This is a genomic window from Paraburkholderia sp. FW306-2-2C-D06C (assembly GCF_058781505.1).
Genome location: NZ_JBYSWU010000048.1, coordinates 1 through 57110, shown reverse-complemented (window position 1 = coordinate 57110; position 57110 = coordinate 1). Strand labels below are relative to the sequence as shown.

At 60.7% G+C, this 57110-nt stretch carries 47 protein-coding genes, 1 tRNA gene and 4 pseudogenes (1 of these 52 running past the window's edge); 31 read left to right on the top strand and 21 right to left on the bottom strand.

All coding sequences use genetic code 11. The annotated features are described in order from the left end of the window. The 3 genes from polA to AC3WLT_RS28430 form a co-directional block, all read left to right on the top strand. Positions 1-2177 carry the 3' portion of a DNA polymerase I gene (gene polA, locus AC3WLT_RS28440; protein ID WP_492594993.1) on the top strand. Its footprint begins 565 nt before the window's first position, so the window shows 2177 of its 2742 coding nt (coding positions 566-2742); the start codon falls outside the window, past its left edge; the stop codon is at positions 2175-2177. Positions 2178-2335: 158 nt separating this feature from the next. Next, complete coding sequence (locus AC3WLT_RS28435; RefSeq protein WP_492594992.1) at positions 2336-3685, top strand: NAD(P)/FAD-dependent oxidoreductase; 1350 nt, start codon at positions 2336-2338, stop codon at positions 3683-3685. A 77-nt stretch (positions 3686-3762) separates the two neighbouring features. Then, complete coding sequence (locus tag AC3WLT_RS28430) at positions 3763-4635, top strand: dienelactone hydrolase family protein (protein ID WP_492594991.1); 873 nt, start codon at positions 3763-3765, stop codon at positions 4633-4635. Positions 4636-4778: 143 nt separating this feature from the next. Here the strand turns inward: AC3WLT_RS28430 and AC3WLT_RS28425 are convergent, their stop codons facing one another. Further along, positions 4779-5648, bottom strand: coding sequence for a sulfurtransferase (locus tag AC3WLT_RS28425; RefSeq protein WP_492594990.1), 870 nt, complete (start codon positions 5646-5648; stop codon positions 4779-4781). Positions 5649-5827: 179 nt separating this feature from the next. Beyond that, entirely contained in the window at positions 5828-6934 is a 1107-nt protein-coding gene (locus AC3WLT_RS28420; protein WP_492594989.1) for an aromatic ring-hydroxylating oxygenase subunit alpha, read from the bottom strand. A gap of 289 nt (positions 6935-7223) precedes the next feature. Between AC3WLT_RS28420 and AC3WLT_RS28415 the strand changes: the two genes are divergently transcribed. The 4 genes from AC3WLT_RS28415 to folE2 all read left to right on the top strand — a co-directional run bounded on the left by AC3WLT_RS28415 (position 7224) and on the right by folE2 (position 11500). Continuing rightward, entirely contained in the window at positions 7224-7532 is a 309-nt protein-coding gene (locus tag AC3WLT_RS28415) for an exodeoxyribonuclease VII small subunit (RefSeq protein ID WP_492594988.1), read from the top strand. Next, positions 7529-8410 (top strand): polyprenyl synthetase family protein, encoded by an 882-nt coding sequence (locus tag AC3WLT_RS28410; protein WP_492594987.1) that lies wholly within the window; start codon positions 7529-7531, stop codon positions 8408-8410. The genes AC3WLT_RS28415 and AC3WLT_RS28410 overlap by 4 nt, the downstream gene beginning before the upstream one ends. Positions 8411-8496: 86 nt before the next feature. After that, positions 8497-10404 carry a 1-deoxy-D-xylulose-5-phosphate synthase gene (gene dxs, locus AC3WLT_RS28405; RefSeq protein ID WP_492594986.1) on the top strand — a complete coding sequence of 636 codons (1908 nt, stop codon included), beginning with the start codon at positions 8497-8499 and terminating at the stop codon, positions 10402-10404. Between the two features lie 289 nt (positions 10405-10693). Further along, positions 10694-11500 carry a GTP cyclohydrolase FolE2 gene (folE2, locus tag AC3WLT_RS28400; protein ID WP_492594985.1) on the top strand — a complete coding sequence of 269 codons (807 nt, stop codon included), beginning with the start codon at positions 10694-10696 and terminating at the stop codon, positions 11498-11500. Between the two features lie 32 nt (positions 11501-11532). Here the strand turns inward: folE2 and tsaD are convergent, their stop codons facing one another. Then, entirely contained in the window at positions 11533-12561 is a 1029-nt protein-coding gene (tsaD, locus tag AC3WLT_RS28395) for a tRNA (adenosine(37)-N6)-threonylcarbamoyltransferase complex transferase subunit TsaD (protein WP_492594984.1), read from the bottom strand. Between the two features lie 110 nt (positions 12562-12671). On the opposite strand from tsaD, the gene AC3WLT_RS28390 reads away from it, so the two are divergent. The 7 genes from AC3WLT_RS28390 to AC3WLT_RS28360 all read left to right on the top strand — a co-directional run bounded on the left by AC3WLT_RS28390 (position 12672) and on the right by AC3WLT_RS28360 (position 21828). Next, positions 12672-13889, top strand: a complete 1218-nt coding sequence (locus AC3WLT_RS28390) for a BaiN/RdsA family NAD(P)/FAD-dependent oxidoreductase (protein ID WP_492594983.1) — start codon at positions 12672-12674, stop codon at positions 13887-13889. 68 nt (positions 13890-13957) lie between these two features. Further along, positions 13958-14170 (top strand): 30S ribosomal protein S21, encoded by a 213-nt coding sequence (gene rpsU, locus AC3WLT_RS28385; protein WP_028196180.1) that lies wholly within the window; start codon positions 13958-13960, stop codon positions 14168-14170. Positions 14171-14396: 226 nt separating this feature from the next. Beyond that, a complete protein-coding gene (locus AC3WLT_RS28380; RefSeq protein WP_492594982.1) occupies positions 14397-14843 on the top strand; it encodes a GatB/YqeY domain-containing protein in 447 nt (148 codons plus the stop codon). A 78-nt stretch (positions 14844-14921) separates the two neighbouring features. Beyond that, positions 14922-16790, top strand: coding sequence for a DNA primase (gene dnaG, locus AC3WLT_RS28375; RefSeq protein ID WP_492594981.1), 1869 nt, complete (start codon positions 14922-14924; stop codon positions 16788-16790). Positions 16791-16881: 91 nt separating this feature from the next. Next, positions 16882-19305: an RNA polymerase sigma factor RpoD gene (gene rpoD / locus AC3WLT_RS28370; RefSeq protein WP_492594980.1), complete on the top strand. Its 2424-nt coding sequence runs from the start codon at positions 16882-16884 to the stop codon at positions 19303-19305. Between the two features lie 152 nt (positions 19306-19457). Next, positions 19458-19545 (top strand) — tRNA-Ile (locus tag AC3WLT_RS28365). Positions 19546-20685: 1140 nt separating this feature from the next. Further along, on the top strand, positions 20686-21828 hold the full coding sequence (locus AC3WLT_RS28360) for a porin (protein ID WP_492594979.1): 1143 nt from the start codon (positions 20686-20688) through the stop codon (positions 21826-21828). A gap of 108 nt (positions 21829-21936) precedes the next feature. On the opposite strand, the pseudogene AC3WLT_RS28355 reads toward AC3WLT_RS28360, so the two are convergent. After that, positions 21937-22431, bottom strand: a pseudogene (locus AC3WLT_RS28355) (porin family protein); the annotation flags it as partial. Positions 22432-22542: 111 nt separating this feature from the next. Here AC3WLT_RS28355 and AC3WLT_RS28350 point away from each other — a divergent pair. Continuing rightward, complete coding sequence (locus AC3WLT_RS28350; protein ID WP_492594978.1) at positions 22543-22896, top strand: transposase; 354 nt, start codon at positions 22543-22545, stop codon at positions 22894-22896. Positions 22897-22983: 87 nt separating this feature from the next. Here AC3WLT_RS28350 and AC3WLT_RS28345 read toward each other — a convergent pair whose 3' ends face one another. Next, positions 22984-24537 (bottom strand): methyl-accepting chemotaxis protein, encoded by a 1554-nt coding sequence (locus AC3WLT_RS28345; RefSeq protein ID WP_492594977.1) that lies wholly within the window; start codon positions 24535-24537, stop codon positions 22984-22986. 101 nt (positions 24538-24638) lie between these two features. Beyond that, positions 24639-24986 (bottom strand): annotated as a pseudogene (locus AC3WLT_RS28340) (cyclic nucleotide-binding domain-containing protein); the annotation flags it as partial. Positions 24987-25202: 216 nt separating this feature from the next. Between AC3WLT_RS28340 and AC3WLT_RS28335 the strand changes: the two are divergent. Next, the gene (locus AC3WLT_RS28335; RefSeq protein WP_492594976.1) at positions 25203-26834 is read left to right on the top strand and encodes an acyl-CoA synthetase; all 1632 of its coding nucleotides are present in this window, start codon (positions 25203-25205) and stop codon (positions 26832-26834) included. 64 nt (positions 26835-26898) lie between these two features. On the opposite strand, the gene AC3WLT_RS28330 is transcribed toward AC3WLT_RS28335, so the two are convergent. From AC3WLT_RS28330 to AC3WLT_RS28315, 4 genes are all read right to left on the bottom strand, one after another. Continuing rightward, entirely contained in the window at positions 26899-27123 is a 225-nt protein-coding gene (locus tag AC3WLT_RS28330) for a hypothetical protein (protein ID WP_492594975.1), read from the bottom strand. A gap of 279 nt (positions 27124-27402) precedes the next feature. Next, positions 27403-27606, bottom strand: coding sequence for a cold-shock protein (locus AC3WLT_RS28325; RefSeq protein ID WP_012428559.1), 204 nt, complete (start codon positions 27604-27606; stop codon positions 27403-27405). Positions 27607-27914: 308 nt separating this feature from the next. After that, on the bottom strand, positions 27915-28550 hold the full coding sequence (locus tag AC3WLT_RS28320) for a LysE family translocator (RefSeq protein ID WP_492594974.1): 636 nt from the start codon (positions 28548-28550) through the stop codon (positions 27915-27917). A 297-nt stretch (positions 28551-28847) separates the two neighbouring features. Continuing rightward, positions 28848-29027 carry a hypothetical protein gene (locus tag AC3WLT_RS28315; RefSeq protein ID WP_492594973.1) on the bottom strand — a complete coding sequence of 60 codons (180 nt, stop codon included), beginning with the start codon at positions 29025-29027 and terminating at the stop codon, positions 28848-28850. 92 nt (positions 29028-29119) lie between these two features. Between AC3WLT_RS28315 and AC3WLT_RS28310 the strand changes: the two genes are divergently transcribed. Then, the gene (locus AC3WLT_RS28310) at positions 29120-29383 is read left to right on the top strand and encodes an H-NS family nucleoid-associated regulatory protein (RefSeq protein ID WP_492594972.1); all 264 of its coding nucleotides are present in this window, start codon (positions 29120-29122) and stop codon (positions 29381-29383) included. Between the two features lie 254 nt (positions 29384-29637). Continuing rightward, positions 29638-30009, top strand: a pseudogene (locus AC3WLT_RS28305) (fumarate reductase/succinate dehydrogenase flavoprotein subunit); the annotation flags it as partial. 148 nt (positions 30010-30157) lie between these two features. On the opposite strand, the gene pcaG reads toward AC3WLT_RS28305, so the two are convergent. Together pcaG and pcaH are read right to left on the bottom strand one after the other, a co-directional pair. Next, on the bottom strand, positions 30158-30745 hold the full coding sequence (gene pcaG, locus AC3WLT_RS28300; protein WP_492594971.1) for a protocatechuate 3,4-dioxygenase subunit alpha: 588 nt from the start codon (positions 30743-30745) through the stop codon (positions 30158-30160). Positions 30746-30748: 3 nt separating this feature from the next. Then, a complete protein-coding gene (pcaH, locus tag AC3WLT_RS28295; protein ID WP_492594970.1) occupies positions 30749-31453 on the bottom strand; it encodes a protocatechuate 3,4-dioxygenase subunit beta in 705 nt (234 codons plus the stop codon). A gap of 107 nt (positions 31454-31560) precedes the next feature. On the opposite strand from pcaH, the gene pcaQ reads away from it, so the two are divergent. Continuing rightward, positions 31561-32550 carry a pca operon transcription factor PcaQ gene (gene pcaQ, locus AC3WLT_RS28290; RefSeq protein WP_492594969.1) on the top strand — a complete coding sequence of 330 codons (990 nt, stop codon included), beginning with the start codon at positions 31561-31563 and terminating at the stop codon, positions 32548-32550. Between the two features lie 227 nt (positions 32551-32777). Next, positions 32778-33911: a 4-hydroxyphenylpyruvate dioxygenase family protein gene (locus AC3WLT_RS28285; protein WP_492594968.1), complete on the top strand. Its 1134-nt coding sequence runs from the start codon at positions 32778-32780 to the stop codon at positions 33909-33911. Here AC3WLT_RS28285 and AC3WLT_RS28280 read toward each other — a convergent pair. Beyond that, a complete protein-coding gene (locus tag AC3WLT_RS28280; RefSeq protein ID WP_492594967.1) occupies positions 33908-34852 on the bottom strand; it encodes a LysR substrate-binding domain-containing protein in 945 nt (314 codons plus the stop codon). The two genes, AC3WLT_RS28285 and AC3WLT_RS28280, sit on opposite strands and share 4 nt — an antisense overlap. Positions 34853-35019: 167 nt before the next feature. On the opposite strand from AC3WLT_RS28280, the gene AC3WLT_RS28275 reads away from it, so the two are divergent. Next, complete coding sequence (locus AC3WLT_RS28275; RefSeq protein WP_492594966.1) at positions 35020-36057, top strand: DUF1338 domain-containing protein; 1038 nt, start codon at positions 35020-35022, stop codon at positions 36055-36057. Positions 36058-36096: 39 nt separating this feature from the next. Then, positions 36097-39123 (top strand): FAD-binding and (Fe-S)-binding domain-containing protein, encoded by a 3027-nt coding sequence (locus AC3WLT_RS28270; protein WP_492594965.1) that lies wholly within the window; start codon positions 36097-36099, stop codon positions 39121-39123. A 10-nt stretch (positions 39124-39133) separates the two neighbouring features. Here AC3WLT_RS28270 and AC3WLT_RS28265 read toward each other — a convergent pair whose 3' ends face one another. Further along, positions 39134-39766 (bottom strand): helix-turn-helix domain-containing protein, encoded by a 633-nt coding sequence (locus tag AC3WLT_RS28265; RefSeq protein WP_492594964.1) that lies wholly within the window; start codon positions 39764-39766, stop codon positions 39134-39136. A 481-nt stretch (positions 39767-40247) separates the two neighbouring features. Between AC3WLT_RS28265 and AC3WLT_RS28260 the strand changes: the two genes are divergently transcribed. After that, the gene (locus AC3WLT_RS28260; RefSeq protein ID WP_492594963.1) at positions 40248-40580 is read left to right on the top strand and encodes a DUF2322 family protein; all 333 of its coding nucleotides are present in this window, start codon (positions 40248-40250) and stop codon (positions 40578-40580) included. Positions 40581-40712: 132 nt separating this feature from the next. Here the strand turns inward: AC3WLT_RS28260 and AC3WLT_RS28255 are convergent, their stop codons facing one another. Further along, positions 40713-41468: a hypothetical protein gene (locus tag AC3WLT_RS28255; RefSeq protein ID WP_492594962.1), complete on the bottom strand. Its 756-nt coding sequence runs from the start codon at positions 41466-41468 to the stop codon at positions 40713-40715. On the opposite strand from AC3WLT_RS28255, the gene AC3WLT_RS28250 reads away from it, so the two are divergent. Both AC3WLT_RS28250 and AC3WLT_RS28245 read left to right on the top strand, forming a co-directional pair. After that, the gene (locus AC3WLT_RS28250) at positions 41467-42018 is read left to right on the top strand and encodes a hypothetical protein (RefSeq protein WP_492594961.1); all 552 of its coding nucleotides are present in this window, start codon (positions 41467-41469) and stop codon (positions 42016-42018) included. The genes AC3WLT_RS28255 and AC3WLT_RS28250 overlap by 2 nt on opposite strands. Positions 42019-42104: 86 nt before the next feature. Then, positions 42105-43325, top strand: a complete 1221-nt coding sequence (locus AC3WLT_RS28245) for a YncE family protein (RefSeq protein WP_492594960.1) — start codon at positions 42105-42107, stop codon at positions 43323-43325. A 215-nt stretch (positions 43326-43540) separates the two neighbouring features. Here AC3WLT_RS28245 and AC3WLT_RS28240 read toward each other — a convergent pair. The 3 genes and pseudogenes from AC3WLT_RS28240 to AC3WLT_RS28230 form a co-directional block, all read right to left on the bottom strand. Beyond that, a pseudogene (locus AC3WLT_RS28240) lies at positions 43541-43747 on the bottom strand (DDE-type integrase/transposase/recombinase); the annotation flags it as partial. Positions 43748-43793: 46 nt separating this feature from the next. Then, positions 43794-45473: a methyl-accepting chemotaxis protein gene (locus tag AC3WLT_RS28235; RefSeq protein ID WP_492594959.1), complete on the bottom strand. Its 1680-nt coding sequence runs from the start codon at positions 45471-45473 to the stop codon at positions 43794-43796. Positions 45474-45907: 434 nt separating this feature from the next. Then, positions 45908-46954 (bottom strand): LacI family DNA-binding transcriptional regulator, encoded by a 1047-nt coding sequence (locus AC3WLT_RS28230; RefSeq protein WP_492594958.1) that lies wholly within the window; start codon positions 46952-46954, stop codon positions 45908-45910. Positions 46955-47175: 221 nt separating this feature from the next. Here AC3WLT_RS28230 and AC3WLT_RS28225 point away from each other — a divergent pair, with 221 nt between their 5' ends. The 5 genes from AC3WLT_RS28225 to AC3WLT_RS28205 all read left to right on the top strand — a co-directional run bounded on the left by AC3WLT_RS28225 (position 47176) and on the right by AC3WLT_RS28205 (position 53511). Then, a complete protein-coding gene (locus AC3WLT_RS28225) occupies positions 47176-48330 on the top strand; it encodes an ABC transporter ATP-binding protein (RefSeq protein ID WP_492594957.1) in 1155 nt (384 codons plus the stop codon). A 20-nt stretch (positions 48331-48350) separates the two neighbouring features. Next, positions 48351-49586: an ABC transporter substrate-binding protein gene (locus AC3WLT_RS28220; RefSeq protein ID WP_492594956.1), complete on the top strand. Its 1236-nt coding sequence runs from the start codon at positions 48351-48353 to the stop codon at positions 49584-49586. A 16-nt stretch (positions 49587-49602) separates the two neighbouring features. Further along, positions 49603-50550 (top strand): carbohydrate ABC transporter permease, encoded by a 948-nt coding sequence (locus tag AC3WLT_RS28215; RefSeq protein ID WP_492594955.1) that lies wholly within the window; start codon positions 49603-49605, stop codon positions 50548-50550. A gap of 16 nt (positions 50551-50566) precedes the next feature. Continuing rightward, positions 50567-51418 carry a carbohydrate ABC transporter permease gene (locus AC3WLT_RS28210; protein ID WP_492594954.1) on the top strand — a complete coding sequence of 284 codons (852 nt, stop codon included), beginning with the start codon at positions 50567-50569 and terminating at the stop codon, positions 51416-51418. Between the two features lie 83 nt (positions 51419-51501). Further along, on the top strand, positions 51502-53511 hold the full coding sequence (locus AC3WLT_RS28205; RefSeq protein ID WP_492594953.1) for a beta-galactosidase: 2010 nt from the start codon (positions 51502-51504) through the stop codon (positions 53509-53511). Positions 53512-53710: 199 nt separating this feature from the next. On the opposite strand, the gene AC3WLT_RS28200 is transcribed toward AC3WLT_RS28205, so the two are convergent. Continuing rightward, the gene (locus tag AC3WLT_RS28200) at positions 53711-54883 is read right to left on the bottom strand and encodes a YVTN family beta-propeller repeat protein (RefSeq protein WP_492594952.1); all 1173 of its coding nucleotides are present in this window, start codon (positions 54881-54883) and stop codon (positions 53711-53713) included. A 58-nt stretch (positions 54884-54941) separates the two neighbouring features. After that, a complete protein-coding gene (locus tag AC3WLT_RS28195) occupies positions 54942-55757 on the bottom strand; it encodes a creatininase family protein (RefSeq protein ID WP_492594951.1) in 816 nt (271 codons plus the stop codon). 314 nt (positions 55758-56071) lie between these two features. Between AC3WLT_RS28195 and AC3WLT_RS28190 the strand changes: the two genes are divergently transcribed. Next, on the top strand, positions 56072-56407 hold the full coding sequence (locus AC3WLT_RS28190; protein ID WP_492594950.1) for a YbjQ family protein: 336 nt from the start codon (positions 56072-56074) through the stop codon (positions 56405-56407). Positions 56408-56861: 454 nt separating this feature from the next. Here AC3WLT_RS28190 and AC3WLT_RS28185 read toward each other — a convergent pair whose 3' ends face one another. Then, positions 56862-57095: a hypothetical protein gene (locus tag AC3WLT_RS28185; RefSeq protein WP_492595002.1), complete on the bottom strand. Its 234-nt coding sequence runs from the start codon at positions 57093-57095 to the stop codon at positions 56862-56864. Positions 57096-57110 lie beyond the last annotated feature (15 nt).

Sequence of the window (57110 nt, the reverse complement as noted above, 5' to 3'; positions counted from 1 at the left end):
CCGTCGACAACGTGCCAGGCGTCGAGAAGTGCGGGCCGAAGACGGCGATCAAATGGCTCACGCAATACGATTCGCTCGAGGGCATCGTCGCCCATGCGGACGAGATCAAAGGCGCGGTAGGAGACAATCTGCGCCGTGCGCTCGAGTTTCTGCCGATGGCGAGAAAACTCGTTACCGTCGAGCGCAATTGCGATCTGACTGGCCATATCGTGTCGATCGAGAAAAGCCTGGAGAGCCGTCCGGAGTCGCGCGAGGAACTGCGCGACGTGTTCACGCGCTACGGCTTCAAGACCTGGCTGCGCGAAGTGGAAGTCGCGGACGCAGTGGAAGGTCCTGAGACCGACGTGCCGCCGGCGCTCACGGTGGACGACCAACGTCACTACGACACCGTGCAGACGTGGGAACAGTTCGACGCGTGGCTCGAGAAGATCAACGCGGCCGAGCTGACCGCCTTCGATACGGAAACCACGTCGCTCGATCCGATGACCGCGCAAATCGTCGGCTTGTCGCTCTCGGTCGAAGCCGGGCGTGCGGCTTATGTGCCGCTCGCGCATCGCGGGCCGGACGCCCCCGTGCAACTGCCGCGCGACGAAGTGCTCGCGAAGCTCAAGCCGTGGCTGGAGAGCGATGAGCAAAAGAAAGTCGGCCAGCATGTCAAGTACGACGAGCAGGTGCTGGCGAACTACGGCATCGAAATGCGCGGCATCGAACACGACACGCTGCTGCAATCGTACGTGCTCGAATCGCATCGCACGCATGACATGGACAGCCTCGCGCTGCGCCATCTCGGCGTCAAGACCATCAAGTACGAGGAAGTGGCGGGCAAGGGCGCGCAACAGATCGGCTTCGACGAAGTGGCGTTGGACAAGGCCGCGGAATACGCAGCGGAAGACGCCGATATCACGTTGCGTCTGCATCAGGCGTTGTATCCGCAAGTGGCCGCGGAGAAGACGCTCGACTACGTCTATCGCGACATCGAGGTGCCGACTTCGCGCGTATTGCGCAAGATGGAGCGCGCCGGCGTGCTGATCGACGCGGAGAAACTGCGTCAGCAAAGCAGCGAAATCGCCGCGCGTCTGATTCAGCTCGAAAGCGAAGCCTACGTGCTGGCAGGCGGCGAATTCAATCTGGGTTCACCGAAGCAGATCGGTCAGATTTTCTTCGAGAAGCTCGAATTGCCGGTGGTCAAGAAGACGCCGAGCGGCGCGCCGTCCACCGACGAAGAAGTGCTGCAAAAGCTCGCCGAAGATTATCCGTTGCCGAAGATCCTGCTCGAACATCGCGGTTTGTCGAAGCTGAAGTCCACCTATACGGACAAGCTGCCGCGCATGGTCAACGCCGAAACCGGCCGCGTGCATACGAACTATGCGCAGGCGGTGGCGGTGACAGGCCGTCTGGCGTCGAACGATCCGAACTTGCAGAACATTCCTGTACGCACCGGCGAGGGCCGCCGGATTCGCGAGGCGTTCATTGCGCCGCCGGGCCACAAGCTCGTCTCCGCCGACTACTCGCAGATCGAGTTGCGCATCATGGCGCACATCTCCGGCGATGAATCGTTGCTGCGCGCGTTCTCGCAAGGCGAAGACATTCACCGCGCCACTGCCGCGGAAATTTTCAGCGTGACGCCGCTCGAAGTCTCGAGCGATCAGCGGCGCGTGGCCAAGGTGATCAACTTCGGCTTGATCTACGGCATGAGCTCGTTCGGCCTCGCGTCGAACCTCGGCATTACGCGCGATGCCGCCAAGCTTTACATCGACCGCTACTTCGCGCGGTATCCGGGTGTTGCGCGTTATATGGACGAAACGCGTCTGAGCGCGAAGGCCAAGGGCTATGTGGAAACCGTGTTCGGCCGCCGCCTGTGGCTGCCGGAGATCAACGGCGGCAACGGTCCGCGCCGGCAGGCCGCCGAGCGCGCCGCCATCAATGCGCCGATGCAAGGCACCGCCGCCGACCTGATCAAACTGTCGATGATCGCGGTTCAGAAGTGGCTCGAGGAATCGAAGGTCGGCACGCGCATGATCATGCAGGTGCACGACGAACTGATTCTCGAGGTACCTGACAGCGAATTGTCCGAGGTACGCAAGCGCTTGCCGGAGCTGATGTGCGGTGTGGCCGCGCTGAAGGTGCCGCTGGTCGCCGAAGTCGGCGCCGGCTTGAACTGGGAAGAAGCGCATTGACGTGCGTGTGACGGAACGCGATATCGTCGTGCGCATGTCACACATGCGTTTTGACGGCTTGTGACAACCCGTGCTGCTCGTGGACAATCGCTGACAGGCGGCGCGCTTTTCACGCGCGCCGTCTCGACGCACAACCATCGGCAAACACGGAGAGTTCAATGCATCGTTTTATCGTCGTTGGCGGGGGCGCGGGGGGGCTGGAACTGGCGACGCGCTTAGGCGACCGCTATGCGCCGCATAAGAACAAGGGCGGTCCGCAGGCACAGGTAACGCTCGTCGATCGCTATCCAACGCATATCTGGAAGCCGCTGTTGCATGAAGTCGCGGCCGGCAGTATGGACCCGTTCACGCAGGAGCTCGAATACGCGGCGCAAGCGCGCTGGCATGGCTTCGAGTTTCAACAGGGCGAGCTGACCGGTCTCGACCGGACGAACAGGCGTTTGACGCTCAGCATCGTGCTCGACGACGACGGCGCCGAATTGCTGCCGGTGCGCGAGCTCGAATACGACACGCTGATCATCGCCATCGGCAGCACGACGGCGTTCTTTGGTGTGAAGGGTGCGCCTGAGTTTTCCCTGGCGCTCGACACGGTCAGCCAGGCTGAGCGCTTCCGCAAACGGCTGATCGCGGCGTGCATGCGGGCTGAGCATCAGGTGCATGAGCCCGTCGAGTCGGAATCCGGCACGCCGCTTTCCAGCGAGCCGCGCATCCAGGTGGCGATCGTCGGTGGCGGTGCGACGGGCGTCGAACTCTCCGCTGAGTTGCGCAATACGGCGCAGGTGTTGTCCGCGTACGGCTTGCATAAGCTCGATCCGCGGCACGACGTCGGCATCGTGCTGATCGAAGCGGGGCCGCGCATTTTGCCGGCCTTGCAGGAGCGTGTTTCGACGGCCACCGCCGAATTGCTCACGAAGCTCGGCGTAAAGCTGATGATCGGCGAGACGGTGGCGGAAGTCGCGCCCGGCCTCATCCGCACCGCGAGCGGTAAAACGGTGCGTGCCGATCTGACCGTGTGGGCAGCGGGCATCAAGGCGCCCGCTGTGCTGAGCCAGCTCGACGGCTTGCCGGTCAATCGCCTCGGGCAGCTCACCGTACGCCGCACGCTGCAAACCGAAATCGACGACAACATCTTCGCGCTCGGCGATTGCGCGGCATGTCCATGGCCCGGCAACGAGCGCAACGTGCCGCCGCGTGCGCAAGCCGCTCACCAGCAGGCGAGCTTCCTGATGAAGGCGCTCGCGGCCCGGCTCGAGAACAAGCCGCTGCCGGAATTCACCTATCGCGACTTCGGTTCGCTGGTGTCGCTCGGACATTTCAGCGCGGTCGGTAATCTGATGGGCGGCGTAATCGGCGGCAATATGCTGATCGAGGGGTTGTTCGCGCGCTTCATGTACATGTCGCTTTACCGGCTGCATATCGCCGCGCTGCACGGCTATGCACGGATGGTGCTCGATACCTTCGCGCACTGGCTGCGCCGCACCACGCTGCCGCGGGTCAAGCTGCACTGAGGGCTGGCAGGGCGGTTGTGCAACAGGATGCGCGTGAAGCGTATCCTGTTGCCTCCAACTTTCACCCGAGGCGCCGCATGCTGAAACCTGACATCGACAGTCTGGTCCCGCACGTTCCGTTCAATCGACGCACCTTCATCAAGGCCGCGCTCGGCACCGGTTTTGCCGCAGCCGTGTTGCCGGTGTCGGCGCAAACCATCCATACCGATAGCGAGGGCCTCGAGGCCGGCGAGGTTGGCGTGCGATCCGGCGATACGCTGGTGCCCGCCTATCGCGCGCAGCCGAAGGGCAAGACGCACTTGCCGGTGATCATCGTTATCCATGAAGCGTTCGGCGTGCATGAGCACATTGCCGACGTCTGCCGGCGCTTTGCCAAGTTGGGTTATCTCGCGATCGCGCCGGACCTGTTTGTCCGCCAGGGTGATCCGTCGGTGTACCCGACCATCCAGCAGCTCAGCGCGGAAATCCTCGACAAGGTACCGGACGAGCAGGCGCTGGCCGATCTCGACGCGACCGTCGCATGGGCCGGCGAGCATGGAGGCGATCTGAATCGGCTCGGTGTGAATGGCTTCTGCTGGGGCGGCCGGATTGCGTGGCTGTATGCCGAGCACAATCCGCGGCTGAAGGCGGTTGTGGCTTGGTATGGGCGTGTCACGGGCGAGAAGAACTCGATAACGCCGGCCAATCCTCTCGATCAAGTGGCGAATCTGCATGCGCCGGTGCTCGGCCTATACGGGCGCCAGGATCAAAGCATCCCGCAGGACACGCTGGAGCAGATGAAGCAGGCCATCGCCCAAGGTCCGCAGGCGGGCCGCGGTTCGCAATTCGTCGTGTACGACGACGCGGGCCATGCGTTTTTCGCGGACTACCGGCCGAGTTACAAAAAGGCCGATGCCGAGGATGGCTGGCGCCGCGCGTTGATGTGGTTCAAGCAGCATGGCGTCGCGTGAAGGCACGCGCTTGTTCGCCCCGGTTCGAGACTCCGATTGAGCGCCGCATAGCCGGGAGCCGATGCGTTGGGCTCGAAGAATGAGAAAGGCCATTGCCGCTTTTCCGCGGCAACGGCCTTTTTACTAACGGTCCCGTACTCCGCTTATGGATTCGGGCCGGTGGCAACCGGCCGCGCCGGATCGGAAGTCCATTCGCTCCACGACCCCGCGTACAACGCCGCGCCGTGCATGCCGGCGATCTCCATCGCGAGCGCGTTGACGCATGCCGTCACGCCCGAGCCGCATTGCAGCACGACGTGCTCCGGCGGCGTATCGGCCAGCAGCGCATGGAACTCCTCGCGCAGCGTGTGTGCCGGCTTGAAGCGGCCATCCGCGGTGAAGTTGTCCTTGAAAAAGCGATTGAGCGCGCCGGGAATGTGGCCGCCGACGCGGTCGAGCGTTTCGTTTTCGCCGCGATAGCGATCCGGTGCGCGCGCATCGACCACGACGCGCTCCCGCGTGCCGAGATTGCGCTCGACCGCCTGGGCGTCGATCGTCACGGAGAGCGGCGCTGCGGCTTTGAAGTCGCCGGTGTTCTGCGCCGGCGCGTCTTGCGTCAGCGGCTGACCGGCGGCCTGCCAGGCTGGCAATCCACCGTCGAGCAACGCAACAGAATCGTGCCCCAGCCAACGCAGCAGCCACCAGGCACGAGCGGCGTACATGCCGCCTTGCGCGTCATAGGCGACCACTTGTTGACCTTGCTTCAGGCCGCGCGCCTCGAGCGTTTCCACGAGGCGCGCGCGGTCCGGCAGCGGATGGCGGCCGTTGGTGCCCGTCTTGGGCCCTGACAGATCGCGATCGAGGTGCAGATAGTGGGCGCCGGGCAGATGCCCGGCCGTATAGGCTTTTTCGCCCGCGTCGGTGTCGGCCAGATCGAAGCGGCAATCGACGACGAACACGCTGCCCGGCGCAGCGGCAAGCCGTTCCGCGAGATTCGTTGCGGAAATCAGAGTGGTGTAGTGAGTGTGGGGCATGACGTCTCCTGATCGGGCGATTGCGGCGCTGGCGCGGCGGTTTGGCGCCGTTCGCTGATGGCCGGAACATGTTGTTAGTCTAAACAAAAAAAGACGGGCCGAAGCCCGTCTTTCCATGCTTTCAAGCTTACCGCGCGCCAACCGGATCATGCGCAGACCGCACGCAGACCGGTCGCGGCTCAGATCGCGCCCAATTCGCGCCGCAAGAACTCGTGGAAGTGTTGCATGCCGTCTTCCATCGGGCTCTGATACGGGCCGACCTGCGATTCGCCACGCTCCATCAGCGCGCGGCGGCCTGCGTCCATCCGTTCGGCGATTTCGTCGTCTTCACAGGCCGTTTCCATATAGGCGGCACGTTCGGCTTCGACGAATTCGCGTTCGAACAGCGCGATTTCCTCAGGGTAATAGAACTCCACCACGTTGGTGGTTTTCTGCGGACCGCGCGGAATCAGCCATGACACCACCAGCACATGCGGATACCACTCGATCATGATGCCCGGGTAGTACACCATCCAGATGGCGCCGAACTCGGGCGGCTGGCCGTCGCGGAACCGCAGCACGGCATCGTGCCATTTGCGGTAGGTCGGGCTGCCCGGCTGTTCGAGGTCCTTGTGCACGCCGACCGTCTGCACGCTGTACCAGTCGCCGAATTCCCACGCCAGATCGTCGCAATTGACGAAGCTGCCGAGGCCAGGATGGAACGGTGCGACGTGATAGTCCTCCAGATAGACCTCGATGAAGGTCTTCCAGTTGTAGTTGCACTCGTGCACTTCGACGTGATCGAACATGAAGCCCGAAAAATCGAAGTGTTGCCGGGTGCCGAGCCGCGCCAGATCGCGGGCGACGTCGCGCCCCTGCGCTTCGAACAGCAGACCCTGCCAGTTCTGCAATGGCGTGCCGCCGAGATTCAGACAAGGGTTATCCGCAAAATGCGGTGCGCCGAGGAGCTGGCCGTTCAGGTCGTACGTCCAGCGGTGCAAGGGGCAGACGATGTTCTCCGTCTGGCCGCGGCCGTTGAGCATGATGGCCTGCCGGTGGCGGCACACGTTCGACAGCAATTCGATTTGCGACTGCTGGTTACGGACGAGCACACGCCCTTCGCTCTCGCTGGGCAAGGCAAAATAATTCCCCGCTTCCGGCACCATGAGTTCGTGCCCGACGTAGCGTGGACCTTTCTTGAAAAGGGTTTCGATTTCGCGCGTTAGAAGCGCTTCGTCAAAGTAAGCCGTGACTGGCAGCTGGCTGTGAACAGACCGCAACTGCAATGCATTGCTCAGATTGGACATTCCCACTCCCGATGAAGACGTGAAAGCAGTGAACAACCCAACCATCGAAGATTCGATTTAGGGAGCCCGAGATTATACCTGTTTCCCCCTCCTTGGGGCGCTTAAGTGACTGATTTGGGTCAAAAATGTCAAGGAAGTTCGCGGTTTTCGCCGCAGACCTACAGATATTTTTCTGCGAGACTGAGGGCCGGGCGCGGAGGCCAAAGGCGGGGGGAGCGGGGCGGCGAGCGGATCGGAAATGTCGCTTTTGCCGTAGAATGTCCGACTTGTTTTAATTTTGCGACTATTCATGGCGAAGACCGCATCGAAGGATACTGCCGCCGCGCCTGCTGAAGGCGTCGACACCACGCCGCTGCCCGAGAGCTACGAGGCGGCTCAGGCGGAGCTGGAAGGGTTGGTCGCGCGAATGGAAGGCGGCAGTCTGAGCCTCGAAGAATCGCTTACCGCTTACCGGCGCGGCGCGGCGCTCGTGGCGTTTTGCCAGCAGCAGCTCGAGAAGGTCGAGCAGCAGGTGCGCGTGCTCGATGGCGAGACGCTCAAGCCGCTGCCCGTGAATAGCGCAGGCACAGCCGCTACAGAAAGCGGGGACGACCTATGACATTCGAACAATGGACGCGCTCGGCGCTTGAACGCGTTGAAGCGGCACTGGAACATTATTTGCCGACGGAAGCGACCGAGCCGGCGAAACTGCACGAAGCCATGCGCTATGCGGTGCTGGGCGGCGGCAAGCGGGTTCGCCCGCTGTTGTGCCATGCGGCCGGCGAGCTGACCGGTGCGCGCGCCGAATGCCTCGACGCGGCGTCGGCGGCGCTGGAAATGATTCACGTCTATTCGCTCGTGCACGACGACATGCCGTGCATGGACGACGACGCGCTACGCCGCGGCAAGCCCACGGTACATGTCAAATATGATGAAGCGACGGCATTGCTGGTTGGCGACGCGCTGCAATCGCAGGCTTTCATTGCGCTGACGTCGGATGTTCTGACCCCGGCGCAGCAGGCATCGCTGGTGCGGGAGCTGGCTCTCGCGAGCGGCTCGATCGGCATGTGCGGCGGCCAGGCAATCGACCTGGCGAGCGTCGGCCACACGCTGACGCGTGCGCAACTGGAAACGATGCACCGGCTAAAAACCGGCGCCTTGCTGCGTGCCGCAGTGCGCATGGGCGCGCTGGCGGGCGAAACGCCGGGCGCGGACACCATGTGTTCGCTCGACGCGTATGCGGCCGCAGTCGGGCTCGCGTTTCAGGTCGTCGACGATATTCTCGACGTGACGACCGATTCCGCGACGCTCGGCAAGACAGCAGGTAAAGACGCGAAGGACGGCAAGCCGACCTACGTGTCGATTATCGGGCTTGACGCGTCGCGTGCGCTCGCAGCGCAACTGCGCACCGACGCTCACGCTGCGATCGCGCCGTTTGGCGCGCGCGCACAGCGTCTTGCCGAATTGGCCGACCTGGTGGTGAACCGGGTCAGCTAAACGCGAAAGCCCGCCGCCGTGCACCTTCCGCTACGAGGTGCATGTATGAAGTGCGGGCGCGTAAGTTTTCCTACAATGGAACGACGATGTACGACTTGCTGAAAACCATCGACGACCCGGCAGCCCTGCGCCGCCTCGATCGCCGCCAATTGCAACCGCTTGCCGACGAGTTGCGTGCTTTCGTGCTCGATAGCGTATCGCAGACGGGCGGCCATCTCTCGTCCAACCTTGGCACGGTCGAGTTGACCATTGCGCTGCATTACGTGTTCGACACGCCGCGTGACCGGATCGTCTGGGACGTCGGCCATCAAACCTATCCGCACAAGATCCTGACGGGCCGCCGCGACCAGATGCACACGCTGCGTCAGCTCGGCGGCATCTCGGGCTTCCCGAAGCGCGACGAGTCGGAATACGACACCTTCGGCACCGCGCACTCCAGTACGTCGATCTCCGCCGCGCTCGGCATGGCGATCGCCAGCAAGCTGCAGGGCGAGAACCGCATGGGCATCGCCGTGATCGGCGACGGCGCGATGACGGCCGGCATGGCCTTCGAGGCGATGAACAACGCCGGCGTCGAAGACGACGTGCCGCTGCTGGTCATCCTGAACGACAACGACATGTCGATTTCGCCGCCGGTCGGCGCGCTGAATCGCCATCTGGCGCGTCTGATGTCGGGACGCTTCTACGCTGCCGCGCGTGCGGGCGTCGAACGCGTGCTGCGCGTCGCGCCGCCCATGCTGGATCTCGCCCGCAAGCTCGAAGAGCACGCGAAGGGCATGATCGTGCCGGCCACGCTGTTCGAAGAGTTCGGCTTCAACTACATCGGCCCGATCGACGGTCACGACCTCGATTCGCTGATCCCGACGCTGCAAAACATCAAGGAACTGCGCGGTCCGCAATTCCTGCACGTCGTCACGAAGAAAGGTCAGGGCTACAAGCTGGCCGAGGCCGATCCGGTGCTGTACCACGGACCGGGCAAGTTCAATCCGGCCGAAGGCATCAAGCCCGCGACCACGCCGTCGAAGAAAACCTATACCCAGGTGTTCGGCGAATGGCTGTGCGACGCCGCCGAACTGGACGCGCGCGTGGTCGGCATTACGCCGGCCATGCGTGAAGGCTCGGGTATGGTCGAGTTCGAAAAGCGCTTCCCGGACCGTTATTTCGACGTCGGTATCGCCGAGCAGCACGCGGTGACCTTCGCCGGCGGCCTGGCTGCGGACGGCATGAAGCCGGTCGTCGCGATCTACTCGACCTTCCTGCAACGCGCTTACGATCAGCTGATTCATGACGTCGCGCTGCAAAACCTGCCGGTGGTGTTCGCCATCGACCGCGCGGGTCTGGTCGGCGCGGACGGCGCCACGCACGCGGGTGCGTACGATCTGGCGTTCCTGCGCTGCATCCCGAACATGACGGTGATGGCCGCGTCGGACGAAAACGAATGCCGCCAGATGCTCTACACCGCTTTGCAGCAGCCGAACCCGACGGCGGTGCGCTATCCGCGTGGCGCCGGCGCCGGCGTCGCGACGGTCAAGCAGATGACCGCGCTGCCGCTCGGCAAGGGCGAGATTCGCCGTGAAACGTCTCAGCCGGCCGGCAAGCGGATTGCAATTCTGGCGTTCGGCACGATGGTTGCGCCGTCGCTGGCGGCCGCGGAGCAACTGGATGCAACCGTTGCCAATATGCGCTTCGTCAAACCGCTGGACGCCGATCTGGTCCGCCAGCTGGCCGAAACGCACGACGCTATCGTCACAGTCGAAGAAGGCTGCGTGATGGGTGGCGCGGGCTCGGCTTGTGTCGAAGCCCTGCTGGAGAGTGGGGTTATGCGACCCGTACTACAATTGGGCCTCCCGGATCGGTTCATCGATCATGGGGATCCGGCCAAACTGCTCGCCCAATGCGGTCTGGACAGCGCGGGCATTGCCAAGTCGATCCGCGAGCGCTTTCTTTCGAGCGGCTCGGCCGCCGGTCAGTCGTCGGTGAAGCGCGTCGCGTAATTTCGCTGCCGCTCGCTGTGCTGCCGCGATGCTATGGCGGCCATAGCAATCTCCAACTTGAATCGATGGACCTTCGGGTCCATCATCCAACGCCGGCAGAGGCCGGCGTTCGCTGTCGCGTGCTCTGATCCGCACGGCCGCTGAGAGCCCCCAAACCTGTCGCTTCGCGACAGCCCTCCCCCCGAGGGGCAATCCCCCAATCCCTCAAGGGGACTTCCTTCGGGGCGGGGGACTTCCTGCGGAGCGGAAAACTTGGGGCGGCCCGGCGTTTTCCTGAAAGGACAAGAATATGAACCAGATGAACCCCGCCTTTGTGATGCCCGACGTGCAAAGCACGCCCGATACGCGTCAGATCCCGATTCAGCGGGTCGGCGTCAAGGCAGTGCGTCATCCGCTGACGGTGCGCACGCAAGGCGGCGACGTGCAGCCGACGGTGGGTACGTGGAATCTCGACGTGCATCTGCCGGCTGATCAGAAGGGCACGCACATGTCGCGTTTCGTCGCGCTGCTCGAAGAGAACAAGGCGCCGCTCGAACCGGCAAGTTTCCGCACGATGCTGGCCTCGATGCTCGAAAAGCTCGAAGCCGAGGCGGGCCGCATCGAGGTGTCGTTCCCTTACTTCGTGAACAAGACTGCGCCGGTGTCGGGCGTGCACAGCCTGCTGGACTACGAAGTGACGCTGACGGGCGAGACCCGTCATGGCGCGACGCGTCTGTTCCTCAAGGTGCTGGTGCCGGTCACGAGCCTGTGCCCGTGCTCGAAGAAGATCTCGCAGTACGGCGCGCACAATCAGCGTTCGCACGTCACGATCAATGCCGAGCTCGCAGGCGACGTCGCGGTGGAAGAACTGATTCACATCGCTGAAGAGGAAGCGTCGTGCGAACTGTGGGGCTTGCTGAAGCGCCCGGACGAGAAATTCGTCACCGAGCGTGCGTATGAAAATCCCAAGTTCGTCGAAGACCTGGTGCGCGATGTCGCGCAGCGTCTGAATGCCAATGAGCGGATCGTTGCGTACGTGCTCGAGGCCGAGAACTTCGAATCGATTCACAATCACAGCGCGTATGCGGTGATCGAGCGGGATAAGCGGGCGGCTTGATAGCGCCCGCTAGCCTTGCTTGCTTGTGAAGCTCAGCGGGCGAGGGACGTCAGATCCCAGCGCGGCTTGACAGTGAACGCGTAGTCTTTGCCCGATTGATCGGGCCAGCGTTGAAGCCTCAAAGCACCGGCCAGCGCGATCATCGCGCCGTTGTCCGTGCACAGCGACAAGTCGGGGTAGTGCACATAGAAATTGCGCTTTTTGGCCGCGGCGGAAAGCGCCTCGCGCAGTTGCCGGTTCGCGCCTACGCCGCCTGCCACCACCAGCCGGTTGAGCTGGGTCCGCTTGAGGGCGGCCAGCGATTTTGCCGCCAGCACCTCGACGGCTGCGTCCACGAAGCCGCGCGCCAGATCCGCCTTCGCCTGTTCGCAGATGTTCGCGCCGCCGAGCTTTTTCGCGTGTGTGAGAACCGCGGTCTTCAGGCCGCTGAAGCTGAAATCGAGGTCGCCGGAGTGCAGCATCGGGCGTGGCAGGACGACCGCGCCGGGCGTACCGAACTCCGCCATCCGCGAGACTTCCGGTCCGCCCGGATAGCCGAGGCCGAGCAGCTTGGCGGTTTTGTCGAAGGCTTCGCCGGCGGCGTCGTCCAGCGTTTCGCCGAGCGTCTCGTAGACGCCTACATCCGTCACGCGCATCAATTGCGTATGACCACCCGAAACAAGCAGCGCGACGAATGGGAACGGCGGCGGCTCATCCACCAGCAAGGGCGACAGCAGGTGCCCTTCGAGATGGTGGATGCCGATGGTCGGCTTGTCCCACGCCATGGCCAGCGCATTCGCGACGCTCGCGCCCACCAGCAGCGCGCCGGCGAGCCCTGGCCCTTGCGTATACGCGATCGCGTCGATGTCGCCGCGCGCCGCGCCGGAGCGCTCCAGCACCTCTTCGAGCAGGGGCAGCGCGCGACGAATATGATCGCGCGAAGCCAGTTCAGGCACCACGCCGCCATACTCCCGGTGCATCGCAATTTGCGAATGCAGCGCGTGCGCGAGCAGGCCGCGCTCTGTGTCGTAGAGCGCGAGTCCGGTTTCGTCGCAGGAGCTTTCGATGCCGAGAACGAGCATGATTGGTGGGCTTGGACGGACGCTTGGATGCGCCCAAAAGTGAAAAGGCAAGCCTGAAAGTATAGCAGTGCGGGCAAAGGGCCGCAGAGGCGCAGGTACAATGCGGCCCCATGGAATCCTTCGATATCGCAGTGATCGGCGCAGGCGCGGCCGGCATGATGTGCGCGGCGGTGGCCGGGCAGCTCGGCCGTCGCGTGGTGCTGATCGACCACTCACAACGTCTCGCGGAAAAAATCCGCATTTCCGGCGGTGGCCGCTGCAACTTCACGAATCTGTACGCGGGACCGGCCAATTATCTGTCGGCCAACCCCCATTTTTGCCGCTCGGCATTGGCGCGCTATACGCCGCGCGACTTCATGGCGCTGCTCAAGCGGCATCACGTGACGTGGCACGAGAAGCACAAAGGCCAGTTGTTCTGCGACCAGTCGAGCGACGCCGTCATCAACGTGCTCAAGAGCGAGTGCGACACCGGCCGCGTTGCCTGGCGCGCGCCGCTCGCGGTCGAGCAGGTGCGGCAGGGCGCCGAAAGCGGCTTCACACTGGATACGCAGTCGGGTCCCATTTCCACGCGCGCCTTGGTGATTGCGACTGGCGGCTTGTCGATCCCCAAAATCGGTGCGACGGACTTCGCCTACCGGCTCGCCAAGCAATTCGGCCACAAACTGATCGACACGCGCCCCGCGCTCGTTCCACTGACGTTCGCCGGGGCCGACTGGGAGCCGTTTGCGGCGCTGTCCGGCGTGTCGCTGGAAGTCCAGCTCGCGACCGGCAACAAAAAGACCGGCGCCGAGTTCAACGAAGATCTGCTGCTCACCCATCGCGGCTTGTCCGGACCGGGCGTGCTGCAAATTTCGAGCTACTGGCAGCCGGGCGAGCCCATCCACATCAATCTGCTGCCCGATCAGGACGCGAGCACCGCGTTGCTGGAAGCGAAAACCGGCACGAAGCGCCAGATCGCCAACCTGCTGTCGGAATGGGTGCCGCAGCGGCTCGCCCACGTCTGGCTGGAAACTCACCAGATTTCCGCCGAAGCCCGCGTCGCCGATCTGCCGGACAAGACGTTGCGCCGCATCGGTGAGGCTTTGTCGCGCTGGACGCTCACCCCGAACGGCACCGAAGGCTACCGCAAGGCCGAAGTGACGCGCGGCGGCGTCGATACGCGCGATCTTTCGTCCTCGACGATGATGAGCGCCCGCGCGCCCGGCCTGTACTTCATCGGCGAGGCGGTCGACGTGACCGGCTGGCTCGGCGGCTACAACTTCCAGTGGGCGTGGGCGTCGGGCGTGGCGGCCGGTCAGGCGGCCGCGGAGTATGCTAGAGGGGCTTGACGGCGCGCTACCTTTGTGAGAAAGCTCTGCTATACTCCTGAACCTTTACAAAGTTCCGTTATTGAAAAATGACGACCATCCGCGTAAAAGACAACGAGCCGTTTGAAGTCGCCATGCGCCGCTTCAAGCGCACGATGGAAAAAAACGGGCTGCTGACGGAACTGCGCGCACGCGAGTTTTACGAAAAGCCCACGGCGGAACGGAAACGTAAGAAAGCGGCGGCGGTGAAGCGCCATTTCAAACGTCTACGTGGCCAGATGCTGCCAAAGAAGTTCTACTGATTCTGGCGTTGCCGCGGTTCCCGTCGAAACGGAGCGGCGACATCCAACCGGTGACGGCACAGCAGGTGCCATCACGGAAAACACGGCCCTTTCGGGCCAGCCGGCAGGGTCGCATCCATTACGCGAATTTGCGCCAACCCGCTTGAGGAAGCAGTCCCAAGCGGGTTTTTGTGTTGATGCAGATGGCCTCGCCGGTCTTTCAAATTCCAACGCATTCAGGTGAGTGATGAGTCTCAAGGATCGGATCAACGATGACATGAAAGCCGCCATGCGGGCGCGTGAAACCGAGCGTCTCGGCACTGTCCGCCTGCTGCTCGCCGCGATCAAGCAACGCGAAGTCGATGAGCGCATCACACTCGACGACGCCGCGATCACTGCCGTCGTCGACAAGATGATCAAGCAGCGCAAAGACTCGATCAGCCAGTTCGAAGCCGCTGGTCGCACGGATCTGGCCGACAAGGAAAAGGCGGAGCTGGCGATTCTGTCCGCTTACATGCCGGAGCAGATGTCCGAGGCGGAGATCGTCGCTGAAGTTCAGGCCGCGGTCGCGCAAACCGGCGCGGCCGGTCCGCAAGACATGGGCAAGGTGATGGGCGTGCTCAAGCCGAAACTGGCCGGCCGCGCCGACATGACCGCCGTCTCGGCGCAGGTCAAAGCCGCGCTCGCGAAGTAATTCCTGTATGTCCGGCCTGCGCGCGCCGTCGCTCGACGGGGTGCGCAGCTTTGAGCTTTTCAGGTAGCGTCATTCACTGTGATTCCACCGTCATTCCTGCAGGACTTGCTCAACCGCGTCGATATCGTCGACGTGGTCGGCCGGTATGTGCAGTTGAAAAAAGGCGGCGCGAACTTCATGGGGCTGTGCCCGTTTCACAACGAGAAAAGCCCTTCGTTTACGGTTAGTCCGACTAAGCAGTTCTATCACTGCTTTGGCTGCGGCGCGCATGGCACGGCTATCGGGTTCCTGATGGAGCACGTCGGCTCCACCTTCCCCGAGGCGGTCAACGAACTGGCGCAGTCGGTTGGTTTGACTGTGCCGAATGAGCCTTCGCCGGGATATGGCGGCGGTGGCTCCGGCGGCTATGCGCCGGCCGCCTCCAAGGCGGTCGCCACGGCGCTGTCCGACGTCATGCAAACCGCCTGCGACTTTTACCGCAAGCAGTTGCGCAGCGCGCCGGTCGCGATCCAGTATCTGAAGAAGCGCGGCCTGACCGGCGAGATCGCGGCCCGTTTTGGGCTCGGCTACGCGCCTGACGGCTGGCAAAACCTAGAAGCCGCGTTCCCGAACTATCGGGACGATTCGCTGGTCGAATCGGGCCTTGTGATTGTCAGCGAGAAGTCCGACGCGCAGGGTCAGAATCGCCGGTACGACCGCTTTCGCGAGCGGATCATGTTCCCGATACGCAATGTGAAGGGGCAGGTGATTGGCTTCGGCGGCCGCGTGCTGGACGGCGGCGAACCGAAATATTTGAATTCCCCGGAAACGCCTCTATTTAACAAAGGCAGCGAGCTGTATGGCCTGTTCGAGGCGCGGCTGGCGATTCGCGAGCAGCACTATGTGCTGGTGGTCGAAGGGTATATGGATGTGGTCGCGCTGGCCCAATTGGGGTTTCAGAACGCGGTCGCCACCCTCGGCACGGCTTGCACGCCGATTCATGTGCAGAAACTGATGCGCCAGACCGACACAGTCATCTTCAGTTTCGACGGCGATTCGGCCGGCCGCCGCGCGGCGCGCCGTGCGCTGGACGCCTGTCTGCCGCACGCGGCGGACAACCGGACCATCCGGTTCCTGTTTTTGCCGTCCGAGCACGATCCGGACAGCTACGTGCGCGAATTCGGCAGCGAGGCGTTCGCCGAGCAGGTCGAACGGGCCATGCCGCTGTCGCAGTTCATGCTGAACGAGGTGCTGACCGGCAAGGAGCTGGATCAGCCCGAAGGCAAGGCCCGCGCGCTGTTCGACGCCAAGCCCCTGCTGCAGGCGCTGCCGGCCAATGCCTTGCGCGCACAGATCATGCATATGTTCGCCGACCGGCTCGATGTGCCGTTCGACGAAGTGGCCGCGCTGTGCGAGGTCGATGCCCGGATTGCGGCGGCCGCCCGTTCGGCGCCGGCGCGCAAGGACCGCCGCAGTGTGACCGGGATCGAAGAAAAAACGCTGCGCAATCTGGTGATGCATCCGCGGACTGTCGCCATGCTCGACGAGGAGGCCGAACAGGCACTTCTGACGGTCGCGCGGCACGGCGAATTGTTCGAAGAAGTCACCACGCATGCGCGCGCGCTGGGCGATTCGGCGGAGTTTCAGTTGCTGTCCGACCTATTGCGAAACGGCGCAAACGCCCCAACTTTCGAGGAAATCTTTCGCAAAATTCTAGACTATGATGAAAACGTCCGGGATTTGCTGCTGAAGGACCCGGAAGATGCGACCGTCATCGAGGAGCGGCGCGAGCAGGAGCGGATCGTCGGAGAGGAGCTGAAAGCGGCGATCCTGAAGATGCGGTACGACGCTTACTGCGATCGTCTCGAGCAGCTTTCGCGGCAATCCCGGCACACGCCGGAGGAGTTTGCGGAGCTCTCGGAACTGAATCAGAAGCGGGCTGACATGAAGCGCCAGCTTGGGCTGTAGGCGGGAAGGGCGGAACCTGGGTGCTATAATAAAAGGTTTCCAGCGGTTTGTTTTCTAAAGGTTTTCCTAGCAAAGGCGAAAAGGCGATGCGATGGCAAAGACTACAGGCGGAACTACAGGCGGAACTACGGGCGGAACTACGGGCGGAAAGAAAGCGACGGGCACGAGCTCCAGGGAGCAGACCAGAAAGGTCACCGAGGCCAAGTTAGTTTCTTCCGCCAGAAAAGCGTCTGCCGCCAGTGTCAAACCTGCTGCCGGGAAGAAATCTTCGACCTCTTCCGCTGCGCGAGCGGAGCCGGTCAGGGCGGCGAAAGCTGCACAACCGGCCACGAAACGGCCGAGTGCCAGAAGCGCAAGGGAAGCGGCTGCCGCGCAGGACGATGCGGCGGTGCGCGAGACTCCAGTATCCACGGTTCAACCGGCTGTTGTCCACCAGCCGCGAGTCGAGACTACAGCCGGTACGGCGAACTCCATGACGAAAAAGCTGAACGAAGTACCCGTCGATGACGACGCAACCCAGAGCGAAGATGCCCCTGCGGCCGTTCCGGGCAAAGTTGAAAAGGCCAAGGCACGTGATCGTCGCGCAAAGGAAAAAGCGCTGCTGAAGGACGCGTTCGCGTCGTCGCAGCCCGGCACCGTCGAGGAACTTGAAGAGCGCCGCTCGAAACTGCGCGCGCTGATCAAGCTCGGCAAGGAGCGCGGCTTCCTCACGTACGCTGAAATCAACGACCACCTCCCGGACAACTTCACCGAGACCGAGGCGATCGAAGGCATCATCAGCACGTTCAACGACATGGGCGTGGCCGTGTACGAGCAGGCGCCGGATGCCGAAACGTTGCTGCTGAACGACAACGCGCCGACGGCTTCTTCGGACGACGAAGTGGAAGAAGAAGCGGAAGTTGCGCTGTCCACCGTCGACTCCGAATTCGGCCGTACCACCGATCCCGTCCGCATGTACATGCGTGAAATGGGTACGGTCGAGCTGCTCACGCGCGAAGGCGAAATCGAAATCGCGAAGCGGATCGAAGACGGCCTGAAGCACATGGTGATGGCCATCTCCGCGTGCCCGACCACGATCGCCGACATTCTCGCCATGGCTGAGCGCGTCGCGAACGAGGAAATCCGCATCGACGAACTGGTCGACGGCCTGATCGACGCCAACGCGGAAGATGCGGACGGCTTCTCCGCGCAGGAAGCGGAAGCGATCGAAAGCGAAGACGAAGAAGTCGAAGAGGACGAAGAAGAGGACGAGGAAGAAGACGACGGCACCGCGCAGGCTACGGCCAACGCAGCGCAGATGGAAGCGCTCAAGCGCGCGTCGCTCGAGAAGTTCGCCCTCATCAGCGAATGGTTCGACAAGATGCGTCGCGCGTTCGAGAAGGAAGGCTACAAGTCGAAGTCTTACCTGAAGGCGCAGGAAACGATTCAGAACGAACTGATGACGATCCGCTTCACCGCGCGTACTGTCGAGCGTCTGTGCGACACGCTGCGCGCGCAAGTGGACGAAGTGCGTCAGGTCGAGCGTCAGATTCTGCACACGGTTGTCGACAAGTGCGGCATGCCGCGCGCCGAGTTCATCGCGCGTTTCCCGGGCAGCGAGACGGATCTCGAATGGGCTGACAAGATCGTCGGCGAAGGTCATGCGTATAGCGCGATCCTCACGCGGAATATTCCGGCGATTCGCGAGCAACAACAGCGTCTGCTGGACTTGCAAGCGCGCGTCGTGCTGCCGCTGAAGGACCTGAAGGAAACCAACCGTCAGATGGCGGCCGGCGAACTGAAGGCGCGTCAGGCAAAGCGTGAAATGACCGAGGCGAACTTGCGTCTCGTGATCTCGATTGCGAAGAAGTACACCAACCGTGGTCTGCAGTTCCTCGACCTGATTCAGGAAGGCAACATCGGCTTGATGAAGGCGGTGGACAAGTTCGAATATCGTCGCGGCTACAAGTTCTCCACGTACGCAACGTGGTGGATCCGCCAGGCCATTACGCGTTCGATCGCTGACCAGGCGCGTACGATCCGCATTCCGGTTCATATGATCGAAACGATCAACAAGATGAACCGCATCTCGCGTCAGATTCTGCAGGAAACCGGTCTCGAGCCGGATCCGGCAACGCTGGCTGAGAAGATGGAAATGCCGGAAGACAAGATCCGCAAGATCATGAAGATCGCGAAGGAGCCGATCTCGATGGAAACGCCGATCGGTGACGACGACGATTCGCATCTGGGCGACTTCATCGAAGATACGAACACGGTCGCGCCGGCCGACGCCGCATTGCACGCTAGCATGCGCGATGTCGTGAAGGACGTGCTCGACTCGTTGACGCCGCGCGAAGCGAAGGTGCTGCGCATGCGTTTCGGTATCGAGATGAGCACCGATCACACGCTCGAAGAAGTCGGTAAGCAGTTCGACGTGACGCGTGAACGGATCCGTCAGATCGAGGCGAAGGCGCTGCGCAAGCTGCGTCACCCGAGCCGTTCGGACAAGCTGAAGTCGTTCCTCGAAGGGAATTGATCAAAGCTGGCGGGTCGCGGCAAATGATGCATTGGTTTGAAGGGGCCTTCCGGTTGTTTCGCATAAGCGAAGCGGTTGCGAAGGCCCCTTTTTCGTGTAGTATGTCGGCCAATCAGCGAATAGGCCCGGCCTTCAGACCGGGTCTTTTTCTTGGGCCGGACGCCGTGCTGGTTGCAGGCAGCGGACTCATAATCCGCCTCCGAAAGGACACCGTCGGTTCGAATCCGACCCGGCCCACCATAGATGTAGAAGAAGGGTTCCGAGATTTCGGAACCCTTTTTTTATGGCGCGAATCGAATATCAGATGCGGCGATTTGTCACTTCCACCTCGAGTCTTAACTAGAAAGTGCAGATTCCCAGCCGCCTCTGGAATCGGTTTTCGCGACAGCGTTTATCGGCTTCAATGGCCATTCACGTTCGAGTTCGGCGCCGAGGGGTGAGGACGAAGCCGGGCTGGTTACAAGCCGCGCCATAAGAGTGGACCGCCGGCTCGCTGGAAGGTAGGGAAACTCTGTTAAAAAAACCGATGGCTGCGCCGTTAATAAAATACGGATGGCTGTTCGATGTATGCCATCCGCTTTCAGCACGGGTTTTCGTCACGCGGCGGCCGGCGCCGCAATTCACCCCCGGGCAACACCCGTGCTGAAGGCTTCACTCCTGCGGCGCGTTCGCTTTGAAGCAACAAGTGCGTCGAAGTGCGGGGCCGCCCTGCCTGCCTGACTGGCTGGATGAGACCGCCGCCACAGGACGGGTGTTTCTTTGGCGGATCCGCGCAAGGCGACGCTGCGGCAGCTGTACGGAAGTCGAGCCGAGAAATTCAACCCGATTTGTTAATCGCCGTCTGTTAATCGTCAAAACAGTGGGATAACCGCTGTACCGCGCTGTGCAGAATAATTTCTGTAAAAGGACGACCGGGAAAACTGAATTAAGTTCCAGGTTTTCTGAAATAAATTTACTCTGTGCCACATTTACGTCGCGCATTTGCCTGATTTTCAGGCAATAAGCCGCAGCTCATTTTTTGATCGTTCCGACCCGATTGCGTCGGGCATATTAAATGCTGTTGCATACGCACAACTTTGATTATTGAGAAGTTGCAAATATTTTCTGTCTAGAGCAGTCGTGCGGTGCGTCTTATTTCATGATAAACGCCGGAAAAACAAAGACTTAATCTCAAAGTTGATTTTATTGTTGCGAATTCTGAAAGATCATGTTGCGTAAATTGCGCATATTGCTATTAGGGTGTCCCCCTACACTCACGCTTCGTTTCAAGGGTGCCCGGCTGACCCGAAAGGGTTCGGCGAACAGGGCGGCAGTGCGATACAAGCGCTGTCGAGGCGGGTCTTGCTCCCCGCGTAAATTTATCGAACCGGAGTCCCACGCATGAAAAAGAGTCTCATCGTCGTTGCGGTTGCCGCATCGTTCGCTTCCGTCGCTCACGCACAAAGCAGCGTGACGCTGTATGGTCTGTTGGATGCCGGCCTGACGTACACCAGCAATGTCAACCACAACGCAAAGTGGGCAGCAGGTAGCGGCGGCATCAACCAAAGCATGTTCGGTCTGCGCGGTTCGGAAGATCTGGGCGGCGGTCTGAAGGCAATCTTCACGTTGGAAAGCGGCTTCAACATCAACAACGGCAAGTTCGCTAACAACAACGGCATGTTCAACCGTCAGGCGTTCGTCGGCCTGTCGAGCGCGCAATTCGGTACGGTCACGCTGGGTCGTCAATACGACGCAGCACAAGACTACCTGGCACCGCTGACCGCAACGGGCAGCTGGGGCGGTACGTACTTCGCTCACCCGTTCAACAACGACAACCTGAACACGAACGGCGGCTTGTCGGTCAACAACTCGATCAAGTACTCGAGCGCTAACTACGCTGGCTTCACGTTCGGCGGCACGTACGGCTTCTCGAACCAGGCTGGCGCATTCGCAAACAACCGCGAATACAGCGTTGGTGCTGCATACCAGTGGCAAGGCCTGCGCCTCGGCGCTGCTTACGCGCAGCAGAACAACCCGGCTGCAAACGCCAGCGGTTCTTCGGACGGCGTGCTCGCGAACACGTCCGGCATCATGACCGGCAACTTCCGTCAACGTGAGTTCGGCGCAGCTGCTTCGTACTCGTTCGGCCCGGCTACTGTCGGTGCGGCATTTACGCAGTCGCGTGTGGACAACCTCGTCGGCGCCGAAGTGGGCCAACGTCAAGGCCGTTCGAACAACTACGAAGTCAACGGCAAGTACAACGTGACGCCGGCTCTGGGCTTGGGCGTTGCTTACACGTTCACGGACGCACGTGGTTATGGCGTCAACGCTGACGGCAACGACATGAAGACCCGTTACCACCAGATCGGTCTGCAAGCTGACTACTCGCTGTCGCGTCGTACGGACGTCTACGCTCAAGCCGTGTACCAGCACGCAATGGGCGACGGCGGTGTCGCTTCGATCTACAGCGGTGACAACTCGCAACTGCCGTCGTCGTCGAAGAACCAGACGGCTGCTACGGTCGGTCTGCGTCACCGCTTCTAAGCATCAACAGAAGCTGGTCGTAGTAAAAAGGTGCCGTTCGCGGCACCTTTTTTTATGGGCATTCAGAACATCTGCCACGAATGGCGGATGCCGCGCGTCTCGCGAGACTCAGAAAATCGTGCGCAGACCGAGTGCGACGCCGGTCTGATTGTTCTTGCCCGGCAATTCGACCGAGGCCGCGCCCGACACCTTGTCGAAATCGACCGTACCGTACACCTCGGTACGCATGGACAGCGCGTATTCAGCCAGCGCAATCAACGTGTAGCGATTGCCGCTGCCCAACTGGCCGTTGCCGATCGCCGCATTGGACATGTGGTCGTAGTACGCCGCGCCGGTCAGCGTGAGCGCGAGCGTGGCCTGCCAGGCCATGTCGGCGAACGGGCCATTGTCGACGCGTCCCGAACCCTTCAGCATCTCGATGCCAGGCACCACCGTTTGCTGCGCCAATACGCTGTCGACGAAGCCGGTGTCGTCCTTCGAATGCAGGTAGCCGACGTACACCTTCGCTGAGCTGAACGCATAGACCGCGTTCGCATTGAAGATGGTCTGCTTGTGGCGCAATAGGTTATTGCGATTTCTAACGACTGCACGTGCGCATCTGACAAGAATTAACCTTCGCGAAAGCGCGCTTGGAGTAGTCTCAATAAATTGATCCATCGGCTATTTTTGCGCTGCGACGCTAGCACGTGTGCTGCGAGTGCGCGTTCTTACTGCATGAATACTCCCGCTTCAAATCCCCTCGCTGGCTCGCCGGTTATTCATGATCTGACCGACGAGCAATGGCACCGCATCGTACCGCTGCTGCCTGAAATGAAGGACCTTGGACCACGGTGCGGCCGTCCCTGCATCGATATCCGCTGCGTGGTCAACGGCGTGCTGTGGGTGCTGCGCACGGGCAAGGCGTGGAAAGCGCTGCCTGACCGGTATCCGCCTTATCAAACATCGCATCGCTACTATTTGCGCTGGAAAAGGTCAGGTGTGCTTGCCAGCATCGCCTTCGCGCTATTCAATAGCGATGTGATGTTGGCCCGCCAGGATTCGCGCAAAGGCGACGCGAGCGCCATCTGAATTCCGCTTCTGCATCGCAAATGAAAAAGGCCGTCACTGGTGACGGCCCTGGTTCACCGGCGCTGCAAGTACGCCTGTCAATCAGGCCTACTGTTCGACCTTGAACACCGAAACTGCATGTCGCAGACGTTCGGTCTGCTCATCGAGTGAGCCGGCTGCGGCGGCCGCCTGCTCGACGAGAGCCGCATTGCGTTGCGTCACGTCGTCCATTTGACGGATCGTGAGATTGACTTCGCCGATGCCCGAGCTTTGCTCTTTCGAGGCCGCCGAGATCTCATTCATGATCGCCGTTACCCGGCGCACCGCGTCGACCACCTCGCCGATCGTACTGCCTGCCTTGCCGGCCAGCGTCGAACCTTCGCCGACTTGCGCCACCGATTGATCGATCAGCACCTTGATCTCCTTGGCCGCCGTCGCGCTGCGCTGAGCGAGGTTGCGCACTTCGCCCGCGACCACCGCGAAACCGCGGCCTTCTTCGCCGGCGCGCGCGGCTTCCACCGCGGCGTTCAGCGCAAGGATATTGGTCTGGAACGCGATGCCTTCGATCACGCTGATGATCTCGCCGATTTTGCGCGAACTATCGGTGATGCCGGCCATTTTCTCGACCACGTCGTTGACGACCTGGCCGCCGCGCGCCGCAATATTGGATGCGTCCGTCGCCAGTTCCGACGCGGTTGCCGCATTGTCGGCATTCTGCGTGACGGTCTTGGTGAGTTCGTCCATGCTGGCGGCCGTTTGCTGCAGCGAAGCCGCCTGCTCTTCGGTGCGGCTCGACAGATCCAGGTTGCCCGCGGCGATCTCTTTCGAGGCGACCGTGATCGTTTCAGCGGAAGTCTTGATCCGCGCGACGGTAGCGGCGAGCTGATTGCGCATCTCGCGCAACGAGAACAGCAGGCTCGAATGGTCGTCGCGCCGCAGTTCGATCGTGGTGGCGAGGTCGCCGCGCGCGATCTGCATGGCGATAGCCGCGGCGGTCGACGGTTCTCCTCCGATCGAACGCGATACGTTGCGCACCACTCGCGAAGCGACGAACGATACCAGTATGCCGAGCACTACCAGCATGGCGGCCGAGCGTTCAAGCGTGGTGTACAACTGCGCCTGGATGTCGTCCATGTAGGCGCCGGCGATGAAGTCCCAGTTCCACGGACCGAAGCGTTTCACGTAACCGATCTTTTCGCTCGGCGTCGTCTCGCCGGGTTTCGGCCACCAGTAGCGCAGGTAGCCGGAGCCGCCCGCCGAGCCGCCGGCCTGGGCGATGTCGTGGTACAGCGCATTGCCTTTGGCGTCGCGAAAGCCGCTCATGTCCTTGCCGTTCAGCTTCGGGCTCATGGGGTGAGCGATCATCACCGAGTCGCCGCGCACGATCGTGACATAGCCGGACGTGCCGTAGCGCTGCGCATTGACGCGGGCGATGGCTTGTTGTTTGGCTTCGTCGACGGAGAGCTTGCCAGCGTCGGCCAGCTTCGCGTAGTCCGCGACGATCGACAACGCCATGTCGGTGACATCGGCCAGATCCGCACGCCGTGCGTCCATTTGACCGTTTCGTGCTTCTAACGCGTTCACAACGGTGACGATCAGGAGCGCTGCCCAGCACAGCAGCAACGGCACCCACAATTTCTGTTTTAGTGTCAGGGGGTTCATTGTCGGCTTCGGCGATACGTTGAACTCGGAATGGGGAGGGGTTGCAATCTGCGCTGCATAGCTCGCATAACGGCCGTGGCGGCAGATTCTTTATTCCGTTGCTCAAAATTGCGCAACTCGCGCTTGATGACGCTGCCTTCGCCGAACCAGCCGCCGGGCGGTACGCCGGATAGCGTGCAACTGCGTCCGGAAGCGTTGTAGATGGCGAGTTTGATGAGCCCCGAATGCACGCCGATCCAGTAATCCGACGGTTCCTGGCGGCGCGCGATCCACGCTCCGCCTTCCAGGCGCTCCGCGTGCGAACTGGCGAGGACCATCGACCGGTGTTCGTCGGCCAGCGCCGGGAACCACGCGCAGGTGGCGAACAGTTGCGGCAGGTCGGCGCGCGCGACGCACTCCGGCCGGTGCGAGCGGGCGCCTGCGAGGGGAGTGAGCGGAACGTCGTCCATAAGCGGCTTGGGGTGTGTCCGGTTTAGGGCAAGAGCGGTAACTGAGGGCAATGCGGGGCCGGTTAAGGCCAGTTAAGGCCGGGTAGGACCGCTTAAGGTCGGTTAGGGTGTGCCACTCTGTCATTTGAACGACAGACAGTTCAGCATGACAATTGCTAGGCTAGTTCATCAAACAGAATAACCGACGGCGCGGTCCGCGCCTCAGGAGACGATGCAATGAAGCACATGTTCGAAGAAGGACTCGAGCGCCGCGAGGCCAACTATGTCCCGCTGACGCCGCTCGATTTCATCGTACGCGCCGCGGAAGTTTACGGTGAGCGGCTCGCGGTCGTCCATGGGGAGATTCGCCGTAACTGGCGCGAGACCTACGAGCGTACGCGACGGCTGGCCAGCGCGTTGCAACAGGCCGGTATCGAACGCGGCGACACGGTCGCGGCCTTGCTCCCCAACATTCCTCCGATGATAGAAGCGCACTTCGGCGTCCCGATGGCCGGGGCCGTGCTCAACACGCTGAATACGCGGCTCGACGTGTCGTCTTTGCTGTTCATGCTGCGGCATGGCGAGGCGAAGGCGCTGATCGTCGATACGGAGTACAGCGAGTTTGCACATCGCGCGGCGCTGGAATTCCCGGAGTTGCGGGTAATCAGCGTAGCCGACGCGATGCCTGCCGACGCGGACAAATTCATCCGCGCGACCGATTACGAAGCGTTCCTGCAAGCCGGCGACCCTGAGTTCGCGTGGGCGCCGCCCGCCGACGAGTGGGACGCCATCGCGCTGAACTACACCTCGGGTACGACCGGCGATCCGAAGGGCGTGGTCTACCATCATCGCGGCGCCTATCTGAATGCCCTCAGCAATATCCTCGAATGGGACATGCCCAAGCATGCGGTCTATCTGTGGACGTTGCCGCTCTTTCACTGCAACGGCTGGTGTTTCGCGTGGACGGTCGCCGCGCGTGCCGGCGTCAACGTCTGCCTGCGCAAATTCGACGCGAAGACGGTGTTCGACCTGATTCGCCGCGACGGCATCACGCATTATTGCGGTGCGCCGATCGTGCAGAGCGCGCTCGCCAATGCGCCGGCTGAGTGGCGCGAGGGCATCGCGCATCGCGTGTCGGCGATGGTGGCGGGCGCGGCGCCGCCGCCCGCGGTGATCGCGAAGATGAAGGAGATCGGTTTCGACCTGACGCACGTGTATGGGCTCACGGAAACCTACGGGCCGGCCGCGGTCTGCGCGAAACAGGATCACTGGGAAACGCTCGACGACAACGCGTGCGCCGAACTGAATGCACGGCAAGGCGTGCGCTATCACCTCCAGGCAGCAGTGGCGGTACTCGACCCCGACACGCTCGAGCCGGTGCCGAACGACGGCGAAACGCTCGGTGAAATCATGTTCCGCGGCAACATCTGCATGAAGGGCTATCTGAAGAACGAGCGCGCCACGGAAGCGACCTTCCGCGGCGGCTGGTTCCATACCGGCGATCTAGGCGTGCGGATGCCTGACGGCTATATCCGTATCCGCGATCGCAGCAAGGACATCATCATTTCGGGTGGCGAGAACATCTCGAGCATCGAGATCGAAGACACGCTGTACCGGCACCCTGCGGTCTCGGTGGCCGCCGTGGTGGCGATGGCCGATCCAAAATGGGGCGAAGTACCGTGCGCCTTCGTCGAACTCAAGGAAGGCGCTCAGGTGACCGCGGAAGAGATCATCGCGCACTGCCGGCTGTTTCTTGCAGGATACAAGCTGCCAAAAGCAGTGCGCTTCGGCGAATTGCCGAAGACGTCGACGGGAAAAATCCAGAAGTTCGAGCTGCGCGCGCGGATCAAATCGGAAGGAACCGAATAGACCGCGCGTGATTTTCTAGCGCGCCGGATGGCGCGCAAAGTAGTGCTTAAAGGAGGCATCGCGCTTAACCGCGCGTGTCGACCCAGTTGCGTGCCCAGCGTGCCGAGTGCTGCAACGCCTGCTCTTCGTTCGCGAAGTAGTCGAGCGAATAGAACTGGTAGCGCCCTTCGGCACGCGCACTGTCGGCGCGTTCGAGCAGCAGGTTGGACGAAAAGCTACCGTCGGGCAAACGATGCGCCGAGGGTTGGACGGCATAGCCGTTGTAGTGATGAATATGTTTGATTTGCATTTTAATTTTAATGATGTTCGAGTGCGCGCATGCCGTGCGAATCCTGCACGGACGAGCCGATTCAAGCCATTGCGAGCCGAATCTGAACGCAGTCGGAAAGCGAAAAAAGGGCGTTGAAGCCAGAGGGGAGAATGAGGTGCAACGAGGCGTTTGGCGCTTGGAGCTTGCTGCTGAAAACCGATGCAGCTAAAAGCGATCGCGCCAACTGTGGGAGACAAAAGCTCCGCGAGGATGTCGCTGCAACCCGGTGTCCGTTGCCGGACACCGAGCCCTTCAAACTTACAGCGGCTTGATGTTAGCCGCTTGCAGACCCTTCGGGCCTTGCTTCGTTTCGAAGCTCACCTTCTGATTTTCAGCCAGCGTCTTGAAGCCGTCGCCGCTGATTTCGGAGAAGTGCGCGAACAGGTCGTCGCCGCCCTTGTCCGGGGTGATGAAGCCAAAGCCTTTGCTGTCGTTGAACCACTTAACGGTACCGGTATCCATGAAGAATCCTTGAAACAAGAAATAGAAAGATTTGCTCTGCTGAGGAGAGCGCGTAAAGAATCAAGGAGGGAGAGGACAACGAATACCGCTGAGGGAGCGAGCAATTGATGAACAGCAATCGAACTTCTTGAACTTCGGCTCGAACAGTAACCGCCGGGCCGTGTCAGCGTCAACATTTATCTTGTAACTGTTTTGCCGCGCACGCCGCGCGCACGCCGTATTCCACGCGCCGGCTCGCCCGACGATGCGGCCCTGGTTTCTGGCTTGTCGTGTCTGGCGGGACAAGCCGGTCACATACAGACGATGTTTCAGAGGCCCGTTTTGTGTGCCGTCAGGATCAGGCGCAATCCGAGCGCCGCAACCGCGCCTGCCGCGACGCGATCGATCCAGGCCTTCCATGTCAGATAGATTTCGCGCGGCCGTTTGCTTGAAAAGCACAATGCGACCACGGTGTACCAGCCGGCTTCGATGGCGAATATGGCAGGCGGCAGTGCGAAATAGCACCACAGCGGGGGATGTTGCGGGAGCAGAGCCGCGAAAATGCTGCCGTAGTAGACGGCTGTCTTCGGATTGCTGAGTTGTGTGCTCAAGCCAATCCAGAAGGATTTGCGCACGTTGGTGGCGTCGGCTTGTGCGCTGTCGAACGCGAGCGGTTTGGCGGCGCCGCGCCAGATCTTCGACGCGAGGTAGATCAGATACAGGCCGCCCGCCACTTTCAAACCGACGTATAGCCACTCGACCGTGGCGAGCAACGTGTACAGGCCGAGCAGCGCGATGCCGCTAAAAAATATGCCGCCGATGCCCATGCCCGCGGCTGTCGCGAGGCCGTCGCCGCGGGATAGGCCGATGGCATTGCGGGCGACGATCACGAAGCTGGGTCCGGGGCTCATGGCGCCCAATAGCAGTGCGGCCAGAATGGTGGCGATGGCAGTTGATGCGGACATTTTGCGTTTCCCTCGACGGTTGAAGGCAATGAGTCACTGGAAAATAACATGATCGGGACAGGTTAGGGTTTTTCCTGCATAGCGCTATGGGTTGTACGCCTGCGGCATTGCCTTTCCCTGTTTTTTCGTTGGTTTATTAGCATTGCAACGCTAATGAATCGATGAGAAAAAAAGGTCTAAGAAGCCGGAACAAGACGAGCCAACGCCGTAGGCACACAGACAATGCCGCTGCCAAAAGGCAGGCAGAACAGGAAGGCATCAACAGACAACCCCGCCGGGCAGGCTGCGCTGCGGGCATCACAAAATGGATGCTAGAATTGCTTTCCATACGCTGAAGCAGCCTCGGAACACCGAGGCGACCAGGGCGCGATTCGAGCCGTTTGCCGACGAATTTCCCAAAATCCATGATTTGTTGGGCGTGATTTCCAGATGCGAATTTCGCGCATCGGGGAAGGGCATCGCGAGTTCGATTTGCACCCACTCATCCGATTCATGCAAAGGCTTCGCGTTGTTTAGCGAAGCCTTTGTTTTTCGAACGCGAGCATTATTAGCCGCGAAACCGGTACGTTATGAAAGAGCGAGAAGAACAACGGCTGTTCGACCTCGACGGGAATGCGCGTGAGCGCCTGATCCTGTGGATACGACGCCGCATGGACGAATACGGCATCACAATGGAAGCACTCGCAGATGCGATCGAAGCAGACGCGGCCGCGACCAAGACCGTGATGTATCGCGATGCCTACGGCAATACATGGGACGGTCATGGCGATAAACCGGATTGGCTAGCGCGCGCGATTTACGCCGGGCAAAACATCGATCATTTCCGTTGCTGACGGTGCGATTGGGTCTACGCCGCTAGTCGTTTTCCTGCGGAGTTCCACTGCGCGGTGCTTTATATTTGTGTGCCTGTGCCTGTGCCTGTGCCTGTGCCTGTGGCGTACAACCAATAGCACCGCCAAAGGCGAAAATCTCAAAATCGCCGAACAAGAAATACAAACCACAAAAACTTAGTTCACCCGCGAGGGCGCCATCTCCATGCTGTGGATCATCTTGTCATAACAAGTGAACAAGGCAATACCATGCCGAAATCCCCAGCGGGCACTGTGCTCCCGTCAAAGCCAAAGAGCAGAATCCGAGTCTGCAGGTCTTGCTGCTGGAGAAGGTCAACGTCAAACGCAGCGGCGCGATTTCGATGGGCATGGACGGTCCGAATAACGCGGTCATCCCCGGTCACGCGACGCCCGATCAGTGCACCAGGGAAATCACCATCGCCAACAACGGCATTGTCGATCAAGCCGCCGTCTATGCCTACGCGCAACACAGCTTCAAGACCATCGAAGAACTCGACCGCTGGGGCGTGAAGTTCGAAAAGGACGGCACCGGCGACTACGCGGTCAAGAAAGTGCATCACATGGGCTCGTATGTGCTGCCGATGCCCGAAGGTCACGACATCAAGAAAGGATCGAGCCAGACCGAATCCGAACGGCGCACAAAAAAAAGCCCGCACGAAGCGGGCTTTGAGTTTTACTCGGAGTTTCGCGATCCAGTCGCCAGACGGATCGCATTCAGTGTATTTGAAGGCAATATGAAAATATAGGAATTCCGCGTTACAGGTCGAAGAATACGGTTTCCTCGCCGCCCTGCATATGAATGTCGAAGCGGTACACGTTCGCCATTTTCGGTTCGCGCCGGGCGATCAGCGTGCCGCGACGGTCCGCGGGCACGGAAGCTAGCACGGGGTCGCGCTCGTTGGCTTGCGCTTCGTCCTCGAAATAGATGCGCGTGAAGGTATGCAGCAGCATGCCGCGCATCGTGACGATCACATTCAGATGCGGCGCTTCCTCCGGGCTCACGCGGCCGGGTTTCACTGTCTCCACGGCAAAGCGCAGTTGCGGATCGGTGCCCGTGCCGACCCGGGCGAAGCCGCGAAAACCGCTTGCCTCGACTTCTGCGCGCGATTCCGGATAGTGGCCTTGCGCGTCCGCTTGCGACACTTCCAGCATGGCATCGCCGATCACCTTGCCGTCGCCGTCGAACACCTGGCCGACAATCGTGATGTGCTCGCCGGCCGCTTCGCGGTCAGCCAGAACGGGCGTGAACAGGCTCTTGAAGGGGAAGTCGTATTGCTGCGGGCACAGACCGTAGGCGAAGTAAGGTCCAACCGTTTGCGAAGGCGTTTGCTTGAGAGTCGTCATGGCTTAGCGCTCCATCGGAGTTTCATTGCGGCCGCGCAGCACGATGTCGAAATCGTAGCCGAGCGCATAGGCCTCTTGCGTCGTATCGAGCGAAAAGTTCGCGATCAGCCGGTCACGTGCATGCTCGGGCGTGCCCTGGAAGATCGGGTCGAAGGCAAGCAGCGGGTCGCCGGGGAAGTACATCTGCGTGACGAGGCGCGAGCCGAAATGATCGCCGAACAGCGAGAAGTGAATATGGTTCGGACGCCATGCGTTCGGGTGATTGCCCCACGGATATGCGCCTGGTTTGATCGTCAGAAAGCGATAGCGGCCGTCGTTGTCGGTCACGCAGCGGCCTGCGCCAAGAAAGTTGGGATCGAGCGGCGCGTCGTGCTGATCGTTCTTGTGCACGTAGCGGCCGGCGGCATTGGCTTGCCAGATCTCGACCAGCGTGTTGCGCACCGGACGGCCGCCTTCGTCGAGCACGCGCCCCGTCACGATGATGCGCTCGCCGAGCGGTTCGCCGTTGCGCACGGCATTGCGCGTCAGATCGTTATCGAGCGCGCCGAGGTCTTCTGTGCCGTAGACGGGCACGCGTTGATCGCGCAGCTTTTCCTTCAGCGGAATCAGTGGGCGCGTCGGGCCGCGTTTGACCGATGAACCGTAGCCGGGATAGATGTATGGCGGGTGGGACGCGAAATCGCGGGCGGTGAGAACAGACTCGTCCATCAGTGTCTCCTTCGGGGAATTGTGGGATACAGCGTATGGAGCGACTTTATCCAACCTGAGAAGTTATGCAAAATGACGTTTTCGCTCTTTTCGTATAACCTTTCGTTATGCAACGCAGCCTCGCGGATAGCCGCGTCAAATTCCGTCATCTCCAGTGCTTTCTGGCCGTCGCGCAGTTCGGCGGCGTGCAGCGGGCGGCCGAAAGTTTGTCGATCACGCAGCCCGCGGTCTCCAAGACGGTCGCCGAACTGGAAGCGATACTCGGCGTGAAACTGTTCGAGCGCGGCCGTCACGGCGCTGTCACGACTCGCGAGGGGCAGCTCTTCATGCCGCATGCGAGCGCTTGCGTCAGCGCATTGCGGCAGGGCGTCGACTTGCTCGCGCGGGCGGAAGGCGCCGCCGCGGCCACGCTGGAAATCGGCGTCCTGCCGACTGTCGCGGCTGCGCTGATGCCGCCTGTGCTCAAGCTCTTCGCCGTGCAGTGGCCGCGCGCGATCGTGCGTCTCGCGACCGGCTCCAACCCTGAATTGCTGGAGCGTCTGAAAGCTGGCGCGATCGAATTTGCGATTGGACGTCTGGCGGATCCGGAGCGTATGGTTGGGCTCAGTTTCGAGCAGCTCTTCAGCGAGCCGCTGATCGCCGTCGTACGCGCCGGGCATCCGCTGGCAACGGGTTCCGGCTTGCCGGCCACTTCGCTGGAAGATTTTCCGGTGGTGCTGCCGCCGTTCGGCACGCTGATCCGGCAATCGGCTGAGAGCCTGTTGAGCGCGTGGGGCGTGCCGCCGTTGTCGGCGTATGTCGAGGTGCTGTCGGTGTCCACGGGGCGCGCGTTGACGCTCGAGAACGACGCGGTCTGGTTCGTGCCGCTGAGCGCGGTCGAATACGAACTGGCGCGCGGTATGCTGGTGCGTTTGCCATTGCCGTTTGCCGGCACCGACGAGCCGGTCGGGTTGATCCGGCGTTCGGATACGCAGCCGTCGCCGGTGGGCCGGGCGCTGATCGACGCGGTGCGCGAGGTCGCGCGTCAGCGGATGAGCGCCGCTGCGGATCAGTCCGGCGGAAAGCGTGCGCCCAGGCGCAGCCGCACGACGCGCTGAAACGCCCCCTGATGGTCGTGGCGTGGTTCCGGCGCGATTCCGGCTGAACCATTCAGTACAAAATGCAGGTTGCGAACGCCCTGCTACACGGTGTACAAACACGGTGCGAAAGCCGTCACTGACCGCGTCGTCGCGGCACACCACGAACGCACTGCCGCGTTGCGCGCGTATGACGGCCCGCACCGGACATCTGCAAAAGCGTCGAAAGACTGTACAAGGAGAATGCCATGCCCAGCGACTTGCCCACCCCGGAGGCCGCGCTGCGCGCCGTGTCGGTTCCTGAGCACAATCCGCTCGGCACCGCCGGCCTCGACTTCGTGGAGTTCGCCGCGCGCGAGCCGCAGGTGCTCAGCGAGACGTTCACGCAACTCGGCTTCAAGGCGATTGCGCGCCATATCAGCAAGGACGTCACGCTGTATCGCCAGGGCGAGATGCATTTTCTGCTCAACGCCGAGCCGGACTCGTTCGCCGCGCGCTACGCCGAAGAATACGGCGTGGGCATCTGCGCGATCGGCATCCGTGTGGCCGACGCGCAGCGCGCGTTCGACCGCGCGATCGAACTCGGCGCATGGGCGTTCGAAGGCGAGAGGATCGGCGCGGGCGAACTGCTGATTCCCGCGATCCAGGGCATTGGCGATTCGCACATTTATTTCGTCGACCGTTGGCGCGGCCGTGGCGGCCAGCGCGGCGGCCTCGGCGACATCTCGATCTTCGACATCGACTTCCGGCCGATCGAGATCGACACCGCGCACGCCGACCTGAGCCATGTGGGCACTGGCCTTGTTGCGGTCGATCATCTGACGCAAACGGTCGGCGCGGGCCGGATGCAGGAATGGCTCGACTTCTATCGCGATCTGCTGAATTTCCGCGAGATTCACGAGCTGCACGCGAACTGGCATGTGTCGGCGGAATCGCGCGTGATGGTGTCGCCGTGCGGAGCGATCCGCATTCCGTTGTATGAAGAAGGCACGCGCCGCACGAATCTGATGCACGAGTATCTGCCGGATCATCCGGGCGAAGGTGTGCAGCACATCGCGCTCGCCACCGACGATATCTTCGCGTGCATCGAGCAATTGGTGGCGAACGGCGTCGAATTCGTCGAGCCGCCGCCGCGTTACTACGAGCAACTGGATGCGCGCCTGCCGGGCCATGGGCTCGACGTCGAACGGCTCAGGCGCACGCACGTTCTAGTGGACGGCGAGATCGGCCTCGACGGCGTGCCGCTGCTGTTTTTCCAGACTTTTGTGCGGCGTCGCGCGGGGGAAATTTTCTTCGAGATCGTGCAGCGGCAAGGCCACCACGGTTTCGGTGAAGGCAATCTGAGCGCGTTGGCGCAGGCGCGCCAGGCAACTGACGCCTAATCGCTATCGGTGTCGGCAGCGCTCTGGCCGGCCAGTTCGGGATTCACCGCGCTGTAGGTGAGCGCTTCTTGCAGCAGCCACTCGCGGAAGCTGGCGAGCGGCTTGCCGTGGCTCAACTCGGTCGGATAGACGAGGTAATACGCCGAGTCCGCGACCGCCGGTGCGTCGAGCGGTATGACGAGTCCAAGCTGTTCGAGTTGCGCGTCGACGAAAAAACGCGGCACCAGCGCGATGCCGAGGCCGGCCGCGGCGGCGCTGATCAGCATGGTGTGCAGTTCATAACGGACCCCTTGCATGGTCCGGTTGTCTTCCACGCCCAGGTTGGCGAACCACGACGCCCAGCCGTCGGGCCGGGTGGTGGAGTGCAGCAGCGGGTAGTCGAGCAGATCGGCGGCTGACTCGACCGGCCGCGTCAGCAGACTCGCCGCGCACACCGGCACCACTTCTTCGCGAAACAGAAAATCCGCCGATGTGCCTGGCCATGTCGGTTTGCCGTAGTGAATCGCCGCTTCGAAATGCGTGTCCGCGAAAGGGAAGGTGCCGGTGCGCACGCCCATGTTGACCCGCACGTCGGGATACTGCGCGTTGAATGCCGCCAGCCGCGGAATCAGCCATTGCGACGCGAACGTCGGCAGCACCGCCAGTTCCAGATAACCGCCGCCGCTGCCGTGCGCGATGATCGACAGTGTGTCGCGGTCGAGTTGTTCCAGCGAGCGCCGCACCTGCGCGCTATAGACCTTGCCCGCCTTCGTCAGCACGACGCGCTGTTTGACGCGCACGAACAGCCGCACGCCGAGATTGCTCTCCAGCGTATTGATTTGCCGGGACACCGCGCTTTCGGTGAGGAACAACTCACGCGCCGCATGCGTGAAGCTTTCGTGCCGCGCGGCGGCCTCGAAAGCGAGCAGCGCGCCCATGTTGGGGATCTTGAACTTTCGCACGTTGATTCCAAAAACGCATCAAGTGGCGATTTTATCTCGCTTTACGCGATGCCGCCGAATTTGAATAATCTCGCTCGAAACATGCCGCGCTTGCGTCTTGAAGCTGCGCCGGCAGGTCCCCTTAAGCGCGTGAATGCACGCCTCAAAGCGCCACCTGGAAAACCGATATGCGAAACATCAAGAATGCGAATGTCGAACAACTGCTGCTGGAACTGCTCGGCGCCCACAGGACGGCGACGCTGTTCGCCACGTTGAACCATCCGCAGGTATTGAACGAATGGGAAGACGGCGTCGTGACGCGCGCCGAACTCGCCCAAGCGATGAATATGGCGTTGTTCGAAGACCTGCTGGCGCGTTCCGCGAACGGGCGCCAATACACGGAGGAGACGATCGCCGCCGGCGGCAGCGTGTACTTCGACCACGGCGCGCTGCGCACGGTGCGCTGGCCGCACAGCGGCGCGCTGCCGCCGGGCGAAGCCGCGTTCGCGCGCATTCTCCGTCCGCTTGGCTTTAGCATCAACGGCCGTTATCCGCTCGACCGTCTCGGCATGACCGGCCGCGCGTGGACCCACGACGACGCGCCTGACGAGATCGCGCAGTTCTTCGTCAGCGAATTGCACCCTGAGCGTTTTTCGGCGGAATTCCAGCAGGCGGTGACGAACGTGATCGGCGCGTCGCGCGATCCGTTGACGCCGCAAGCCGTCGGCCAGTTGTGGGAGCTCGAACGCGAAGGCGTGTTGCCGCTCGACGCGGCCCATGCGTTGCTGCCGGTGATCGTCGGTGCGTTTGCGCGGCAGCACGAGACGCCCCGCGAAGCCGATTACGACGTATTGTTGAAGGAATCGGCGGAAATGGCATGGATCGCGACCGAGGGCAATGCGTTCAATCACGCCACCGACCGCGTCGCGGACGTGTTCAAACTCTCAGACGACGAAAAGGCGAAGGGTCGTCCGATGAAGCCGGAAGTCGAGCGTTCGCGCTCGGGCCGCGTGTTTCAGACCGCGTACCGCGCGGACATCGTGAGGCGAGAATTCCGTGCGGCCGATGGCAGCACCGTGACGCGCGACGTGCCGGGCTCGTTCTACGAGTTCATCACGCGTAAGCGCACCTTCGATCAGGACGCACGCCGCTGGGAAACGGACCTGCGTTTCGACGCGGGCAACGCGCAGGGCATCTTCAAGATGACTGCTAGCCAGGCTGCGTGAGTGCAGGGCGAGCGTTGGGCACGGGACATGAGAGACGCGGTGGGAACATCAATCGATGAAGAGCCGGGCGCGAGTGTGAACGCGATAGGCGATGCACAGCGTCGCGCTGCGCCGGTCGCGCGGCCTTTCGAAGGCACCGCCGCCGTGATGCAGGCGCTCGAAGCCGATCTGCGCCGCAGCGTGCGTGGCGAAGTACGCTTCGATCAGGGCTCGAAAGCGTTGTATGCGTCGGATGCGTCGAATTATCGGCAGGTTCCGCTCGCCGTCGTCGTGCCTGCGGATGTCGACGATCTGCTGGAAACGCTCGCCGCATGCCGCCGCAACGACGTGCCGTTCCTCCCGCGCGGCGGCGGCACTTCGCAAAACGGCCAATGCGTGAATGTCGCCGTGGTCGCCGACGCGAGCAAATACGTGAATCGCGTGGTGTCAGTGGATCCGGCGGCACGCGTGGCTATCGTCGAACCGGGCGTGGTTTGCGACACCTTGCGCGCCGCCGCCGAACAGCACGGCCTCACGTTCGCACCCGATCCGGCCACGCACAGCCGCTGCACGCTTGGAGGCATGATCGCCAACAACTCGTGCGGCGCGCATTCGGTGATGGCCGGCAAGACGGTCGAAAACGTCGAGGCGCTGGAAATCGCGACCTTCGACGGCGCGCGTTTCTGGGTCGGCCCCACTTCGGACGACGAACTCGCGCGCGTCATCGCAGCCGGCGGTCGGCAGGGCGAAATCTACGCCGCCCTCAAACAATTGCGCGACACCTATGCCGATCTGATTCGCGCGAAATTTCCGCAGATCAAGCGGCGCGTGTCGGGCTTCAACCTCGATCAACTGCTGCCGGAAAACGGCTTCAACGTCGCGCGTGCGCTGGTCGGTACCGAGGGCACTTGCGCGGTGACCTTGCAGGCGAAAGTGAGGCTCGTGAAGAGTCCGGCGAAACGCGTGATCGTCGTGGTCGGCTTCACCGACATCTACACCGCCGCGGATGCCGTGCCGCATTTCATGCGCTTTGCGCCGATCGCGATCGAGGGACTCGACCGCGCGATCATTCGCGGATTGCAAGCGCGCGGTTTGAAGAAGGACGAGATCGCGTTGCTGCCGGAAGGCGACGCTTGGGTCGTGCTTGAATTCGGCGCGGACACGCAGGAGGATGCGGTGCGCGAGGCGCAAGCGGCGGCCGCCTATTTCGCATCCGGCGAGGCAGGACCGAACGTCTCGGCGATGCTCGTCGAAGACCGTGCGTTGCAGGCGAAGGTATGGTCGATCCGCGAAACGGGGGCATCGGCGGTGGCATTGTCGATCGATCCACGCACGCCTGATCCGGTGGTCGGCTGGGAAGACGCGGCGATCGATCCCTTGCGCCTCGGCGATTATCTGCGCGCGTTCCAGGCCCTGGTGGATCGCTATGGCTACGAGACGAGCCTGTACGGCCATTTCGGCGACGGCTGCGTGCACGCGCGCATGACCTTCGACTTGCGCAGCGCGGCAGGCGTCGCGACGTGGCGCAAGTTTCTGCGCGAAGCGGCGGAGCTGGTGGTCGAGTTCGGCGGCTCGTTGTCGGGCGAACACGGTGACGGCCAGGCCAAGGCCGAGTTTCTGCCGATCATGTACGGCCCCGAACTGATGCAGGCGATGGAGCAGTTCAAGGCGATCTGGGATCCGGCCAATCGATTGAATCCCGGCAAGGTCGTGCACGCCTATCGCGCCGATGAAAACCTGCGCGTGGGTCCAGCCTACAAACCGGTGAGCCTGCAAACGAAGCTGACATTTGCCAGCCCGGAAGGCGACGGTTTCCAACGCGCGATCGAGCGCTGTATCGGCATGGGCAAGTGCCGTTCGTTAGAAGGCGGCACGATGTGCCCGAGCTATCGCGCGACGCGTGAAGAGAAATATTCGACACGTGGCCGCGCGCATCTGTTCTGGGAAATGCTGCAAGGCGACGTGATCGCGGACGGCTGGCAAAGTCGCGAAGTGAAAGAGGCGCTCGATACGTGCCTCGCGTGCAAGGGCTGCAAATCCGATTGCCCGACGCATACGGATATGGCTTCGTACAAGGCGGAATTTCTCTCGCATTACTATGAGACGAACCGCCGCCCGCGGCAGGCGTTGTTCATGGGACGGATCGGCGAATGGGCGCCGTGGGCGGCGCGCTTTCCGCGTTTGACGAACTTCATGACGTCGGCGCCGGGTTTGTCTTCGGTGGGCAAGTGGGTCGCGGGTGTGGCGCAAGCGCGCGATTTGCCGAAGTTTGCGACGCGAACGTATCGGCAGATTGCGCGGCGCTCGCAGCAGACTGAACGTGCCACTCGCGGTCGCGGCGAAACGAAGAAAGTCCTTCTGTGGGTCGATACGTTCAACGATCATTTCACGCCCGACATCGCGCAAGCTGCCGCCGACGTACTGACGCAAATGGGCTGGCACGTGGTGCTGCCGAAGGACCGTTTGTGTTGCGGCCGTCCTTTGTATGACTTCGGCTTGCTTGAACGCGCGCGCGAGTTACTGACGAACATTCTCGACGACCTCGCCGATGACATCGCTGCCGGCGTGCCGCTGGTCGGACTCGAACCCGGCTGCTTATCGGTGTTCAAGGACGAACTGCTGAAGCAGCTGCCAGATCATGCTCTGGCCAAACAGCTGTCGGCGCAAACTTTTCTCTTCTCCGATTTCGTCGCTCGCCAACCGTTCGATTGGCCGATGCTGGAAGCAGATGTGGTCGTGCACGGGCATTGCCATCAGAAGGCGCTGTTCGGCATGCAAGGCGATACCGCGTTGCTGACGAAGCTCGGCGTCAGATGGACGTTGCTCGATACCGGATGTTGCGGCATGGCGGGATCGTTCGGCTTTAACGCCGAACATCACGCGCTCTCGGAGAAGATCGGCGAAGACAAACTGTTTCCTTTCGTGCGTGGCGCGCCGAAGGAAACGATCGTGCTGACCAACGGTTTCAGTTGCCGCGAACAGATTGAACAAGGCACCGGACGTCACGCGCTGCATATCGCGCAGCTGGCACAGAGGGCGTTGGCCGGCGGCGCGCTAACAGGCGCCAAGGCTGGTTTGCGCCGCTGATGCGCTTGCGTTACTTCTTCGGCGAGTCGGCGGCGGGCGGTGCTTGCGGGATGTCGGCGCTGGTCGCCATCCACAACACTTCGGCGTCTTCTTCGCTGGTGGAGACCGCGGCGTGGCCGGTGCGGCTGTCGAAGTAGAGGCTGTCGCCGGCGTTCAGATGCGTGGGTGCGTACAACTCGGAATAGAGGCACACGCTGCCGCTGATCACGTACAGGAATTCTTCGCCTTCATGGCGGCCCCAGTCGTCGAACGCGTCGAGCGTGTGCGCGGAGATGCGGATACGGAACGGCAGCATCGCTTTGTGCGCGAGGTCGGTGGCGAGCAATTCCATCTGATAGCCGCGGTACGCGTGACGCTGGCCCGCGTCTTTGCGGGTCAGCGCGCGGCGCCCGCTGGCATTGACTTTCGGCGTGGAGCCAAACAGTTCGCCGATTTCGATCTTCAGACCGAGGACGATTTTCTGTAAGACGTCGAAAGTGGGGGACATCAGGCCGTTTTCGACCTTTGAGAGCGTCGAGCGGGAGACGCCGCACAGGCGGCTGGCGGTTTCCAGCGTCAGATCCTGCGCCTGGCGTGCAGCGCGCACGCGCCGGCCGAGGTCCGTGGTGGATTGCTCAGGCGGTTTGGTGAGATGCGTATCCATGGGGTGTGGGGTCAAATGCGCGCTTTGGGAGGCGTTTGGTGTTTCCGATCATAACATTTGGAGGAATGGGGGAGCCTGGAAGGGCCTGGGCGGGTGACTGCTGGCAGCTGCAAGGCGGATCTTCCGATGGTTCACGTGCTGGCTGAATGGCGGCTGAGCCTTGCACTAAGTGGCGCGGAATGATCAGGTGGCGCTGTGCGAGCGGCTTCCGCGATACTCACGCGCGTCGCTGCGTGAGGCACGCTCGTTCGTGTGGAGCATCGACGGATTTTTCCCATCGGAAACGTTGTTCTTCGGGATTGTCGTTATGGCGGCGCTGCCTGATTGGCCGTGCGCGTTCTGGCATCGCTGAACGAGTGTCCATGGAAATCTTCATCGTCGGCTCGGCAAGGCCGGACTCGTTTGGCACGGACCCATCGCACACCCTATCGGATAAGATACCGCCCGCCTCGCATTTTTCAGAACAGAAGGAGTGTTTTCAGTGATTCAACCGAGCAACGCATTCAAGGATAACCTCGCCCAACTGCCGGCCATCGACGGGATCGAGCGTATCGACCTGGTCGACGGCAAGGGCGCCGTGGTTGCAAGCATCGAGAACAAGCCGGGCAAGCAGGGCTCACTGGCGGTGTACCACTACTTGCGGCAGGTATTCGGCGCGCTGGACGCCAAGGCGGCCGAGCACGGCCTCGCGGTGTTCGCCGAGCACACGGCCGACGCGCGCAACCGTCCGGGTGCGCACCCGAACGTCGACCGCTTGCTCGCGATCGCAGCCGGAGGGGAAGCGTTGCGAATCGACGCCGTCGCGGCAGCCTGAGCGCTCGCACGGACACTCGAACGTCAGGTCAAATCAGATCAGATGTCTGTGGCAAGCCTGGAAGCATCATTGCTCTTCTTGCAAAAAATTATTGAGTTTCAAATCAGGCGTGGTTCAGATTGAATCTTCTGCTCACATCATGCCGCCGGTGGCGCTGCCTGTGCCGCCAGTGCCGGATGAAGGTGTGGACGTCATTGTGATCGGGTGAGCGAGACCCGCCGCTGACAGCAGCGAGACGGCGGCCGGATCGGGCATGCCATTGGTGTCGATCGCGCCTGCTGTCGCCAGCGCGCCGAGATCGCTGTCGACGCCCCCTTGCCCGACGATAAACGGCGTCGTCAGAAACGCCGGTGCCGTCAGCGTGACCCCATAGCGCTGCTGCAGATTCGTGACGACTGCCGATTGCGCAGCCAGCACATCGGTCTGGTTGACCAGCACCTGCTGGAACTGTGAGTTGCTCGGGAAGTCCGCAATCAGACGGGTCTCGCTCGTGCCAAGTTGTGAAGCGAGGTAGACGAGCATCAGCTCGGTCTCGGGCGTCGTATTGAAGGTGCCACCGGCAAATGCCAGCGAATGCAGGGTCGAGCCGCCGGAGGTCACGGTGAGGATGCAGGGAAGCGTGGCGTTGAACGTGATGCTGTAGTGTCCACCGCCGTCTGACAGGGTGGAGCCCGAACTCCGTGCGCAATTGAAGCTGACCGTCGCGCTGGCGAGCGCCTTGCCGGTGGCGACCGTGCCGGATATTGCGACGTTTTGCAACCCGTTGCCGCCGCCACAGCTGTCAAAGCCGACGCAGAAGCTGCCGCCGCACGCGACTAGCGTTGCGAGCGGAGCCACGCAGAGTGCAGCCAGCACCGGGCGAACGAAACGCGCATCGTGAGTGTTCATGGCTGACAGCCGTCGATGGAAGGGGGCAAGGCGGCAGGTCCCACGCAAAGGGGCCGGCGCTATTTTTAATTTTAGGCCCGATGCGCCGAAACCGTGTGTCGCGTCAATCACATTGCCGCGTTGTCGGCTGGAGCGGTCGTCGGCCCGCCACGACAAGTCGACGGTCGCGCTAACGGGCGGTCTTATCGGACCAGCCCGGCGACGCCTGCGACGCGCGAACAACGCAAGTCCGAAAATCCAGACAGTCCATTGCACGATTTTCTGGAAATTCGGACGCGCACGCGCCTCGCCGTTCAACGATGCCTTTGTAATCAACCCACTGGCGAACGGCCGAACCTGGCATCAGCTTTGCATCAATCGCTGGCCGCAGGACCCGGTCGCCGGCAGGACGCAAGTGATCCGTTTGATTGCGGCGAAACGTAAGGTTTTATGGAGCATTTTGAAGGCACGAGTGATTGCGACATGCAATACGTACTTCTACCGTACTTCTGAGGATCTGACTGCTAGTGTCATCAACGGTGAGGTCATTTGTCGTCAAGCTCGTAAATAGACCTGGTTGAGTAGTGAGGCTTCACTAGCCGAAGGTCGTATTGCCACGCTTTATTCCCATAACCAGTAGAACGTTTGGAGACGAAAATGAAGTTGCAGCGAATGTTAGGTATTACCGTGCTGAGTGCGTCACTTCTGACCGCTTGCGGAGGCAGCGTCAATTCTTCAGGAGTGCCGCATGTCGTCGCAGACATCGCAATACCCGGCGTGGGTCCAGGCGTTAACTTTTCGTTTGACCTGGGCGATATCAGCGGGGGGCGCTTCTTCTTTACGGACCGCAATAACGCGGCGGTGGATGCGATCGACATCGCGAGCCAGAAACTCGTTGCCCAGATCAAGGGGAGCGGGGCGTTGGCCTTTGCAGGTGCAGGTGCGAGGCCAGCGCTGTCCGGACCTGATGGAATCAACGCCGTGGGCAACCTTCTGTACGTTGGCGATGTGAATTCGGTGAAGATTGCCGATCCGGCGACAAACACAGTCGTCAAGAGCATCACCGTGAGCACGGGTGGCGTCCGGGCAGACGAAGGATGTCTGGACTCGGTCCACAATGTTTACATGATCTCGAGTCCGGAGGAAGCAACGCCATTCGCGACGTTCATTGACACGCAGACGCAGACGATTTTGGCTAAGGTCACCTTCTCGGACGCGGGAGGAGCGCCGTCGGCAGGTCTTGAACAGTGCCGATATGACGCCGCAAGCGACACATTCTTCGTCAACAACGACGGAAGTACCGCCAATCCGCATGGTGAACTCATCAAGGTTCCCGCGGCCTCGGTCCGAGCGATTCCCCGCGGTGCAACGGTCAATTACACTGACCTCGCCGGCGCTGCCGCGTACCCTCTCGGCAATTGCGATCCCACCGGGCTTGCACTCGGACCGGGTACCGACGCTGCGGTAGGCTGCCGCGAGGCGACGGCGGGGGCTCCACTCCTCGTACAGATCGTGAATCGCTCGTCAGGTGCATTGGTGGCGTCTCTCAATGCTGGCGGAGGAGATGAAATCCAATATGATGCAAAGTCCAATCGCTACTATAACGCTAGCTATCGCTGGACGGCGACGGGTAACTCGGTCGGCTCCGCAGGCTGCTCGGCTGCGGCTCCCTGTACGCCGGTCCTGACCGTTATCGATGCGACAGCGCGCGCGGTGGTCGCTCGAGTGGCAACGGGAAACAACACCCATTCGGTGGCGGTTGACCCTGTGTCTGGTCTCATCTTCATGCCGTACTCCGCGGCCGACAAGCCGGCAGGATGCGCGACCTGCGCCGCGAACAACTTTACAAACGGCGGGGTGCTGGCCTTCCAGATGTAACCAATCATTGGCCTGTGGTGCCACTGGTGCTGCCTTATGCGCGCCAGTGGTTCTCCCACGTCGTTGCCTCGGACGGACACCTCGACGTGGCGGCGCCGGCGCGATTGTTCGCCACCTCAACAAGCTGAAAGCACCCCCCATCCAGACAGCGGACGCAGTAGTATCCTTGACACGCACGTTGCCGTGATCGAACTGGCCTTTGCGAGTGCGATGCATCAACTCGATACCGGAGATCCTCCCTTCTCCTTCATCTGGCCTTTCGCGACCATGCACATGATCTCGATGCCGCCCATGATGATGCGAGCGCAGCGAAAGTCCTTGAATCCCAGCATTGGACGTACGACGCGCTTGACCACCCGATGGTCCTGTTCAATCATGTTGTTCAGGCACTTCGGTTGTCGAACCTTGATAGGCTCGCTTCGCGCGCTGCCCGCGCCATCCTGCTCAGTCCCACTGCACAGAAACCGCTCAGTGCTGACCTTGGATTGCAGGGGCACCCAGACTTTCGTGCCGATTCGTACCGCGAAGTACTTTGGCAGCCATTCTGGCCGGTGCTTTCAGGCTACCAATCGCAGACGCGGAGCCGTCCGAAAGTTTGAACACTGCCACGGCTTGCACCAATTGCTGGGCTTGGGACTTCAGGCTTTCTGCAGCCGCAGCACTCTCTTCTACCAACGCAGCGTTCTGTTGCGTAACCTGGTCCATCTGGCTCACAGCCTCACCCACTTGCCCCACACCGACGCTCTGCTCGTTGCTGGCCACACTGATCTCACCAACGATATCGGTCACACGTTTGATCGAGCTGACGATATCGGCCATCGTCGTGCCAGCTTGATTTACCAGGGCAGTGCCCTGGTTTACACGTTCGACGCTGGTTGAGATCAGCGTCTTGATTTCTTTCGCCGCGGCGGCGCTGCGCTGTGCCAGGTTGCGCACCTCCGCAGCAACCACAGCGAAACCACGACCCTGGTCACCGGCACGCGCCGCTTCCACGGCAGCGTTCAGCGCCAGGATATTGGTCTGAAACGCGATACCGTCGATCACGCTGATAATCTCGGCAATCTTCTTCGAGCTGTCGTTGATACCAGCCATAGTTTCGACGACCTCATCGACAACCTCTCCGCCTTTGACGGCGATCGTACTCGCGCTGCGCGATAGTTCGTTGGCCACCTTGGCATTTTCCGCATTTTGTCTGACTGTAGCCGTGAGTTGCTCCATTGAAGCGGCAGTTTCTTCCAGCGCGCTCGCTTGCTCCTCGGTGCGACTCGACAGATCGAGATTACCCTGAGCGATTTGTGCGCTTGCGGTAGCCACACCGTCGGCGTTCTGGCGTACATCCGACACAACCCGCAACAAACTGTCGCGCATGTTCTTCAGCGAGGCCATCAGGCTACTCGTGTCGCCAGGCCGCAGGTCGATGTTCACGCTGAGATCGCCTGCCGCGACGCTTTTTGCAAGGTCGGCGGCTATCACTGGCTCCGTCCCGAGTTGCCGCGTCAGACTACGCGTGAGCCAAATGCCGATTCCGATTCCGGCCACGGTAGAGAAGATTGCCAGGGCGATCATAAGATTGCGGCTTTCCCGGTACAACTCCTGGTTGGTTTCGGCAGCTTCCTTCGCATTCTCCTGCTTCTTGCTGACTAGCGTGTTCATGAGCTCGTCAACGTTATTGACCTTCTGGCGGAAATCGCCGAACAGGTGTTCGGTGAGTTCCCCTCGATCCTGCAACGAGGCAGCACGGGTTTTCGCTTCCATATCCTTGAAAGCATGGACATAGTCTTGCCAGTTCCGATCGAGATCGAGAAAGATAGCTTTACCTTGCTCGCTGCGGAAAAGCGGTCTGGCTTTGTCGAGCGTCTCACGCGCCCGCGCCAGGTTTTGCTCGCTTCTGTCCAGAAACCCGGCTCGCTGCTCGGCCGTGGAGGCCAGAATGGCGTTTCTCAGCGAGCGGCCAGCCTCCAGCAGATCGATATTCGCCTTTTGGGTCAGTGATAGTCCGATCAGATCGAACTGGTAGACTTTGTCGCCCTCGTCGTTGATCTTGCCCATATTGCGGATTCCGATCCCACTGACAACTGCGCTGATCAAGCACACCAACACAAAAGCGCTGATCAGTTTGGTGCCAAGTCTCATGTTGCTGAATTTCATTCTGCCATCCTGTGAAGTCGAAGGACCTTTTCCATTGCAGGTCATTGCACCAGGAACGCGCAAATCCTGTGTGCGGTTCCAACTAAGAGAATCAGCGCCTCACCATTCAAATTCGTCTGAAGATAACAGCGGACCATCAAGCGTATTCATAAGACAATTGGCAATCCTCTACTAAGTGCTCAACTACGTGGCGGTTCACTTCCAGACCGGCTTCGCACAGGCGCTCCAGTAATATTTCGGCGCAGGCGCGCCGAACTTGAGAGGCTGTGAATATAGATTTACGCTCATGGGTTGCCGTACGCAGAAGATCGAGGACAAAGATGCTGGACAATCCGCGATCCGAACGAAGGCGCTCACTGAAGCCGGCCGTTAGTGTCGAAACAAAGCAGACGTGCCAATTCATCGTCCAAGCCGCGTCGGAACCGCTCAGAGCTTCAAGTGGATATCGTCGGTCGAGCTGTGGATCCTCGAACGATAAGCTTCGGAGGCGAAGTGTGGATGACCGTCGACTCGTTCGCCCGCCCGGCCATGAGTTCGATGAGAAGGCCTATCCCCTGCTCGGCCAGTTCGGTCGTTGGTATCGCGACAGTGGTCAGGCCCGGGCGCGATTGGCGTGCGGGGATAATATCGGTGATGCTCACAATGGATAAATCGTCGGGCACCGAGTATCCAAGGTCCGATGCAGCGTTCAACACACCAAGCGCCGGAAGGTCGTTAGAGACAAAGAGCGCTGTCAGGTCGGGACGGGCCGAAAGCAAATGCTTTGCAGCTTCGTAACCGTCTTCGAATGAGTCTCCTGTGAATCGCTCGTCCGCCGCTAAATGTCGAATTTTGGCTTCCCGCATGACCTCTCGAAACCCACCATATCGAGCTCGGTGGATTCCATTTTTCGGGCTGCCAATGATAGCCCCAATGCGCCGATGTCCATATTCAACCAGGTGCTGTACGGCGAGTTTGGCTGCGCCCTTCGAATCGAACGTCACGCACGGGATCCCAGGAGGTTCGTCTGGCAGTTCCCACACAGATATGACCACCGGCACGCCTCGACGCTGCAGCCTGCGTAGCTCGTCAATCGGTAGATCGGCGTAGTTCGCTACCAGAACCCCATCGGAAAGAGAGCCGGCGACTTGTTCCAGGAAACGCGTACCACGGTCTGGCTCATGATCTGTGTTGCAGACGAGCAGATGGCGCTGGTGCTTTAACGCTGACAGATTCGCCGCGAGCGTGAATTCCGGATAGAACGGGTTGGTGATGCAACTGAGCATCAACGCAAGAGTCGGCGCCTTGCGTTCCACGAGTGCGCGAGCCGTAAGGTTCGGCCGGTAGCCTTGGCGCTCTACCACTTCGAGAACTCGCTTCCGCGTCTCTTCACTCACGCGTCCCCGACCGCGCAACACATTCGAGACGGTCATGACCGAGACGCCAGCGTGTTCAGCTACGTCCTTGATCGTCGCGGCAGGGGTGAATTGTTTGCTGCTCATAGTAAGAACACTCGTCGGCGAAGCCGCAACAGGATTTTTTAGCATCATTCAATCGACGCGACACGGCGTTGTCAATCATATTGCCCATGAAAAAGCTCTTGCACCTGCTGGGAAACGGGCGTAGAGTCCATCGCAAATACAAGGACAGTTGCTCCCGGTCAGGCTTCGCGGCCTTTTTTTAAAACCCGTTGGTGTAACGTTAAATCAAGCTGGACGGAGACATGGCAGCCATCACACTGAAAGGCGTGACCAAGGCGTATGGAGCGCACTCGCCTGTACTACGCGGAATCGATCTCGATATCGGGGAAAACGAGTTCTGTGTTTTCCTGGGGCCATCTGGCTGCGGGAAGTCGACGCTGCTGCGCATCATTGCTGGACTCGAAGACGCGACGTCTGGTGACGTGCACATTGGTGGGAAGCTCGTGAGCGCCGTACCCCCTGCTAAACGAGGGGTAGCGATGGTCTTTCAAAGCTACGCCTTGTTTCCCCACATGACCGTCGAACAGAACATGGGGTTCGGCCTGAAGTTGGCCGGTCTGCCCTCGGGCGAAATCACGCAAAAGGTCAACCAGGCGGCGAAGATATTGCAACTGGATGCTCTGCTCAATAGAAAGCCAGCGGCGCTCTCCGGCGGCCAACGCCAACGCGTCGCCATCGGTAGAGCTATCGTGCGCGAGCCGGGAGTGTTTCTGTTTGATGAACCGCTCTCGAACCTCGACGCAATGCTTCGGGGCCAGACACGCGTCGAGATCGCGCGGCTCCATCGTCAATTCGCTCGAGCCAGTACTGTGTACGTTACTCACGACCAGGTAGAAGCCATGACGCTCGGAGACAAGATTGTCCTGTTGCGTGCAGGGCAAGATGCTGAGCGCTTCGGCAGCATCGCGCAGGTCGGTTCACCGTTGGAACTTTATCACCGTCCAGACAGCCGATTCGTTGCCGAATTCATTGGTAGCCCGAAGATGAACTTTCTATCCGCGTCCGTCGTATCCGTGGGCTCCGAAGGTGTCACAGTGAAATTGATGAAGTCCGACGACGTAGTGGTGGCGAAGGTCGATGGTTTATCCCTGGGGATCGGACAATCAGTGTCGATTGGAATCCGACCTGAACATATCGAGAACGCCGCGGTTCACGACGCTGCAATGTCTGCTGAACCTCACGAGGAAACGCAAGTTTTGTGGCGCAACGTCGCCTTGGTCGAACGACTTGGCGAACACAGCTATCTGCACGCCGATGACCCCGGTGGAACGACAATCATTGCAAAGCAACCAGGTGACGCGAACCACCTGACCGGCGCTCGCGTCGCACTGGCCTTCAGGTCCCATTCTTGCCACATGTTCACCGCCGACGGCCGCGCAGTGCCGAAACTTCAATAAAACGACATCCGGAGACATCGATGAAACGACTGCTTGTGCTCTCAGCCTTGGGTGCGGCCCTCTCTTTCGCGAGTGTGGTCGATGCGGGGACTCTTCAGTTGAATATCGCTTTCAAAGGCGCCGAGCAGCGCGCGGTATGGGAGCGGCTGATTCAGGGATTCGAAAAGGCCAACCCGGATGTGACTGCGAAAGTCGCGTTCGTCGAGGAAGAGTCGTACAAGGTGCAGCTTCCTGGTTGGCTGACATCGGTCGCACCCGACGTGATCAATTGGCATGAAGGCGAGCGCATGGCCTACTACGCACGCCGTGGTTTGCTCGAAGACCTGTCTGCGGATTGGCAAAAGAACGGCTGGAACACGCAGTTCGCGTCACTCAAGACTGCGTCCTCGTACGAGGGCAAGCAATATGCGATGCCTACGCAGTATTTTGCGTGGGGACTCTTCTACAGGAAAGACCTGTTTGACAAGGTTGGCATCAAAGGCGAACCGGCCACCTGGGACGAGTTTCTTGAGGCGTGTCGTAAGCTCAAAGCGGCGGGCATTGCTCCGATTGCAGTGGGTGGGCGCGACTCGTGGACGCTGGCAGCGTGGTTTGATTATCTCGACCTCCGCATGAACGGTTACGACTTCCACATGCAACTCATGAACGGCGACATTCCGTACACCGACGCCCGCGTGAAAAAGGTCTATCTGGCGTGGAAAACGCTCATCGATAATAAATACTTCATCGACAATCCGCTGTCGTACAGTCTGGACTCCGTACAGCCGCTCTATATTCAAGGCCAGGGCGCGATGATGTTAATGGGCACATTCCTGTCGCCCGGTTTGCCCCCGGCGACGAAGACACAGACCGGTTTTTTCCGGTTTCCCACGGTCGACCCCAAAATTGCCCCTGCAGAGGACGGCTCTGCCGAGTGCCTCAATATTCCCAAGCGGGCTGCGAACAAGATTGACGCCCGTAAATTTCTTGCGTCCATTGGCCGACCGGATATCGACGGGGAACTCGCGAAGGGCGTAGGTACGCTTCCGGCCAACAATCAGGCCGCGATGCCTGAGGACCCGATTGCAAAAATCGGCTTCCAGATTCTCTCGAAGACCACAGGCGGTGTGGCGCAATTTTATGACCGTGACATGACCAAGGAAATGGCCGACGAGGGCATGAAGGGCATGCAGCGGTTCATCAGCGATCCATCCAGGCTCGACGAGATTCTTGGACAACTCGAAACGACGCGCAAGCGCATTTATAACAAGTCGTGACGGTGCGAGGCGTGCCATGGCCACCGCAGAGACGAGAACGTCAGTGCAAAAAAGTTTACCCACAGACCAGCCCTCTCGCATTCGCCGCGCGTCGACGGGGGGGCGGTCTACACCTCTGGCAAGCAGGCGCAAGCGGGCAGCCATCCTGTTCTTGCTGCCCGCTTGCGCGATGTTTTGCATTTATGTGATTTACCCGATCATCAGCAGCGTCGTACTCAGTTTTTATAACTGGGACGGCATGAGCGACAAGGTTTTTGTGGGGTTTGCGAATTACAAGGAGCTCTTTCATACCGACACGTTCTATGTCGCACTGAAAAACAACTTGTTGTGGCTTGTGCTCTTTCTGCTCGCATCGCCTCTAGGACTGATTTTCGCTCTATATCTGAACCAAAACGTTAGAGGCATGCGGCTGGTCAAGTCGTTGTTCTTCTCGCCATTCGTGCTGTCCGGCGTGGTGGTTGGCCTTGTCTTCAGCTGGTTCTATGACCCGGCCTTTGGTCTCCTGAAAGTGTTCGTTGGGCACGGAATACCCATTCTCGGTGACGAACACTACGCTACGTTCGGAATCATCGCGGCAGCACTCTGGCCACAGATTCCGTTCTGCATGTTGCTCTACCTGACCAACCTCACAAGCATCAACCCCGAAATTATTGAGGCAGGTCGCATGGAGGGGGCCACAGGCTGGTCTCTTTTGTGGCACGTCGTCCTGCCTCAATTGAGGCCGGCTACCTTCTTATCCGTCGTACTGACCATTATCGGCGCGCTGCGTAGCTTCGACCTCATTGCTGTTATGACCGGCGGTGGTCCATTCGATAGCTCGACTGTGCTTGCGTATTTCATGTACGACCAGGCTATCAAGTACTTCCGATTCGGTTACTCGGCGGCCATTGCTGTTGTCTTGTTTCTCATCATGCTGGTTTTCATCGTGTATCAGCTGCGCCGCCTCCTTCACGCGGAACGGTAACGAAGGACGATTATCTATGTATCCAACTCCCGTTAGCAGATGGAGTCCAGTTGGACGGACTGTCTACAAGGCTTCGTTACCACTCGCACTTATCATCTGGCTACTCCCGTTGATAGCAGTTCTAGTGACGTCCGTTCGCTCGTCAAGCGAACTCATGAAAGGAAATTATTGGGGTTGGCCTGAGGGATTCGCCCTCTTCGAGAACTACAGGACAGTCCTCGTCGACTCCCCGATGCTTCACTACTTTCTGAATAGTTGCCTCATTACCGTGCCATCGGTGCTGGGCTCCATCGCTTTGGCGGCGATGGCGGGGTTCGCCCTCGCAACCTATCCGTTCAAAGCGAACCACGCGATTCTTGGCGTATTTGTGGCGGGTAACTTTGTTCCCATTCAAGTCTTGATGATTCCTGTGCGCCAGCTGACCTTGCAACTGGGATTGTTCAACACTCTTGAGGGGCTGATTCTCTTTCACGTGTCGTTTCAGACCGGATTCTGCACGCTATTTCTGCGAAATTTCATCAAGGAACTGCCCTATGAGCTTATCGAGGCTGCGCGTATCGAAGGAGCAAATGAATGGCAACTATTCTACAAAATCATCCTGCCGCTTATTGCGCCAGCGCTCGCTGCGCTAGCGATTCTTGTTTTCACATTCGTGTGGAACGACTACTTCTGGGCGCTATGCCTTACGCAGGGTGATGATGCGGCACCTGTCACAGTGGGTGTCGCTGCGCTCAAAGGGCAGTGGACCACAGCCTGGAACCTCGTTTCCGCCGGCTCGCTACTTGCCGCCCTCCCGTCGGTCGTTCTGTTCTTTGTCATGCAGAAGCACTTCGTTGCCGGTCTGACCTTCGGCGCCACCAAGGGCTAATCAAGCCGTTCATTCCATGTTCAATGCGAGCGATGGGCTTGCAGGGCGCCCTGCGCCCATAACATCCATAAAGGAACAATTCCATGAAGGTGGGAGTCGACTACTACCCCGAGCATTGGGACGTCGCGCTGTGGGAGCGGGATGCGCAGCAGATGCAGGACGCTGGCATTACTATCGTTCGCCTCGCGGAGTTTGCGTGGTCAAGGCTTGAGCCTACCGAAGGCGCTTTCGATTTCGCCTGGCTTGACCAGGCCATTGCAGTCCTTGCACGTCACGGCATCGGTGTTGTGCTCGGCACGCCCACCGCTACGCCGCCAGTGTGGCTCACGCACAATTATCGGGACGTTCTTCCGGTCGACAACAAAGGTCACGCCCATTACGCGGGCGTGCGCCTTCATCGCTGCTACAACAGTCCTTCATTGCGCAAGTATGGCGAACGAATCATCGACCGACTGACGCGGCATTACAGCACGCATCCGGCTGTCATGGGTTGGCAAACGGATAACGAACTCGCGGCAAACGATTGCCATTGTGAGAATTGCACGCGGCTCTTTCGTACCTGGCTCCAAAGCAAATATGGAACGCTGGAGAATTTGAACCGTGAGTGGGGAACGGTTGTCTGGAGCGGTGAATATAGCGACTGGACGCAGGTCAATACACCACTTGGCGGGTCGCCACATCTTAATCCGTCGTTCCTACTGGATTTCCGGCGGTTCTCCTCCGATTCCGTTGCCGACTTCAATCGTTTCCAGGCTGCCCTTATACGCGAGAACAGTCCCGGCAAGTTCGTGACCCACAATCTGTGGGGCTACCCCGTCACGGCCGACTACTACGACATGTTCGACAGCATGGACTTCGCGTCAGTTGACTACTATCCGGCCACAGACCTGATCGACAACTCGAAGTCCCGGATGTATCACGGGGCTCTGACACTTGACCTGACGCGTGGACTGAAGCGGCAAAACTTCTGGGTGATGGAGCAATTGAGTGGGACGCCGGGATGTTGGTACCCGATGTCACGCACGCCGTTTCCCGGAATGATTCGAGCTTACGCATGGCAAAGCGTATCTCGTGGTGCCGATGCGGTGGTGCAATTCCGATGGCGTTCGGCCCGGATCGGTGCAGAGCAGTTCTGGCACGGTCTACTGGACCATCACGGTGTGCCTGGTCGCCGTTTCGACGAGTTCGTGCGTTTCAGCCGGGAGGCAACGAAACTCGCTCCACTGCTGGAGGGCACGACATTAAATCACGATGTAGCGATGCTCTTTTCGCACGAGCAACTCAACGCCTTCCAGATTCAGCCGCAGTCGGACGGGTTCGATTACCTCGACAACTTCAAACGCCTGCACTCGGCACTCTTGCGAATCGGCATCGGCACGGACGTGCTTAACTGGCGGGACGACTTCCAACGCTACAAGCTTGTCATCGCCCCGATGCTCTACCTTATTGACGAAGCCGTGGCGGCCAGGCTGCGCCAGTATGTGGACAACGGCGGTACGCTTATCTTGACAACGCGCTCCGGTGTCAAGAACACCAACAACGTGTGCTTGCCAGACCGCTTGCCGAACTTGTTGACGGAGCTCGCTGGCGTGTTCGTAGACGAGTACGATCCAGTTGGAACGGACGTGCAAAGAATTGAGTTCGAAGGTGGTGCGCTATTCAAGTGTAGTCAATGGTGTGACATCCTTTCACCGATCACAGCGGAGACGATAGCAACTTATTCAAGCGAATACTTTGCTGGCCGCGCTGCCGTCACGAGGAATGTTGCCGGCAACGGCACTGTGTATTACATCGGAACAGTGCTCGATGATGAGGCTTATAAGGTTTTGCTCGGTCGGATTGCGGTAGATGTGGGTCTCGATTACGAGCCAGATCTACCCGAGGGAGTAGAACTCGCCGTAAGAAGCTCTGAGGCCACAAGGCTTCTGTTCGTAATGAATCTTTCAAAGGAATCGAAACGAATCACGCTCAACCATCGCGAGTGCGTAAGTGCCTTGTCAGGCAAGCGATTGCAGGGAGGACGCATTGAACTCGAAGCTGGGGATGTAGAAATCTTTGTAGAAGCACGTTCGGAAGTGGCTGTCACTTTGTAACGCATTGGTTTCGCGAGCGACTGCGGCGCTAACGACTGTCTGATAGCGCCGCAGCTTGTGCTCGACGAGATTTGCGATACCAGTCGTGGGGGTACGGACAGGGTCGCGTAATGGCCAGGAGAACTCGGAAGTTCGACGAAGGACCGAGTTCGCCCCCCGCCGCCCGCCGCGCGCCTGTCACTGCCTGCACAGGCACAGTTCAGCGCATATTCCCGGTGTGGCCTAGCGAATAACGCCCGGGCTGCGGCCAGACAGTGAGTCCGTGTGGTTCCATGCCAACCGGAATGGACTTGACTGCGCCGGTCGTCGTGTCGATCGCGTAGACCACGTCGTCGAACCGGCCGGACAGCCACAACATCTTGCCATCCGCGCTGACGTTGCCCATATCGGGACTGCCGCCACCCGGAATCGGCCAGTTCGCGACGACCTTGCGCGTGGCGAAGTCGATGACCGACACGCTGCCCTTGCCGTGGCGAACTCCGTGGACCAGATTGGAACCTCGATTAGCGACGTATAGTCTGGTGCCATCCCGGCTCGGGTACAGGCCGTGGGTACCGACGCCGGTCTTAACGAAACCGATCTTGGTGAAGCTGTCGCCGTCGACCATGAAAACGCCGTCGGCCATCATGTCGGCGACATAGAACACCTTGCCGTCCGGCGAGACGCGAATATCCTGCGGCATGCCCTTTTTGTCGAGTTGAAGGTAGCCCACGACCTTGCGGTCGACGAGATCGATCTTCGCCAGCTTCCCGCCGAATTCGCAGGTAAACAGCGCGTACTTGCCGTCAATCGAAAAATCAGCGTGATTGATACCCTTGCACTCCGGTACGGAAAGGCTCGACTTCAGCGTCATCGTATGCGGATCGCGAAAATCCAGCCGTGCGTGTGCCTCTGCCACCACGATCGCTTCCTTGCCGTCCGGAGTGAAGTACATGTTGTAGGGATCATCGACCATGACTTCCTTGCCGGGTTTTCCGGTCTTCGGATCGATCGGCGTCAGGCTGCCATCGGTTCGACCTTCCGCATTGTTGGCCACCCACAGCGTCTGCAGATCCCACGCAGGGACGACGTGCTGCGGGCTGAAGCCGACGTGAAACCGGTCGACCACCTTGAACGTCGCCGGATCGATCACATAGACATCGTTCGAACGCAGATTGGGCACATAGACTCGTGGCAAGGCGCCTGACACCGCTGGACTGAGGCGGCCGGTGCCAGCTTCGCTATAGAGATTGCTGGCATTCATCACGGGCGGCATGCCGGCTACCGTGGCAACTGCCGGCGAGGCGGACACGGCGCCGGCCATGCATAGGCCGGCCAACGCAGCACCGATTGACGAGGCGAGGCGTGACAAACGACTGGAACACGAACGCATTTCGACTTCCGTTATCAAGTGGGTAATTGAAAACAAAGGTTGGACGCCGGCGAACCCGTCAGCGGCCGGCGATTTCTTTCCTGATGCCGTCGATTGTCTGCGACACGATCGCATCGATGCCCAGCTGACCGAGTTCGACGCTCGAGCGACGCGGATCGCCCCCGTAGATACCATCGGCGGCCCCGAGTTTCGGACCGCTTCGCAGGCGCTCGAGCCGCACCATCTGGGGCGCGACCGCCAGCAACAGCGACGTATCCGCGAGTCCTGCGTGAGTGCCTATCTCGTCGTCGCGGTAGCCGTGCTGGCGCAGGATTTGTGCGTATCCGTCGGAGCTGGCGCCGTAATACTCGGGCGGCACGAATGCCCGCGCGCCAGAGCCCGCCCATGCCTTGTCGAGCTGGGCTACCGCCCGCTTGATGTCGTTCTGATAGCCGCCGTGATCGCCGAGAAAGACGATGTTCCTGAAGCCGTGGACCTTGAAGCTGTTGGCGGCGGATTCCAGCGTCTTTTCGAACACGTCGTCGGGCACCGTGATCGTGCCGGGAAAACGCATGTGCGAGGTCGGCGGTGCGTAGCCTCCCTCAGGCACATAGGCAATGACTGGCGCGACGAGCGCGTTGCCCAGGCCCTCTGCAATACGCTGGGACAGCACCTTCACCCGCGCGTTGTGCTTGCCGAGCGCAACGTCGGGCCCGCTTTGCTCGGTGCCGCCGATGGGAATGAGGATGGTGGTCTTGCCCGCATGAATCTGATCGCGCAGCTCGGTCCAGGTGAGGTCCTCCAGCTGCACCGATTTGGACGTCTGCGCGAGGACAGTCTGAGTAGTGACAAGCAAAATCACAGAAGCGAAAGCTCGCCGTAGGGTGAGGCGCATCCTGAATCCTCGAAGGAAGGGGGTGTGAATATCGGAGATCAGTCTACGGGAGCCCGGCCGACATGGGAACCTCGGCCGACAAGGGAACGTCTCTTCCGTGATCAAGCTCAATTAGCTCGTTGGTGATTGGATAGCCAGGGTAGTACGTATCGCCGTCACAGTCTCCTGGACCCGAGACGGGCCGTGTCACAATGCGTTCCGGATCACGTACCAGCGGTGACCGATCCAATCACAGGGATGTGGGTCCATGAACTGAGCGCAGCTCCGGTCCGCGGTCCGTCCGTCGGAGACAAAAACTCAACATTGAGAAGACGATGATAGAAAGACATATGGTCGCGACGACGTTTGAGCTTCCGGGTCACAGGATAGAGCGCTCCTTTGGAGTCGCTCGTGGGATCGTCGTTCGATCTCGATCCATCGTCGGGGCGCTGGGAGCATCCCTGCAGACGATATTCGGCGGAGACATCTCGCTGTACACGTCGCTGTGTGAGCGAACGCGGCAAGACGCATACGAACGCATGCTTGCGCAAGCTGCTGACCTGGGGGCAAACGGCATCATCGGTATGCGCTATGACGCAACCGAAATAGCAAAAGGAATCACAGAGGTACTGTGTTACGGGACGGCGGTTCGCGCAACCGCGCTAGTTTAAAAAGCATGTACGGATTGAGACTGACGACGCAGTCAGGTGACGATATCGACACAATCCCGGTACCGGTGCACTTCGTCTTTTTGATCCAACATTGTGACTGCACGTACGCGAGCCTCGAGAGCCGTAAAAAAAGCCCGCCGGAGGCGTGGCCGGGCAGGACTTTTGAATCCGAACCTCGGTGACAAGTCCGGATGGTTCGGGAGGAGAGCGAACTACGTTGATTGGACCAACCGCCTGGACCTCGACATGTGCTCCCCTGTTATGAAGCTATCGATTCAGATTTGAATCGAATCCTGTTACGGGAAATTTTTATTCGCACGCCAGAACCGACCGACGCTCCATGTCCTGCCGGAGCAGCTCTCCTCCCGCTTGTGAACATCGGTGAACATCGCGGAGAGCATACGCCGGAGGATCGGACTGTATCCCGTCGGTGCAACTCTCCCGTGCCTTTAACTCATGCCTTGACGAGCTGCAGGCCGCCAAAATTCTGGATGGTGGGAATATCGACCTTCGTGTATGTGTCAACCTGGGTGACCGGCGCCACCACGATGGCTGGGCTGGCGAAACCGCCGCCATACGCAGCGTTGACGTTTCCGAGGTTGTAGTTGCTGCCGCCGCGTACAGCCGAAAGGGCCTTGGCGGACAGTTCTTCGGCGTGTGCGAGGTCTTTGATCATCAGCGAGGTCATGGTAAATCCCCTGGG

Excerpts from the sequence above, each read along its gene's own strand:
- pcaH (WP_492594970.1), bottom strand. The coding sequence starts at position 31,453 with ATGGACGAGTCTGTTCTCACCGCCCGCGATTTCGCGTCCCACCCGCCA.
- AC3WLT_RS28420 (WP_492594989.1), bottom strand. The coding sequence starts at position 6,934 with ATGTCCAATCTGAGCAATGCATTGCAGTTGCGGTCTGTTCACAGCCAG.
- AC3WLT_RS28205 (WP_492594953.1), top strand. The coding sequence starts at position 51,502 with ATGAAGGTGGGAGTCGACTACTACCCCGAGCATTGGGACGTCGCGCTG.
- AC3WLT_RS28320 (WP_492594974.1), bottom strand. The coding sequence starts at position 28,550 with ATGTCCGCATCAACTGCCATCGCCACCATTCTGGCCGCACTGCTATTG.
- AC3WLT_RS28210 (WP_492594954.1), top strand. The coding sequence starts at position 50,567 with ATGTATCCAACTCCCGTTAGCAGATGGAGTCCAGTTGGACGGACTGTC.
- rpsU (WP_028196180.1), top strand. The coding sequence starts at position 13,958 with ATGACGACCATCCGCGTAAAAGACAACGAGCCGTTTGAAGTCGCCATG.
- AC3WLT_RS28425 (WP_492594990.1), bottom strand. The coding sequence starts at position 5,648 with ATGCCCCACACTCACTACACCACTCTGATTTCCGCAACGAATCTCGCG.
- AC3WLT_RS28215 (WP_492594955.1), top strand. The coding sequence starts at position 49,603 with ATGGCCACCGCAGAGACGAGAACGTCAGTGCAAAAAAGTTTACCCACA.
- AC3WLT_RS28330 (WP_492594975.1), bottom strand. The coding sequence starts at position 27,123 with ATGCAAATCAAACATATTCATCACTACAACGGCTATGCCGTCCAACCC.
- AC3WLT_RS28335 (WP_492594976.1), top strand. The coding sequence starts at position 25,203 with ATGAAGCACATGTTCGAAGAAGGACTCGAGCGCCGCGAGGCCAACTAT.
- pcaQ (WP_492594969.1), top strand. The coding sequence starts at position 31,561 with ATGCAACGCAGCCTCGCGGATAGCCGCGTCAAATTCCGTCATCTCCAG.
- AC3WLT_RS28435 (WP_492594992.1), top strand. The coding sequence starts at position 2,336 with ATGCATCGTTTTATCGTCGTTGGCGGGGGCGCGGGGGGGCTGGAACTG.
- AC3WLT_RS28410 (WP_492594987.1), top strand. The coding sequence starts at position 7,529 with ATGACATTCGAACAATGGACGCGCTCGGCGCTTGAACGCGTTGAAGCG.
- AC3WLT_RS28235 (WP_492594959.1), bottom strand. The coding sequence starts at position 45,473 with ATGAAATTCAGCAACATGAGACTTGGCACCAAACTGATCAGCGCTTTT.
- AC3WLT_RS28200 (WP_492594952.1), bottom strand. The coding sequence starts at position 54,883 with ATGCGTTCGTGTTCCAGTCGTTTGTCACGCCTCGCCTCGTCAATCGGT.
- AC3WLT_RS28190 (WP_492594950.1), top strand. The coding sequence starts at position 56,072 with ATGATAGAAAGACATATGGTCGCGACGACGTTTGAGCTTCCGGGTCAC.
- pcaG (WP_492594971.1), bottom strand. The coding sequence starts at position 30,745 with ATGACGACTCTCAAGCAAACGCCTTCGCAAACGGTTGGACCTTACTTC.
- AC3WLT_RS28255 (WP_492594962.1), bottom strand. The coding sequence starts at position 41,468 with ATGAACACTCACGATGCGCGTTTCGTTCGCCCGGTGCTGGCTGCACTC.
- rpoD (WP_492594980.1), top strand. The coding sequence starts at position 16,882 with ATGGCAAAGACTACAGGCGGAACTACAGGCGGAACTACGGGCGGAACT.
- AC3WLT_RS28275 (WP_492594966.1), top strand. The coding sequence starts at position 35,020 with ATGCGAAACATCAAGAATGCGAATGTCGAACAACTGCTGCTGGAACTG.
- AC3WLT_RS28265 (WP_492594964.1), bottom strand. The coding sequence starts at position 39,766 with ATGGATACGCATCTCACCAAACCGCCTGAGCAATCCACCACGGACCTC.
- AC3WLT_RS28360 (WP_492594979.1), top strand. The coding sequence starts at position 20,686 with ATGAAAAAGAGTCTCATCGTCGTTGCGGTTGCCGCATCGTTCGCTTCC.
- AC3WLT_RS28380 (WP_492594982.1), top strand. The coding sequence starts at position 14,397 with ATGAGTCTCAAGGATCGGATCAACGATGACATGAAAGCCGCCATGCGG.
- AC3WLT_RS28350 (WP_492594978.1), top strand. The coding sequence starts at position 22,543 with ATGAATACTCCCGCTTCAAATCCCCTCGCTGGCTCGCCGGTTATTCAT.
- dxs (WP_492594986.1), top strand. The coding sequence starts at position 8,497 with ATGTACGACTTGCTGAAAACCATCGACGACCCGGCAGCCCTGCGCCGC.
- AC3WLT_RS28310 (WP_492594972.1), top strand. The coding sequence starts at position 29,120 with ATGAAAGAGCGAGAAGAACAACGGCTGTTCGACCTCGACGGGAATGCG.
- AC3WLT_RS28390 (WP_492594983.1), top strand. The coding sequence starts at position 12,672 with ATGGAATCCTTCGATATCGCAGTGATCGGCGCAGGCGCGGCCGGCATG.
- AC3WLT_RS28195 (WP_492594951.1), bottom strand. The coding sequence starts at position 55,757 with ATGCGCCTCACCCTACGGCGAGCTTTCGCTTCTGTGATTTTGCTTGTC.
- AC3WLT_RS28220 (WP_492594956.1), top strand. The coding sequence starts at position 48,351 with ATGAAACGACTGCTTGTGCTCTCAGCCTTGGGTGCGGCCCTCTCTTTC.
- folE2 (WP_492594985.1), top strand. The coding sequence starts at position 10,694 with ATGAACCAGATGAACCCCGCCTTTGTGATGCCCGACGTGCAAAGCACG.
- AC3WLT_RS28245 (WP_492594960.1), top strand. The coding sequence starts at position 42,105 with ATGAAGTTGCAGCGAATGTTAGGTATTACCGTGCTGAGTGCGTCACTT.
- AC3WLT_RS28225 (WP_492594957.1), top strand. The coding sequence starts at position 47,176 with ATGGCAGCCATCACACTGAAAGGCGTGACCAAGGCGTATGGAGCGCAC.
- AC3WLT_RS28430 (WP_492594991.1), top strand. The coding sequence starts at position 3,763 with ATGCTGAAACCTGACATCGACAGTCTGGTCCCGCACGTTCCGTTCAAT.
- AC3WLT_RS28185 (WP_492595002.1), bottom strand. The coding sequence starts at position 57,095 with ATGACCTCGCTGATGATCAAAGACCTCGCACACGCCGAAGAACTGTCC.
- AC3WLT_RS28415 (WP_492594988.1), top strand. The coding sequence starts at position 7,224 with ATGGCGAAGACCGCATCGAAGGATACTGCCGCCGCGCCTGCTGAAGGC.
- tsaD (WP_492594984.1), bottom strand. The coding sequence starts at position 12,561 with ATGCTCGTTCTCGGCATCGAAAGCTCCTGCGACGAAACCGGACTCGCG.
- AC3WLT_RS28285 (WP_492594968.1), top strand. The coding sequence starts at position 32,778 with ATGCCCAGCGACTTGCCCACCCCGGAGGCCGCGCTGCGCGCCGTGTCG.
- AC3WLT_RS28345 (WP_492594977.1), bottom strand. The coding sequence starts at position 24,537 with ATGAACCCCCTGACACTAAAACAGAAATTGTGGGTGCCGTTGCTGCTG.
- AC3WLT_RS28250 (WP_492594961.1), top strand. The coding sequence starts at position 41,467 with ATGGCTGACAGCCGTCGATGGAAGGGGGCAAGGCGGCAGGTCCCACGC.
- AC3WLT_RS28230 (WP_492594958.1), bottom strand. The coding sequence starts at position 46,954 with ATGAGCAGCAAACAATTCACCCCTGCCGCGACGATCAAGGACGTAGCT.
- AC3WLT_RS28325 (WP_012428559.1), bottom strand. The coding sequence starts at position 27,606 with ATGGATACCGGTACCGTTAAGTGGTTCAACGACAGCAAAGGCTTTGGC.